This window comes from Mucilaginibacter terrae, assembly GCF_042679325.1.
Lineage (GTDB): Bacteria > Bacteroidota > Bacteroidia > Sphingobacteriales > Sphingobacteriaceae > Mucilaginibacter > Mucilaginibacter terrae.
In genome coordinates this window covers 172,376-229,385 of sequence record NZ_JBHTMJ010000008.1, presented here as the reverse complement: position 1 = coordinate 229,385, position 57,010 = coordinate 172,376, and the positions used below count along the sequence as shown (strand labels likewise).

55 protein-coding genes and 1 tRNA gene (2 of these 56 cut by a window edge) are annotated in these 57,010 nt (G+C 42.0%); 34 read left to right on the top strand and 22 right to left on the bottom strand.

Annotated elements, in window-relative coordinates:
- Positions 1 to 919: the start of an FAD-binding and (Fe-S)-binding domain-containing protein gene (locus ACFQ3S_RS08040; protein WP_377163103.1), read on the bottom strand. Its footprint begins 1,919 nt before the window's first position; 919 of the gene's 2,838 nt are visible here — the first part of the coding sequence; it begins with the start codon at positions 917 to 919; the stop codon falls past the left edge of the window.
- A gap of 284 nt (positions 920 to 1,203) precedes the next feature.
- Here ACFQ3S_RS08040 and ACFQ3S_RS08035 point away from each other — a divergent pair, with 284 nt between their 5' ends.
- On the top strand, positions 1,204 to 1,788 hold the full coding sequence (locus ACFQ3S_RS08035) for a hypothetical protein (RefSeq protein ID WP_377163101.1): 585 nt from the start codon (positions 1,204 to 1,206) through the stop codon (positions 1,786 to 1,788).
- A 115-nt stretch (positions 1,789 to 1,903) separates the two neighbouring features.
- Here the strand turns inward: ACFQ3S_RS08035 and ACFQ3S_RS08030 are convergent, their stop codons facing one another.
- Positions 1,904 to 2,437 (bottom strand): SRPBCC family protein, encoded by a 534-nt coding sequence (locus tag ACFQ3S_RS08030; RefSeq protein WP_377163099.1) that lies wholly within the window; start codon positions 2,435 to 2,437, stop codon positions 1,904 to 1,906.
- Positions 2,438 to 2,649: 212 nt separating this feature from the next.
- Here ACFQ3S_RS08030 and ACFQ3S_RS08025 point away from each other — a divergent pair, with 212 nt between their 5' ends.
- The 11 genes from ACFQ3S_RS08025 to ACFQ3S_RS07975 all read left to right on the top strand — a co-directional run bounded on the left by ACFQ3S_RS08025 (position 2,650) and on the right by ACFQ3S_RS07975 (position 15,432).
- A complete protein-coding gene (locus ACFQ3S_RS08025; RefSeq protein WP_377163096.1) occupies positions 2,650 to 4,596 on the top strand; it encodes a sialate O-acetylesterase in 1,947 nt (648 codons plus the stop codon).
- Positions 4,597 to 4,665: 69 nt separating this feature from the next.
- Positions 4,666 to 5,346: a polysaccharide deacetylase family protein gene (locus ACFQ3S_RS08020; protein ID WP_377163094.1), complete on the top strand. Its 681-nt coding sequence runs from the start codon at positions 4,666 to 4,668 to the stop codon at positions 5,344 to 5,346.
- A gap of 178 nt (positions 5,347 to 5,524) precedes the next feature.
- Positions 5,525 to 6,052 (top strand): Fe-S protein assembly co-chaperone HscB, encoded by a 528-nt coding sequence (hscB, locus tag ACFQ3S_RS08015; protein ID WP_377163092.1) that lies wholly within the window; start codon positions 5,525 to 5,527, stop codon positions 6,050 to 6,052.
- 17 nt (positions 6,053 to 6,069) lie between these two features.
- Positions 6,070 to 6,149 (top strand) — tRNA-Leu (locus tag ACFQ3S_RS08010).
- Between the two features lie 70 nt (positions 6,150 to 6,219).
- Positions 6,220 to 7,098, top strand: coding sequence for a DUF808 family protein (locus ACFQ3S_RS08005; protein WP_377163090.1), 879 nt, complete (start codon positions 6,220 to 6,222; stop codon positions 7,096 to 7,098).
- An 89-nt stretch (positions 7,099 to 7,187) separates the two neighbouring features.
- Positions 7,188 to 7,967: a 3-deoxy-8-phosphooctulonate synthase gene (gene kdsA / locus ACFQ3S_RS08000; protein ID WP_377163088.1), complete on the top strand. Its 780-nt coding sequence runs from the start codon at positions 7,188 to 7,190 to the stop codon at positions 7,965 to 7,967.
- A gap of 131 nt (positions 7,968 to 8,098) precedes the next feature.
- The gene (locus tag ACFQ3S_RS07995; protein WP_377163086.1) at positions 8,099 to 9,034 is read left to right on the top strand and encodes a KpsF/GutQ family sugar-phosphate isomerase; all 936 of its coding nucleotides are present in this window, start codon (positions 8,099 to 8,101) and stop codon (positions 9,032 to 9,034) included.
- Between the two features lie 822 nt (positions 9,035 to 9,856).
- Positions 9,857 to 11,224: an NAD-dependent succinate-semialdehyde dehydrogenase gene (locus tag ACFQ3S_RS07990; RefSeq protein ID WP_377163083.1), complete on the top strand. Its 1,368-nt coding sequence runs from the start codon at positions 9,857 to 9,859 to the stop codon at positions 11,222 to 11,224.
- 157 nt (positions 11,225 to 11,381) lie between these two features.
- Positions 11,382 to 12,470 carry a tRNA 2-thiouridine(34) synthase MnmA gene (gene mnmA / locus ACFQ3S_RS07985; protein WP_377163080.1) on the top strand — a complete coding sequence of 363 codons (1,089 nt, stop codon included), beginning with the start codon at positions 11,382 to 11,384 and terminating at the stop codon, positions 12,468 to 12,470.
- 132 nt (positions 12,471 to 12,602) lie between these two features.
- Positions 12,603 to 14,993 carry a type I DNA topoisomerase gene (gene topA / locus ACFQ3S_RS07980; RefSeq protein WP_377163078.1) on the top strand — a complete coding sequence of 797 codons (2,391 nt, stop codon included), beginning with the start codon at positions 12,603 to 12,605 and terminating at the stop codon, positions 14,991 to 14,993.
- A gap of 34 nt (positions 14,994 to 15,027) precedes the next feature.
- Entirely contained in the window at positions 15,028 to 15,432 is a 405-nt protein-coding gene (locus tag ACFQ3S_RS07975; protein WP_377163131.1) for a hypothetical protein, read from the top strand.
- Positions 15,433 to 15,468: 36 nt separating this feature from the next.
- Here ACFQ3S_RS07975 and fabF read toward each other — a convergent pair whose 3' ends face one another.
- The gene (fabF, locus tag ACFQ3S_RS07970; protein WP_377163076.1) at positions 15,469 to 16,710 is read right to left on the bottom strand and encodes a beta-ketoacyl-ACP synthase II; all 1,242 of its coding nucleotides are present in this window, start codon (positions 16,708 to 16,710) and stop codon (positions 15,469 to 15,471) included.
- A 158-nt stretch (positions 16,711 to 16,868) separates the two neighbouring features.
- On the bottom strand, positions 16,869 to 17,813 hold the full coding sequence (locus tag ACFQ3S_RS07965; RefSeq protein ID WP_377163074.1) for a Smr/MutS family protein: 945 nt from the start codon (positions 17,811 to 17,813) through the stop codon (positions 16,869 to 16,871).
- 139 nt (positions 17,814 to 17,952) lie between these two features.
- Between ACFQ3S_RS07965 and ACFQ3S_RS07960 the strand changes: the two genes are divergently transcribed.
- Positions 17,953 to 18,606, top strand: coding sequence for a phosphatase PAP2-related protein (locus ACFQ3S_RS07960; RefSeq protein WP_377163072.1), 654 nt, complete (start codon positions 17,953 to 17,955; stop codon positions 18,604 to 18,606).
- 346 nt (positions 18,607 to 18,952) lie between these two features.
- On the opposite strand, the gene ACFQ3S_RS07955 is transcribed toward ACFQ3S_RS07960, so the two are convergent.
- Positions 18,953 to 19,201, bottom strand: coding sequence for a YtxH domain-containing protein (locus ACFQ3S_RS07955; RefSeq protein ID WP_377163070.1), 249 nt, complete (start codon positions 19,199 to 19,201; stop codon positions 18,953 to 18,955).
- 303 nt (positions 19,202 to 19,504) lie between these two features.
- On the opposite strand from ACFQ3S_RS07955, the gene ACFQ3S_RS07950 reads away from it, so the two are divergent.
- The 4 genes from ACFQ3S_RS07950 (at position 19,505) to ACFQ3S_RS07935 (ending at position 25,538) form a co-directional block, all read left to right on the top strand.
- The gene (locus ACFQ3S_RS07950; protein WP_377163068.1) at positions 19,505 to 21,244 is read left to right on the top strand and encodes an FAD/NAD(P)-binding protein; all 1,740 of its coding nucleotides are present in this window, start codon (positions 19,505 to 19,507) and stop codon (positions 21,242 to 21,244) included.
- A gap of 12 nt (positions 21,245 to 21,256) precedes the next feature.
- Positions 21,257 to 21,847, top strand: coding sequence for a DUF1543 domain-containing protein (locus ACFQ3S_RS07945; RefSeq protein WP_377163066.1), 591 nt, complete (start codon positions 21,257 to 21,259; stop codon positions 21,845 to 21,847).
- A gap of 138 nt (positions 21,848 to 21,985) precedes the next feature.
- Entirely contained in the window at positions 21,986 to 24,460 is a 2,475-nt protein-coding gene (gene galB / locus ACFQ3S_RS07940; RefSeq protein WP_377163064.1) for a beta-galactosidase GalB, read from the top strand.
- 22 nt (positions 24,461 to 24,482) lie between these two features.
- Entirely contained in the window at positions 24,483 to 25,538 is a 1,056-nt protein-coding gene (locus ACFQ3S_RS07935; protein WP_377163062.1) for a glycoside hydrolase family 43 protein, read from the top strand.
- A gap of 8 nt (positions 25,539 to 25,546) precedes the next feature.
- On the opposite strand, the gene ACFQ3S_RS07930 is transcribed toward ACFQ3S_RS07935, so the two are convergent.
- From ACFQ3S_RS07930 to ACFQ3S_RS07920, 3 genes are all read right to left on the bottom strand, one after another.
- Positions 25,547 to 27,382: an ABC transporter ATP-binding protein gene (locus ACFQ3S_RS07930; protein WP_377163059.1), complete on the bottom strand. Its 1,836-nt coding sequence runs from the start codon at positions 27,380 to 27,382 to the stop codon at positions 25,547 to 25,549.
- 112 nt (positions 27,383 to 27,494) lie between these two features.
- Positions 27,495 to 29,621 carry an FUSC family membrane protein gene (locus tag ACFQ3S_RS07925; RefSeq protein WP_377163057.1) on the bottom strand — a complete coding sequence of 709 codons (2,127 nt, stop codon included), beginning with the start codon at positions 29,619 to 29,621 and terminating at the stop codon, positions 27,495 to 27,497.
- A gap of 220 nt (positions 29,622 to 29,841) precedes the next feature.
- Entirely contained in the window at positions 29,842 to 30,036 is a 195-nt protein-coding gene (locus tag ACFQ3S_RS07920; protein WP_377163055.1) for a cold-shock protein, read from the bottom strand.
- A 468-nt stretch (positions 30,037 to 30,504) separates the two neighbouring features.
- On the opposite strand from ACFQ3S_RS07920, the gene ACFQ3S_RS07915 reads away from it, so the two are divergent.
- The 3 genes from ACFQ3S_RS07915 (at position 30,505) to ACFQ3S_RS07905 (ending at position 31,626) form a co-directional block, all read left to right on the top strand.
- Positions 30,505 to 30,642 (top strand): hypothetical protein, encoded by a 138-nt coding sequence (locus ACFQ3S_RS07915; protein ID WP_377163053.1) that lies wholly within the window; start codon positions 30,505 to 30,507, stop codon positions 30,640 to 30,642.
- Between the two features lies 1 nt (position 30,643).
- Positions 30,644 to 30,967 carry a hypothetical protein gene (locus ACFQ3S_RS07910; protein WP_377163051.1) on the top strand — a complete coding sequence of 108 codons (324 nt, stop codon included), beginning with the start codon at positions 30,644 to 30,646 and terminating at the stop codon, positions 30,965 to 30,967.
- Between the two features lie 65 nt (positions 30,968 to 31,032).
- Positions 31,033 to 31,626 (top strand): hypothetical protein, encoded by a 594-nt coding sequence (locus ACFQ3S_RS07905; RefSeq protein ID WP_377163049.1) that lies wholly within the window; start codon positions 31,033 to 31,035, stop codon positions 31,624 to 31,626.
- An 84-nt stretch (positions 31,627 to 31,710) separates the two neighbouring features.
- Here ACFQ3S_RS07905 and ACFQ3S_RS07900 read toward each other — a convergent pair whose 3' ends face one another.
- Positions 31,711 to 32,427: a DUF92 domain-containing protein gene (locus ACFQ3S_RS07900; protein ID WP_377163047.1), complete on the bottom strand. Its 717-nt coding sequence runs from the start codon at positions 32,425 to 32,427 to the stop codon at positions 31,711 to 31,713.
- Between the two features lie 91 nt (positions 32,428 to 32,518).
- Here ACFQ3S_RS07900 and ACFQ3S_RS07895 point away from each other — a divergent pair, with 91 nt between their 5' ends.
- Both ACFQ3S_RS07895 and ACFQ3S_RS07890 read left to right on the top strand, forming a co-directional pair.
- The gene (locus ACFQ3S_RS07895; protein WP_377163044.1) at positions 32,519 to 33,208 is read left to right on the top strand and encodes a class I SAM-dependent methyltransferase; all 690 of its coding nucleotides are present in this window, start codon (positions 32,519 to 32,521) and stop codon (positions 33,206 to 33,208) included.
- Between the two features lie 125 nt (positions 33,209 to 33,333).
- A complete protein-coding gene (locus ACFQ3S_RS07890) occupies positions 33,334 to 35,769 on the top strand; it encodes a prolyl oligopeptidase family serine peptidase (RefSeq protein ID WP_377163042.1) in 2,436 nt (811 codons plus the stop codon).
- A gap of 246 nt (positions 35,770 to 36,015) precedes the next feature.
- On the opposite strand, the gene ACFQ3S_RS07885 is transcribed toward ACFQ3S_RS07890, so the two are convergent.
- The gene (locus ACFQ3S_RS07885; RefSeq protein WP_377163040.1) at positions 36,016 to 36,999 is read right to left on the bottom strand and encodes an SMP-30/gluconolactonase/LRE family protein; all 984 of its coding nucleotides are present in this window, start codon (positions 36,997 to 36,999) and stop codon (positions 36,016 to 36,018) included.
- Between the two features lie 72 nt (positions 37,000 to 37,071).
- Between ACFQ3S_RS07885 and ACFQ3S_RS07880 the strand changes: the two genes are divergently transcribed.
- Genes ACFQ3S_RS07880 through ACFQ3S_RS07870 form a run of 3 tightly spaced genes read left to right on the top strand, consistent with a single transcriptional unit; the run spans position 37,072 to position 38,961 of the window.
- Positions 37,072 to 37,533: a DUF4268 domain-containing protein gene (locus ACFQ3S_RS07880; protein WP_377163038.1), complete on the top strand. Its 462-nt coding sequence runs from the start codon at positions 37,072 to 37,074 to the stop codon at positions 37,531 to 37,533.
- A 42-nt stretch (positions 37,534 to 37,575) separates the two neighbouring features.
- Positions 37,576 to 37,935 (top strand): DUF4174 domain-containing protein, encoded by a 360-nt coding sequence (locus ACFQ3S_RS07875; RefSeq protein WP_377163036.1) that lies wholly within the window; start codon positions 37,576 to 37,578, stop codon positions 37,933 to 37,935.
- A 60-nt stretch (positions 37,936 to 37,995) separates the two neighbouring features.
- The gene (locus ACFQ3S_RS07870) at positions 37,996 to 38,961 is read left to right on the top strand and encodes a glycosyltransferase family 2 protein (protein ID WP_377163034.1); all 966 of its coding nucleotides are present in this window, start codon (positions 37,996 to 37,998) and stop codon (positions 38,959 to 38,961) included.
- A 69-nt stretch (positions 38,962 to 39,030) separates the two neighbouring features.
- On the opposite strand, the gene ACFQ3S_RS07865 is transcribed toward ACFQ3S_RS07870, so the two are convergent.
- Positions 39,031 to 39,237: a hypothetical protein gene (locus tag ACFQ3S_RS07865; protein ID WP_377163032.1), complete on the bottom strand. Its 207-nt coding sequence runs from the start codon at positions 39,235 to 39,237 to the stop codon at positions 39,031 to 39,033.
- A gap of 182 nt (positions 39,238 to 39,419) precedes the next feature.
- Between ACFQ3S_RS07865 and ACFQ3S_RS07860 the strand changes: the two genes are divergently transcribed.
- Genes ACFQ3S_RS07860 through ACFQ3S_RS07850 form a run of 3 tightly spaced genes read left to right on the top strand, consistent with a single transcriptional unit; the run spans position 39,420 to position 41,954 of the window.
- Entirely contained in the window at positions 39,420 to 39,896 is a 477-nt protein-coding gene (locus ACFQ3S_RS07860; RefSeq protein ID WP_377163030.1) for a GNAT family N-acetyltransferase, read from the top strand.
- Positions 39,893 to 40,516: an RNA-binding domain-containing protein gene (locus ACFQ3S_RS07855; RefSeq protein WP_377163129.1), complete on the top strand. Its 624-nt coding sequence runs from the start codon at positions 39,893 to 39,895 to the stop codon at positions 40,514 to 40,516. Before ACFQ3S_RS07860 ends, ACFQ3S_RS07855 begins: the two co-directional genes overlap by 4 nt.
- A gap of 55 nt (positions 40,517 to 40,571) precedes the next feature.
- Complete coding sequence (locus tag ACFQ3S_RS07850) at positions 40,572 to 41,954, top strand: MATE family efflux transporter (RefSeq protein ID WP_377163027.1); 1,383 nt, start codon at positions 40,572 to 40,574, stop codon at positions 41,952 to 41,954.
- Here ACFQ3S_RS07850 and ACFQ3S_RS07845 read toward each other — a convergent pair.
- Genes ACFQ3S_RS07845 through ACFQ3S_RS07815 form a run of 7 tightly spaced genes read right to left on the bottom strand, consistent with a single transcriptional unit; the run spans position 41,943 to position 47,323 of the window.
- Positions 41,943 to 42,845, bottom strand: a complete 903-nt coding sequence (locus ACFQ3S_RS07845) for a histone deacetylase family protein (protein WP_377163024.1) — start codon at positions 42,843 to 42,845, stop codon at positions 41,943 to 41,945. The two genes, ACFQ3S_RS07850 and ACFQ3S_RS07845, sit on opposite strands and share 12 nt — an antisense overlap.
- Before the next feature lie 9 nt (positions 42,846 to 42,854).
- Positions 42,855 to 43,700, bottom strand: coding sequence for a bestrophin family protein (locus ACFQ3S_RS07840; RefSeq protein ID WP_377163022.1), 846 nt, complete (start codon positions 43,698 to 43,700; stop codon positions 42,855 to 42,857).
- 3 nt (positions 43,701 to 43,703) lie between these two features.
- Positions 43,704 to 44,984, bottom strand: coding sequence for a kynureninase (gene kynU, locus ACFQ3S_RS07835; protein WP_377163020.1), 1,281 nt, complete (start codon positions 44,982 to 44,984; stop codon positions 43,704 to 43,706).
- A 47-nt stretch (positions 44,985 to 45,031) separates the two neighbouring features.
- Positions 45,032 to 45,538: a pyridoxamine 5'-phosphate oxidase family protein gene (locus ACFQ3S_RS07830; protein ID WP_377163018.1), complete on the bottom strand. Its 507-nt coding sequence runs from the start codon at positions 45,536 to 45,538 to the stop codon at positions 45,032 to 45,034.
- A 60-nt stretch (positions 45,539 to 45,598) separates the two neighbouring features.
- The gene (locus tag ACFQ3S_RS07825; protein ID WP_377163016.1) at positions 45,599 to 46,201 is read right to left on the bottom strand and encodes a DNA-3-methyladenine glycosylase; all 603 of its coding nucleotides are present in this window, start codon (positions 46,199 to 46,201) and stop codon (positions 45,599 to 45,601) included.
- Entirely contained in the window at positions 46,188 to 46,847 is a 660-nt protein-coding gene (locus ACFQ3S_RS07820) for an alpha/beta hydrolase (protein WP_377163014.1), read from the bottom strand. Before ACFQ3S_RS07820 ends, ACFQ3S_RS07825 begins: the two co-directional genes overlap by 14 nt.
- Positions 46,847 to 47,323, bottom strand: coding sequence for a GAF domain-containing protein (locus tag ACFQ3S_RS07815; protein ID WP_377163012.1), 477 nt, complete (start codon positions 47,321 to 47,323; stop codon positions 46,847 to 46,849). The genes ACFQ3S_RS07820 and ACFQ3S_RS07815 overlap by 1 nt, the downstream gene beginning before the upstream one ends.
- 181 nt (positions 47,324 to 47,504) lie before the next feature.
- On the opposite strand from ACFQ3S_RS07815, the gene ACFQ3S_RS07810 reads away from it, so the two are divergent.
- Both ACFQ3S_RS07810 and ACFQ3S_RS07805 read left to right on the top strand, forming a co-directional pair.
- On the top strand, positions 47,505 to 48,209 hold the full coding sequence (locus ACFQ3S_RS07810) for a DUF3291 domain-containing protein (protein ID WP_377163010.1): 705 nt from the start codon (positions 47,505 to 47,507) through the stop codon (positions 48,207 to 48,209).
- A 5-nt stretch (positions 48,210 to 48,214) separates the two neighbouring features.
- Positions 48,215 to 48,463 (top strand): hypothetical protein, encoded by a 249-nt coding sequence (locus ACFQ3S_RS07805; RefSeq protein ID WP_377163008.1) that lies wholly within the window; start codon positions 48,215 to 48,217, stop codon positions 48,461 to 48,463.
- A 20-nt stretch (positions 48,464 to 48,483) separates the two neighbouring features.
- Here ACFQ3S_RS07805 and ACFQ3S_RS07800 read toward each other — a convergent pair whose 3' ends face one another.
- The gene (locus ACFQ3S_RS07800; RefSeq protein WP_377163006.1) at positions 48,484 to 49,368 is read right to left on the bottom strand and encodes a fructosamine kinase family protein; all 885 of its coding nucleotides are present in this window, start codon (positions 49,366 to 49,368) and stop codon (positions 48,484 to 48,486) included.
- Positions 49,369 to 49,439: 71 nt separating this feature from the next.
- Between ACFQ3S_RS07800 and lepA the strand changes: the two genes are divergently transcribed.
- Both lepA and ACFQ3S_RS07790 read left to right on the top strand, forming a co-directional pair.
- Positions 49,440 to 51,227, top strand: a complete 1,788-nt coding sequence (gene lepA, locus ACFQ3S_RS07795) for a translation elongation factor 4 (RefSeq protein ID WP_377163004.1) — start codon at positions 49,440 to 49,442, stop codon at positions 51,225 to 51,227.
- Between the two features lie 112 nt (positions 51,228 to 51,339).
- Positions 51,340 to 52,230: a bifunctional 5,10-methylenetetrahydrofolate dehydrogenase/5,10-methenyltetrahydrofolate cyclohydrolase gene (locus ACFQ3S_RS07790; RefSeq protein WP_377163002.1), complete on the top strand. Its 891-nt coding sequence runs from the start codon at positions 51,340 to 51,342 to the stop codon at positions 52,228 to 52,230.
- 132 nt (positions 52,231 to 52,362) lie between these two features.
- On the opposite strand, the gene ACFQ3S_RS07785 is transcribed toward ACFQ3S_RS07790, so the two are convergent.
- Together ACFQ3S_RS07785 and ACFQ3S_RS07780 are read right to left on the bottom strand one after the other, a co-directional pair.
- The gene (locus ACFQ3S_RS07785) at positions 52,363 to 52,704 is read right to left on the bottom strand and encodes a Rieske (2Fe-2S) protein (protein ID WP_377163000.1); all 342 of its coding nucleotides are present in this window, start codon (positions 52,702 to 52,704) and stop codon (positions 52,363 to 52,365) included.
- 5 nt (positions 52,705 to 52,709) lie between these two features.
- Positions 52,710 to 53,465, bottom strand: a complete 756-nt coding sequence (locus ACFQ3S_RS07780; protein ID WP_377162998.1) for a hypothetical protein — start codon at positions 53,463 to 53,465, stop codon at positions 52,710 to 52,712.
- Between the two features lie 100 nt (positions 53,466 to 53,565).
- Here ACFQ3S_RS07780 and ACFQ3S_RS07775 point away from each other — a divergent pair, with 100 nt between their 5' ends.
- Both ACFQ3S_RS07775 and ACFQ3S_RS07770 read left to right on the top strand, forming a co-directional pair.
- Positions 53,566 to 54,189: a 7-carboxy-7-deazaguanine synthase QueE gene (locus tag ACFQ3S_RS07775; RefSeq protein ID WP_377162996.1), complete on the top strand. Its 624-nt coding sequence runs from the start codon at positions 53,566 to 53,568 to the stop codon at positions 54,187 to 54,189.
- A gap of 33 nt (positions 54,190 to 54,222) precedes the next feature.
- On the top strand, positions 54,223 to 56,121 hold the full coding sequence (locus ACFQ3S_RS07770) for an OmpA family protein (protein WP_377162994.1): 1,899 nt from the start codon (positions 54,223 to 54,225) through the stop codon (positions 56,119 to 56,121).
- 6 nt (positions 56,122 to 56,127) lie between these two features.
- Here the strand turns inward: ACFQ3S_RS07770 and ACFQ3S_RS07765 are convergent, their stop codons facing one another.
- Positions 56,128 to 57,010 carry the 3' portion of a hypothetical protein gene (locus ACFQ3S_RS07765; RefSeq protein ID WP_377162992.1) on the bottom strand. 1,532 nt of this gene lie beyond the right edge of the window, so the window shows 883 of its 2,415 coding nt (coding positions 1,533–2,415); its start codon lies beyond the right edge, outside the window; it ends in the stop codon at positions 56,128 to 56,130.

The following is a 57,010-nucleotide window of genomic DNA, read 5'->3' as shown; positions in this document are numbered from 1 at the left end:
GCAGTGATGCCCTGTCCATTAATTCAACCGCCTCGGCGCCCGATTGGGTTAACGGCAAAATAGCTTGGCAGGCCGAATATATATCGGGGAAGTATAGCATGGCTGTTGACTTGGCCATATAATCGGGCACGGTGTTCATTACTGCCTCGGCTATAAAACCCAGCGTACCTTCGGCCCCTATCAGCAAGTGGCTTAAAATATCCAGTGGGTGTTTATAATCAATAAAAGCATTTACCGCATAGCCAACTGTATTCTTGGTTTCATACTTTTTACGGATCAAATTATACAGCTGCCTATTGCTAAGCAGTTGAGCTCGTAAAGATGTAAGTGTTTTAAAAAGCTCGGGGCACTCGTCTGCAAATCGGCCGTAATCGGCCCTGTTTTCGGTAGAAAATAATTGACCGTAGGGTAGCATAAAACGGATATGCTTAATGGTATGGTAAGAGTTTTTACTTACCCCGCAGCACATACCGCTGGAATTATTGGAAATAATGCCACCCATCATGGCCGAATTAATACTGGCCGGATCAGGTCCTATTTTTTTGCCGTATTTTTTTAAGTACGTGTTCACAATGGCGCCAATTGCACCTGGCTGTACGCGCACACTCTCACCGGCATCTTCAATGGTAATTTTGCGCCAATGCTGGCTCAGGTCTACCAAAATACCATCGGTTACGGCCTGGCCCGATAAACTGGTACCAGCCGTGCGAAATACCAAAGGAATATGATACTGCTTTGAAAAATGGAACAGATTTTTAACCTCCTCTTCCGATACCGGTAGTACCACCGCCTGCGGACGTAAATAATAAAAACCAGCATCAGAAGCCGATGCCACCAGATCGATGAGTTTGGCTTTGATCCTTTCTTTTGGTAAAATATTTTCTAATAACCGGGGTATATCCATGTGCGAAAAAACCATTGCATTTTAACAATGTAAAGTTAACGCACAAAAAGAGGTTATCTGCTAAATTAGGTGACTTTATGCGGTTTTTTGAATAATTTAGAATAGTTACAAAGCATCCCAACTGTTATATATAGTTTTTAGCTGAACTTACACCTGCAACTGAATCGCCGGTTTTTAATTGTTAATTACTTGTAATATAATAGTTATTTAACCCGTGGTAAACCTTGTCAATAATTTGCCTTTGTAAAACAATTAAGATGCTAAAACCTTATTAAACTATACATCAAAAACAAAAACCTATGGTACCCAATGATGATGAACCAACCCAAGATTACCCCCATGCATCTGAGCAACCTGCTCATGCGCCTGCCGGTGGTTATAAGGTAGAAGATGATGATAATTTAGAAGAAAAAGATTTAAAACGCAGTTTTTTAGGCGGCGAAGATGCCAACCCAAACCAGCACGGTTACGAAAGCCACGGCATGGGCGGAGAAAGCTTTGGAGAAATTAATGAAACCCGTTCGGGCGATGACCTGGCTAACCCATCGCGTAACGCAGGTTATACAAATGATTATTTTAAGCGTACCGAGCCGTTACAAGAACACCCTGAAAATCAAAATTTTAAACCAGTAGAACAAGAAGGAGAACCCGACATGAACCAAGGAAAAGAAGAAGTAGCAGGCTACCGCGAAGCCCCCGAGCAGCAAAAAGTGGGTGGTGTGGAAGACGATCATAATCAAACACAGGAAGGAACATCGGATAATGATGGCGATCAGCAAAAAGTAAACCAAGACGATTCGGATACGCCCGGAACAGCGTATTATAAGCCTGAAGATGATAAAGGTACGCCCGATTACGGCAGCCACAGCCCCGAAAATAAGTAAATTAATTTTTAGTGAATTATAAAACAGACAAATAAGAAAACGGCTTGTAAGCAAAAGGGCGCTTTTTTATCTGTCTGTTTTTATTTTAACTAAACAGGCCTTACAAATAATTAACTTAGCGTTCTAATAAACTTTTTAAATTCGACAATCCTGTTTCCAGGTCCTTGCCCAGCATAGCTTCCATATTCATAAATAAAAGCATAATATTCATAGGGTACGGCATTTGGCTTGCAAATCCCCAAGTTACCATGGTAGTATTAAGTTCAATATTCTCGGTAAATATATGCGCTTGGGCAATGCCTGCAAATGGCTTAATAAAGCGAATCTCGTAATCTACTCTTGTGCCATTGGTAAGTTTAAGGATTTCCTGTTCACCTTTTCCAACACCTTTTTTGTCACTATCCCAGGCCGATATAAAACCAACGGCGGCGTCTGTACCGGTATAAGTTTTTCTCATATCTGGGTCTGCCATGGCCCACTTGATATAATTATCCTGGTTCCTTAAATATTTTACATATTCATAAACTTCTTCTGCCGGTTTATGGATGATAATTTCCCTTTGGAGCGAGTAGGCCTTGCGCGAAAACAAAGCAACGATGAGCACTAAGACAATAATGCCTGCTATAAAGTACAAAATGGTTATAATCATAATAGTGGTACTTGAGATGGTTTTACGGGTTATTGTTCGATAAAATAATATAATATAAAGTTAAACGAAAGCAGATTAATTTAAAGGTGTATATCCGGCAATATACAGGGTTAATTGCGACATATACTTTATGGATTTATAATAAATATACAATCGATTGCATAAATACTTAAAATTATTTGCCACTTTTACTTTAACCAATTCATCCATCCATGAGCCTCTTGAATAAGCTATATGTTATAGCGTTAATTACAACCTTTTTATTTACAGTGCCTGTATTTGCTCAGCTACGTCTCCCACAATTAGTAAGCGATGGCATGGTGTTACAACGTGATACCAAGATCAACATTTGGGGATGGGCCGCTCCTGCCGAAAATATAGCTGTTAAATTCAATGGTAAAACATACAAAGCTACTACGGCTGCCAATGGCAAATGGACCACTACCCTACCCGCATTAAAAGCAGGCGGACCATACACCATGCAAATTGATGCCAGTAACCATATTTTAATTAAAGATATACTGGTAGGCGATGTTTGGTTTTGTGCAGGCCAGTCTAACATGGTTATTAACATGGAACGGGTTAAAGAAAAATATCCGGATGATATTGCAGCTGCCAACTATCCACAGATCCGTAACTTTTTTATACCGACAGTATCTGACGTTCGTGGTGTGCATGATGATTTGCCGCCAGGCAAGTGGATAGCTGCCGATCCGCAAACGGTACTCACTTTTGGAGCAGTTACTTACTTTTTTGCAAAAAAAATTCATGAGCAATACAAAATTCCTGTTGGCATTATCAACTCGAGCGTTGGGGGTACTCCTATTCAAGCCTGGATCAGCGAAGACGGCTTGAAGGAAATACAACCCTACGCCTCACGCGTTACTCAACTAAAAGATACCGCTTATTTTAACCAGATAACCAAACCAGCCAGTCGTTCACTATCAAATAATAATATAAAACAGATGGACAAGGGCTTAACCGGAGCGAAAACCTGGTTCGATACCACTTATATTGCACAGGGATGGCATAAGTTCTGGCTCCCCGGCTACTGGGCCGATCAGGGTGTGCAAGGTTTAAACGGCATCCTTTGGTTCCGTAAAGAAATTATGGTTCCGGCAAGTATGGCCGGCAAACCTGCTAAACTGTTTATGGGCCGTATAATTGATGCCGATGAAACCTATGTGAACGGAAAGTTGGTTGGCAACATTACTTACCAGTATCCTCCCCGCCGATACGAGATTCCGGCAGGGTTGCTTAAAGCCGGTAAAAATATTATTGTGGTTAGGGTAACCAATACCAGTGGTAAAGGTGGCTTTGTTCCTGATAAGCCTTACTTTTTAACTGTTGAAAGCCAAAATATTGACCTGCGCGGCGACTGGCAATACCAAGTTGGCCAGGTATTTTCACCGGTGACCAGTTACAACTCTGTGTTTTCGGCACAAAACGAACCTACCGGTTTATATAATACCATGGTTGCACCTGCTATTAATTATTCCATTAAGGGCGTATTATGGTATCAGGGCGAAACCAATGCTGGCAGAGCTGCTGAATATAATCAATTATTACCGGCATTAATAGCCGATTGGCGTACTCGCTGGCACCAACCAGCATTGCCATTTATTTATGCACAATTACCTAACTATATGGATGTTAGATACCTGCCATCCGAAAGCAGCTGGGCGCAACTGCGCGAAGCACAACTCAATACTTTGCAGGTACCCAACACCGGTATGGCCGTGGCCATTGATGCCGGCGAGTGGAATGACATCCATCCGCTTAACAAAAAAGATGTGGGTGAAAGATTGGCACTGGAAGCAAGGCGTGTTGCTTATCATGATAACAAAGTGGTGTCGTCGGGTCCTATTTATCAATCTGCACAAGTGAACGGTAACCGTATAACTATTACCTTTAACCATATAGGTAGCGGCTTAACGGTAAAAGGCGGAGGCGAACTTAACCAGTTTGCCATTGCAGGAGCTGATAAAAAGTTTGTTTGGGCTACCGCAAAAATAGAAGGTAACACAGTAGTTGTTTTTAACGATGCGGTTGCAAATCCAATATATGTGCGTTACGCCTGGGCAGATAATCCAGAGGGAGCTAACTTATATAACCATGAAGGTTTGCCGGCTTCACCTTTCCGCTCGGATAAACCTTAATGATTTTTACTTCAGCTATTTCGAGTTATGAAAAAAAATAGATGTGTATTATTTACTACGGCGCTAATAATGGCATGTTTACAGGGATACGCTCAACAAAGCACACCCTGGAATAATAAATCGTGCGCGGTCGTGCTCACTTATGATGATGCCATTAATGATGATTTGGATAATGTGATACCCGCCTTAGATTCTATGAAAATGAAGGGAACCTTTTACCTCATCGGTTCTTCGCCGGTAGTTGCCAAACGTATGGACGAATGGCGACAGGCGGCCAATCATGGCCATGAGTTGGGTAATCATGCACTGTTTCATCCCTGCGATGGCAGTTTGCCCGGTCGCAGTTTTGTAAGTCCCGATCATGATCTGAGCAAGTACACCGTGAACCGTGCGGTCGATGAGATCCGAATTAACAATACCCTGCTTAAAGCAATTGACGGAAAACACAAGCGCACATTTGCCTACCCTTGCGGCGACCGCCAAATAGGTGATGTGTTTTTTTATAACCAGTTGAAAAATGAATTCTCAGGTGCGCGCGGCGTTACCGGTGGCTTAGCCACTGCAGATAAAGTAGCACTCGATAATATTAATTGCTATTCCATTAACGGTCAATCCGCTCAATACATGATAGATTTGGTAAAGCAGGCACAGCAAAGCCATACTTTACTGGTTTTCCTGTTTCACGGTGTGGGTGGCGGCCATAGTTTAAATGTTGATATACAAGCACATAGTAAATTACTTAAAGGCTAACGAAAGAAATATTTGGATAGCACCTATGGTTGATGTTGCCGAAAAGCTAAAAGCAACACAAGCTGCAAAGTAAGCCAGGCACCTGTTATTTTAACGAATTATTAAACATTTCACAAAACAATATCAAATTCAATAACTTTAACCCCATACATACCGGCACACCCGGGGGTGAGAAAATATGATTAACTATTTTGAATTTTACAATATACCCGAAGCTTTTGAAATAGATGCCGCGGCGTTGAAAAAGAAGTTTTACGCGCTAAGCAAACAGTATCATCCCGATTTTTATGCCAATGAAGATGAAAACAAACAACAGGAAATACTGGAAATATCTACTATAAACAACAAGGCTTACCAAACCCTGAGCGACCCCAATAAACGCTTAGAATACATCCTGAAACAGCATGACCTGGTAAACGAAGGTGCCAAACCTCAGCTGCCGGCCAACTTTTTAATGGAGATGATGGACCTGAACGAGCGCCTGATGGAGGTAGATGATGCCGAACACCTGGCTAATATTCGTGCTGAGGCATTGGCTGTAGAAGACGACCTTAACAGTGAATTACAATTATTAACTATTGACTATCAAACGCTTAATGACACCGCTAAAAAAAGCCGTTTGAATAGCATTGCAGATATTTACTACAGACAAAAATATTTGTTGCGAATTAAAGAGAGTTTAAATACATTTGCATCCCGCTTCTGAGAAAGTGGCGTGGCAATGCCCAGCTGGCGGAATTGGTAGACGCGCTGGTCTCAAACACCTGTGGGAAACCGTGCCGGTTCGACTCCGGCGCTGGGTACAAAGCCTGATATGAAAATATCGGGCTTTGTTATGTATAAATTTACTGACCACAGCACAACTATATACATATGGCGACTGGCTTTTTTGCAATTTTAGATGATATAGCAGCGTTAATGGACGATGTTGCAGTGACCACAAAGGTAGCTACAGGCAAAACCGCTGGCATATTGGGCGATGATTTAGCTGTGAATGCTGAAAAAGCTACCGGGTTTGTATCCTCACGTGAACTGCCGGTGCTATGGGCCATTACCAAAGGGTCTTTTGTTAATAAGCTTATTATCCTTCCGGTAGCATTACTGCTTAATGCATTTTTTCCCGTAGCTATTAAATTAATCTTAATATTAGGTGGATTATACCTGGCTTACGAGGGCGTTGAAAAAATTATTGAGTACTTCTTTCATCATGAAAAAAAAGGGCATGAGGTAATTGCAGAAAGTAAGCAAAATGACGGCGAAGCGGAAAAAGCGAAAATCAAATCGGCAGTAACTACCGATTTCATTTTGTCTATCGAGATTGTGATAATTGCCTTAGGAACTGTTTTAACCGAAACACTCATCATACAAATAGTTACCGTTTCGGCTGTTGCACTTTTGGCAACAATTGGTGTTTATGGCATAGTTGCCTTAATTGTTAGAATGGATGATGCAGGCAATAAATTAATTTTACATGCTAACCATAAAGGATTTTTGGCATCACTTGGTCATTTACTCGTTAAATCGCTGCCTGTCATCATCAGGGTTTTAGCCGTTGTAGGAACCATTGCCTTAATCCTGGTTTCGGGTGGAATCTTTGTTCACAATATTGAGTTTGTTCATCACCATTTCCCTAAACTACCGTCGATAATTAAAGAATTTGGATTTGGTTTGGTTGCGGGCTTAATTACAATGGCAGTTGTAGCCGGGGGCAAAAAAGTTGTTTTTTTATTTAAGAAACCATCAAATTTGTAGTAGTACCCGGTATCACAGCAACTCTTGAATGCGTGACTATATCAAAAACAAAAAAACCTACCTTTGCTCCCACTAATTATAATTACAGAATGACACTTTTTGAGCAAATACAGCAAAAGCCTTTTTTTATATTAGGTCCCTGCGTAATAGAAAGCCAGGAACTATTGTACCAGGTGGCCGAACAGGTGGCCCGTGTACGGGAAAAATACAAAGTTCCGGTTATTTTTAAATCTTCGTTCGATAAGGCCAACCGCACTTCCGTAAGTTCATATCGCGGTCCGGGTTTAGAAAAGGGACTGGAAATGTTGCAAAACGTAAAAGACCGTTTCGATTTGCCCCTCACTACCGATATTCACGAAAGCAACCAAGCCTCAATTGCCGGTCAGGTAGTCGATATTTTACAGATCCCCGCATTTTTATGCCGCCAAACAGACTTATTAGTAGCCGCTGCTCAAACCGGGAAAATAGTGAATGTTAAAAAAGCACAATTCCTTTCAGGACAGGACATGTTTTATCCTGCACAAAAAGTTGTGGAAGCTGGTAATAACCAGGTGATGCTTACTGAGCGTGGCAACATGTACGGTTATAATAATTTGGCGGTAGATTTCAGGAACATTCATGATATGAAAGCCTTTGGCTACCCGGTTTGTATGGATTGTACGCACTCGGTACAACGCCCAGGCGGTGCGGGCGGCAAAACCGGCGGCGACCGTACCTTTGTACCGATGATGGCCCTGGCAGCCAAATCTTTTGGTGCCAATGGTTACTTTATGGAAATTCACCCCGACCCGGATAATGCCCTGAGCGATGGCCCTAACATGGTTAAGCTACAGGATCTGGATAAAGTAATGGAATCCTTATTGAATTAGTTGTCTGTTATCAGAGGTCGGTTGCCTGAGTCTGAATAAGAACTAAGTTTAGCTAAGGTACATAATAAAGACAACAAGAAACAGACGACTATTCACACAACACAGACCACAGAAATCTGACAACAGAACAAATGCAGCACATTGCCAAAAAAGTTTTTCAGGATGAAATAGAATCATTGCAGGAAGCGGCCGCTTTAATTGACGGGCAGTTTACGCTGGCCATTGAAGCTATTTTGCAAAGCAAGGGCAAATTGATTATTACCGGTGCGGGCAAGTCGGGCTTAATTGGTAAAAAGATTTCAGCCACGCTGGCAAGCACCGGTTCCTCCAGTTTTTTTATGCATCCTACCGAGGCATTTCATGGCGACTTGGGGATGATAGGCCAGGATGACCTGGTTATATTGATATCCTACTCGGGCGAAACCGATGAAGTGATCAAGATCATCCCATTCCTTAAATGGAATAAAAACCAAACACTTAGCATAACCGGCAATCCTAATTCCACCATTGCTAAAAATACCGACCTGCATTTAAACGTACACATCACCCATGAGGCTTGCCCGTTAAAGCTTGCGCCTACATCATCAACAACCGCAACCTTGGTTATGGGCGATGCCTTGGCCGTGGCATTAATGGAAGCTCGTAAATTTCAACCCGAAGACTTCGCCCGCTTTCATCCGGGTGGTAGTTTAGGCCGCAAGTTATTGGTAAAGGTTAAAGATGTGATGCGTACTGATAAATTGCCCTTCATTACCGAAGATGCCTCCTTCACCGAATTGCTGCTCTGCATGTCGGAAGGTCGGCTGGGTATGGTGATCGTAGGCGATACCGAGTATGTTTTAGGGGTAGTAACCGATGGTGACCTGCGCCGCGCGTTAATGCAGAATCCTGACACCAGTACGCAAACCATTGCCACCATGATGAGCCATAACCCGGTTATGATACAGGAGGATGAATTTATACACGAGGCAGATTACCTAATGATGACTAAAAAAATCACTACCGTACTGGTAGGCTCTCCTGCAGAGCGTAAAATAAAGGGGATCTACCAGATCTATACAAGCTAAACACACCTGCGTCACACTAAAAATTTTCGAGATACTGTTGATAAGTTGTAATACATTTACAACTATGCACAAACATTTGAACGAAACCGAACAGAAAGATATTTATACAGAATTTAAGCTACTGGTAAAGATGTAGGCTTCAGAACTGAAGAAGTGGCTTAAAATCAAAAAAAGTTGGCTGGGACAGCGGGACGCCAATCCATTAGGCACAAATCCGGCGAAAAAAATTATCAGTATCTTACATAAAAGAAGAAGAGTTAACTGATGCTGATTACAAGCACATGCAAAAGTTGCAGGTTACATTAAGCGGCATTCTGTACAAATGCCAAATACCAATGCAACAGATACGAATTGGAATTATTCCCTAAAAAACTGGGGAAATAACTACAATAATCAATAATAGCATGTTAACTAATCATTCACTACGTTACACTTATATTACGTAATTGACAATAGCTACGAAGCAGATTATTAGTAAAATAAAGCCTTGTAATTTTTGCTCTACGGTTAACTTATTCAGGTTGATATTTGGCTGAGTCATAAAACAAATATAGGCCTGGGCTTAAATTTCGCAATAGTCCAAATCATTTTTATGAAAAATTCATCTCATTTATATTGTTGGTATCTATTCATTACGAAACCAGCCATTTTGTTAATTAAATAACATCAATTTATTGTGTCGTTAATATACAACTGCAGTTTTAAATGGGCAAATACAAACAATAAACATCACAACTATACGCTATAGCACTGTTATTATAAGGTATAATCACCTGAATACTTTAATTATAATTTAAACTACCAGCCAGTAAATCTAAATATATGCTTCTAAAATCTATTAATCCGGCCAACGTTAACTTCATAAAATCTTACGAGAGTGACACCAAAGAGATCATTTATAAAAAAATAGAGCAAACGCATACGGCCTGGCTCAGCTGGAAACATACGCCGTTTAACGAACGTGCTAAATTGCTTAACCAATTAGCCGAAGTTTTACAAAGCCGCAAAAACGAACTGGCTACATTAATGGCTCAGGAAATGGGCAAGCCTGTTAAGCAAGGTATTATTGAAATGGAAAAGTGCGCAGCTGTGTGCATGTATTACGCCGATAACGCTTCCGGCTTTTTGAGCGACCAAATAATTGAAACCGACGCTCAAAAAAGCTTTGTTACCTTTCAACCTATTGGTGTTGTACTGGCTATAATGCCCTGGAACTTTCCATTTTGGCAAGTGTTTCGCTTTTTAGCCCCTGCCCTGGCGGCTGGCAACTGTGGTGTGCTCAAGCATGCATCTAATGTGCCAGGCTGTGCATTGGTAATTGAGGAAATGGTTAAGCACGCTGGTTTTCCGAAGCATGTATTTCAAACCTTATTAGCCGGTAGCGAGGAGGTAGATGCCATGATTGAAAACCCACTTATAAAAGCAGTTACCTTAACCGGTAGTACACAAGCCGGTATAAAAGTGGCCCAAAAGGCAGGTTCGGTTTTGAAGAAAACAGTTTTAGAATTAGGAGGCAGCGATGCTTATATAATTTTAGAGGATGCAGACCTGGAACTGGCCGCCACCACTTGTACCGACAGCCGATTAATCAATAGCGGGCAAAGTTGCATTGCTGCCAAAAGATTTATCGTGATAGAATCGGTCGCCGAAAAGTTTACTGAGCTCATGTTACAAAAGATGAAAACCAAATACATGGGCGATCCTTTAAATGAGCAAACTGATGTTGGGCCGCAAGCTCGTGTTGATCTGCGTAATGAACTGCATGAGCAAGTTCAACGATCCATACAAGCAGGCGCAAAATGTATTTTAGGTGGCAAATTACCCGAAGGCGATAATGCCTTTTATCCGCCAACTATTTTGACTCAGGTAACCAAAGGCATGCCAGCACACGACGACGAACTGTTTGGCCCTGTAGCAGCTATTATAACAGCGCGTAACGAAGCCGATGCCATCCGTATAGCCAACGAAAGCATGTTCGGTTTGGGTGGTGCCGTGTTTACCAAAGATGCAATAATAGGCGAAAGCATTGCCGCCACTCAATTGGAAGCTGGTTCATGCTTTGTAAATAGCATGGTAAAGTCTGATCCACGTCTACCATTCGGCGGCATCAAGCAATCGGGTTATGGTCGGGAACTGGGAATGTTTGGCATGTATGAGTTTGTAAACATCAAAACGATATTTGTGAAATAGTAAGCACTAATAATTTACATAATCTTTATAAATTATTGATTACTAAATTAAAATAAACTTTAGTTTAGCATTTATAATAATATGTATACCAGGTTTTACCCTAACCTGACATGCATATTTCGGGTAAATGCCTATAAAGCTTATCTTTGTAACTGATATGAGTAAGCACGGGAGAATTTTAGTAGCCATGAGTGGTGGTGTTGATAGTTCGGTAGCAGCAGTAATGCTGCACGAACAGGGCTATGAAGTAATCGGGCTTACCATGAAAACCTGGGACTATGCCTCCTCTGGTGGTTCTTCTAAAGAAACCGGCTGTTGCAGTTTGGATAGCATAAATGATGCACGTGCTTTAGCTGTAGGATACGGGTTTCCGCATTATATATTAGATATCCGCAGCGAGTTCGGCAATTACGTGATCGACAACTTTGTGGATGAATACTTAGCCGGCCGTACTCCCAACCCATGCGTGCTGTGCAACACCCACATTAAATGGGAAGCTTTACTTAAACGTGCCGATAAGCTTGATTGTGAGTTTATTGCCACCGGCCATTACGCTAATATCCGCCAGCAAGATAGCGGCCGTTATGTAGTATCTAAGGGTAAAGACGAAAACAAAGATCAGTCGTATGTACTTTGGGGCGTAACGCAACAAAACCTGGCCCGTACACATTTCCCTTTAGGTGGTTTCAGCAAACCAGAGATACGCCAGATGGCTGTAGAAATGGGTCAATTAGAATTAGCTGGCAAAAGCGAAAGCTACGAAATTTGCTTTGTGCCTGATAACGACTATCGCGCCTTTTTGCGTAATAAAGTAGAAGACCTCGACGAACGTGTGGGCGGTGGCAACTTTGTACTGGCAGACGGCACCGTAGTGGGCAAACACAAGGGCTATCCTTTTTATACCATAGGTCAGCGCAAGGGTTTGGGCGTTGCTTTTGGTCACCCTATGTTTGTAACACAAATTAACCCGGCTAATAATACCGTAGTTTTAGGTACTCAAGATCAACTGGAGCGTAAAGAAGCATGGGTGCGAAACCTAAACCTGGTTAAGTATGATACCATTACCGAACCTTTACAAGCTGTAACCAAAATACGTTATAAAGACGCCGGTGCCGAAAGTACTATTCAGCAAATAGGCGAGCACATGAAGGTTGATTTCCATCACAATGTTTCGGGTATTGCGCCGGGTCAGTCGGCTGTGTTTTATGAAGGCAACGACCTGTTGGGCGGCGGCTTTTTAATGTAGTAGGTATCCCTAAAACATCTCTAACTTCTCAAGGTTTTTTGAAGCATAGCAATAGAAAAATATAATTTTATGCAGTATGTGAATTTTTGTATCACATAGTTTGTGTTTATTTGCAAAAAAGAAAACGCGTTAATGGCTAAAAATTTACTCATTGTTGAGTCACCGGCGAAAGCTAAAACTATAGAGGGATACCTTGGCAAAGACTTTACGGTCAAGTCGAGTTATGGCCATATCCGCGATCTGGTAAAGTCGGAAGATGCGATTGATATACCTAATAACTTTGCACAAAAATATGAGGTACCTGCCGATAAAAAACAGGTAGTAAGTGAGTTAAAGAAGTTAGCTAAGGAAGCCGAAATGGTATGGCTCGCCTCTGATGAGGACCGGGAGGGTGAAGCGATCTCCTGGCATTTATTTGAAACTTTGGGTTTAAAAGAAAACAAAACAAAACGCATAGTTTTCCACGAAATTACCAAACCCGCCATTATGCGGGCTATTGAAAATCCACGTACTATTGACTATAACCTGGTAAATGCCCAGCAGGCACGCCGTGTTTTGGATCGTTTAGTAGGTTTCGAACTATCGCCGGTACTATGGAAAAAGGTTAAACCTTCCTTATCAGCCGGTCGTGTGCAATCAGTCGCGGTACGTTTAATAGTTGACCGCGAACGAGAAGTTAATAAATTTACGGCCGAAGCTGCTTTTAGGGTAGTAGCCATATTTGGTAAAGGCAGAGAAGCTTTCAAAGCCGAGTTGCCAGAGCGTTTTACCGAACAGGCTGAAGCCGAAAAGTTTTTAAACGATTGTGTTGAAGCTGCTTTCACTATAAAATCATTAGATACCCGCCCTACCAAGCGTTCGCCTGCTGCACCGTTCACTACATCAACACTGCAGCAAGAAGCCAGCCGTAAACTGGGTTTTTCGGTTTCGCGCACCATGTCGGTAGCGCAAAAATTATATGAATCGGGTAAAATTACCTATATGCGTACCGATAGTGTTAATTTATCTGACACGGCCTTAAATGCTGCACAAGAGGAAATTACATCGGCTTACGGTGATAAATATCATCAGTACCGTAAGTATAAAACTAAATCGGCCAGTGCGCAGGAAGCGCATGAGGCTATCCGTCCTACTTATTTCGGTGTGCATACTGTTGATGGCGAAAATGCCGAAAAACGCTTGTACGAACTAATTTGGAAACGAGCCATCGCTTCACAAATGAGCGAGGCACAGTTTGAAAAGACCACCGCAAAAATTGATATTTCAACCCGAAAGGAAGATTTAGTTGCCAATGGTGAGGTAATGAAGTTTGACGGTTTCCTTAAAGTGTATCTCGAATCGAACGATGAAGAAGAGGAAAACACCCAAGACGAAAACAACGCCATTCTTCCGCCGCTAAACAAAGGGCAGTTATTAGCCTTACAGGAAATAACCGCTACCGAACGTTACTCACGTCCGCCGGCACGTTATACAGAGGCCAGTTTGGTTAAAAAGCTGGAAGAGTTAGGCATCGGCCGTCCGTCTACCTATGCTCCTACCATTTCTACAGTACAAAACCGTGGTTATGTGGTTAAGGAAGAACGCGAAGGTAAAACACGCAACTACCGTGTGCTAACACTGAAAGATAAGTTAATTAAACACGAGCAGAAAACAGAGAATACTGGTGCAGAGAAAAATAAGCTCTTCCCTACCGATATTGGCGCCGTAGTGAACGACTTTTTGGTGCAGCACTTTAAAGGGATAGTCGATTTTCATTTTACAGCTAATGTTGAAAAGCAATTTGATGAAATTGCACAAGGCCTAACCGAGTGGACCAAAATGATCCGCACGTTTTACACGCCTTTTCATGAGGGTGTTCAAATTACACTCGAAACAGCCGATAAGGCACGTGGCGAGCGCGACTTAGGCGTACACCCCGAGAGCGGTAAAAAGATGTCGGTACGTATTGGCCGTTATGGCCCGTTCGTGCAAGTTGGCGACAGCGACAATGAACAAGAAAAGCCGCAGTACGCCAGTTTACGTACCGGTCAAATGATTGAGACCATTACGCTGGAAGATGCTTTGGAGCTCTTTAAATTACCTAAAAAGGCCGGAGTTTATGAGGATAAAGATATGACTGTAGCTATTGGCAAGTTTGGTCCGTACATCCGTCATAACAGCAGCTTTTACTCGTTGCCTAAAGGGTTGGATCCTATGACGGTGACCGAACAACAAGCCATTGAGATCATTGAAGAGAAGCGTAAAAAAGATGCTGAAAAGCTGATTAAGGCCTTTGACGAAGACCCGGAGATGAAGTTACTGAATGGTCGTTGGGGTCCTTATATAGGTTATGGTAAACTAAATATTAAAATCCCCAAGGGTAAAGAACCGCTGGAACTCACTTTTGAAGAGTGCAAAGCCCTGGCCGATGCTATGGAAAAAGACACTAAAAAACCTGTAGGTAAAAAAGCGGCTCCAAGTAAACCGGCAGCTAAGAAACCCGCCGCAAAAAAGTCGACAGCTAAAACCACAGCCAAAAAATAATATAGCACACGCCTGGCAACAGGCGTTTTTGATGATGATAAAAGATTTGCCCCAAAATATTGTTGAAGATATTGCCGTAGCAGTAGCACTTGAAAGAGAAAGTGCCGAAAGCAAAATCTGGTACGTTTATTTAATTAATTTAAAAGGCCAGCCGATAGAAAATGTACTGGTAAGTTCTAAAGGTTATGGAGAAAAAGATGGCGAGCAGGTTAAAACATCGGTTTTACGCCACATGCTGGCCCTGGTGGCCAGCCAGTCATCGGCACTTATAGAACCCATTGATGAGGAAACCTTCGGACTAAGCAATGAGTACTGGGTAAGCTATTACATAGGCCGCGAGATCTATGATAAGAAGTTCATATTTTTACCCGAAAGCATTGTAGAAGGCAACTTTATTAAACTGCCTGTACTGAACAAGGTTGGCGTAATGATTAAATAACCACCGATAATTATTGCTATAACAGTAATTATACAGTTATATTTTTTTAAATAATACTACCGCGTTATGCCCACCGAAGCCAAACGTATTACTCATAGCCACATCCACCTTTTTCTCCTGCGATGCGCCGGTGACTATATTTAAACCGAAAGGTAATTGCGAATCTAACACAGTAGTGTTTATGGTGGCCGGTACAATACTATTTTCTATAGCTTTTACCGAAATAATAGCTTCTATAGCTCCGGCTGCACCTAAAAGATGACCAGTCATAGATTTGGTAGCGCTCACCGATAAATTGGGACTGTTGCCAAATGCTCCAAATATTGCTTTAGCTTCGCTTATATCGCCTACAGGGGTCGAGGTGGCATGCGCGTTAAGGTAATCAACTTCGGTATGAACTAAACCGGCATCCTTTAAGGCCAGTTCCATAGCTTTTATGGCACCTTTACCTTCGGGATGGGTAGCGGTAATATGGTAGGCATCGCCCGTCATGGCGGCACCTGCAACTTCGGCGTAAATAGTGGCACCCCGTTGTTTCGCATGTTCGTATTCTTCCAATACTAAAACACCAGCACCTTCTCCCATTACAAAACCATCGCGCTCTACATCAAACGGACGGGCGGCAGCCTGCGGATCGTAATTACGGGTTGATAAGGCTTTGAGCGCGTTGTAACCACCCATAGAACCTTCTGTTATGGGCGCATCGGCACCCCCTGTAATTATAATTTTAGCTTTTCCCCAGCGAATGTAATTCAAGGCATCCATCATGGCGGTATTAGCACTGGCACAGGCGGTTACCGTAGTAAAATTTACCCCCATAAAACCGTATTTGATGGATATTAAACCCGCTGCCATATTAACCAGCGTTTTAGGGATAAAGAACGGGTTAAAATGCGGCTCATGATCTGTTGCAACATAATCACGGATCTGATGTTCGAAAGTATCCATACCTCCCTGCGCTGAGCCAAATATCACACCCACATCATAAGGAGATAGCGCATTCATCTCAAAACCAGAATCTTCAATAGCCTGCTTAGCGGCTATTAACGCATATTGAGTGTACAGATCGTTACGTTTGATCTCGCTTTTGTCCAGGTAGTTGGCAGCACTAAAATCATTGGGCAACTGGGCTGCAAATTGGGTTTTAAATTTTCCTGCATCAAAACGGGTAATGATTTTAGCACCGCTTTTTCCATTCTTAATATTTGTCCAGAAGGTATTTACATCAAGTCCTAACGATGAAACAACACCCATTCCGGTTATTACTACTCTTTTCATTTTTTATTGATTACACCGGATTTTATTGATTACACCGATGCTTATTAACTTATTATTAGATTAAAGGTTTGCTTTATGAACACACAGATTTTTTAACATTTCCATACTTTTTAAATGGGTCGCTGTGTTATATCGGTAAATCAAATAAATCTCTGAAATCATTTCAAAAGTACTTTAGTTGCACCATAGCCAAACTTTTCTTTACGGGCATCCATAAAAGTTTGTACTTTAGGGTGTTTACCTAACTGTTTATGTAGCTCATGACGTAATATGCCATTGCCGGCGCCATGTATAAAAGTAATATCGGGCAGTTGGTGTACAATGGCAGCATCAAGGGATTTTTTAAAATAATCGAGTTGAATATGCAGTATTTCCTGGCTATTAATAAACTGGTAATCGTCGCGCAGTTTTTCAATATGCAGGTCAACCTCGCCCTTGGGTTTATCCACCTGTTGTTTTTCGGCAGCGGGCTTAAAAAAACTTTCTTTCAGCTTCTCCGCATCCAGCATCATTTCGGGTTCATCTAACCTTATTAGCCATCCAGGCTGGTTAATTACGGGTACTGTTTTTTTAGCACCGCTAAAATCTTTAGCCTTAAACTTATCGTTAAATAGCAAAGGCGTTTCAGGCTTCATATCCTGCTGGGTATAATACAGTATCTGCAGGTTAAACTTGGGCCATAGTTGTATATCGGCCAATTGCGCCGAATAAATTACAACTGCCGAGTTTGGCGCTACAATACCTATATATTCGCCTTTATACTGTTGTTTTTCGGTTTTAAAAGTAGCCAGTAATTGGTACGAGGTATCGTTCACTAAATTAAAATGCACAACTGAAGCCGCTTTAGTATCACCAACCACGCCCAGGTAAACCCCTTTTGCCTTAAACTCGGCAGTTGGAATTATTGTTGCGGCCGGGTTAATACCGGCTGCATTACCACCCGATTGATGACCATACACCGATGTAACCTTGCTTGCCAGCACGGGGATCTCAAAATCATCTTCACCTGTTACACCGATCATATTTTCATCTATGATCCGTGTAACATAGCCCTCCATGCGTTCATCTACAAAGCGTACAAAGTCGCCTAACTTATATTTCATAAAGTATTTTTAGCGAGGCAAAGTTACTTTATTATACCATAAATTATAACTAACCGGTAACGTGTTGTTAATATTGACATAAAAATTATTTAACATATCATATAATCCGCTATTTTTGCAAACCCGTATTTATTTAACTGTGAACCGTAATCATTCTATTTCCTTAAAGCAAAACTGGAAAGCCATCTGGGCTTCCACAACACAACGTTCGCTCATGTTAGCCGGATCTGTTGTAGTTGCGCTTATTTTATCGGCTATGCCTTTCTTTTTTCAAAGCATTGAGCACAGGCCGGGTGTACAACTAAATGATTACATATTATCACATGTGCCAGCTCAGGATGTTTCTGTATATATCTTCCTGGTTATTTGGAGTATGGCAGGTTTAACACTATTTAGGGCTGTACAAACGCCATCAGTTTATGTACGGTATGTGTGGTTGTATATAGTTATATGTCTCACCCGTATGCTTACTATTTCGCTGGTGCCATTGGCTGCACCAGCAGGTTTGGTAGAGTTGGTAGATCCTTTAACCAATGTGTTTTACGGTCATACTGTAGTTACTAAAGATTTGTTTTACTCGGGCCATACTGCGAGCTTGCTTACCATGTACTTTTGTTTGCCTAAAAAATCAGACAGGGTATTAGTTATTTTTGCAACTACTATAGTGGGATGCTTATTATTGGTTCAGCATGTGCATTATACGGTTGATGTATTAGCAGCTCCTATATTTGTCTTCCTTTTAAACAGAATATTGCAATCAACTATTTTCGCCAACGGTAAGCTCAGTAACTAAATTTATTTTTCCACTACATTTTTATATTCAAGCAAGGGGTATATATTTAGTGTTTTTACAAATTCCAAAGTTTAAATCAATTTCCTTCGTATTTAATATTAACCCCTGTATTGTGGGCTCCATATTTATGTGGATCGGTATTTTTTCGTAATTGGAGGCCTTCAATTGTATAAGCACTTTTAATATGATATATTTATTTTGCCGGTACAGTTTGGCAACTTGTTAAGCCTGTTATTAAAGTTGTACTTAACAATTGAAGGCTACGCTGATAATAATATGAAAGGTTAAATTCCTTGTTATATTTAACACCAGCGTTTAATTTCTCTCCATGGTATAGCGTTAAGCTTTAACTTTTAACTATCACTTCAATATCGTGCAAATCGGTTACTTTCTTTTTCAGTTTAGGTGCCTTATGCTGAAGATAATCGGTAGCATGCTCCTTTACTTCTTTGCTTTTACCTGATAGTTTTTTGCGGAATGCAAAGCCCTTTTTTGTAGCATATAAATAGGCTATAGCACCGGCGGTAATAGCACCCACGGCAACGGCAGCTATGGTTACACCGCTGTGGTCTTCTTTTACAAATGGATTTTTCATAGTGTTAAATTTTTAATTCAACACTCATAATTAAATATGGTTCTAATTAATTAACTCATAATACAAAGTAAACGATATGGGTTACCTAAAGCCCAAAAAAATAGAGGGTTAGGAATGCATTTGGAATTCCGATAGATGAAACCTGCGTCAATTTTTTATAGTATTAAAACTAAAGTATTAATTTATAGTTACTGTTTGCAAGTCGGGATCAATCCGGTTTAACTATAAACAAATCAGCCTGGAGCAACCTGGTTGAAGTAAACATTCTATTAAATACAAAGGTAATCTTCCGCATCTGAGGTAATGATACAGTCAAACAAATTTATCCGCATTGCCATTTTAGGAGGCGGTCCAAGTGGTCTTTTTATGTTTAAACGACTTGTTGAAGCAGGTCGTACTGATATAAATATAGCCGTTTTTGAAAGAAAGCAATTGCTGGGTGCCGGTATGCCCTACAGCCGCGATGGCGCCTGCGATGAGCATATCACTAACGTCTCGGGTAATGAAATACCGGAATTGGTAACAACGGTTGAAGAGTGGATAAAAACCGAAGACCGCGATACGCTTAAACGTTTCCGTATAAATCCCGAAAACTTTAACGATTATAAAGTATTGCCCCGGTTACTGTTTGGCAGGTATCTGTCTAAACAGTTTAATTTGTTAACTCAGCAAGCTAAAGAGCGCGGCATACCAACCACTATTTATTATAGTACCGATATAACCGATATAATTGATGCTCCCGAAATACAAACAGTTAATATAGTTACAGGCAACAACGAAACCTTTGAGTTTGACAAAGTAATAGTTTGCACCGGCCATAACTGGCCCAAACAGCTGGAAGGTAAAATACCGGGCTATTTTGATTCGCCGTATCCACCGGCCAAACTTGCTTTCCAGGCCAACCATGCGGTAGCCGTTAAAGGATCATCGCTAACAGCAATTGATGCTTTGCGCACATTGGCCCGCAGTAACGGCCAGTTCACACGTACACAAGAGGGCAAGCTCAACTTTACGTTAAACTTGGATAGTATTGATTTTAAAATCATTATGCACTCTCGAAACGGCCTACTACCTGCCTTGCGCTTTCATCTCGAAGACTCACACCTGGCTAAAGATTCGATATTAAGTGATGAAGAAGTTGATAACGTACGAAATGAGAACGAAGGTTTTTTACCGCTTGATTATGTGTACCGTAAAAACTTCCTGGATGGTTTACAAGCTAACCGCCCTGAGTTTTATGACCGAATCAAAGACCTGTCGATAGAAGAGTTTGTTACCCAGATGATGAGCTTACGGGAAACAGTGCCAGCATTTCAATTACTTAAAGCCGAATATGCGGAAGCCGAAAAATCTATAGATCGTGAGCAGTCTGTTTACTGGAAAGAAATGCTCGCTATATTGAGCTTTGCCATGAATTACCCGGCCAAATATTTTTCGGCTGAAGACATGCAGCGTTTGCAGAAAACACTTATGCCGCTAATTTCTATCGTTATAGCTTTTGCCCCGCAAGGTTCTGTTGAAGAGATGTTGGCGCTTTATGATGCAGGAGTTTTGGATATTGTAAGCGTAGGCGACGATAGCAGCATTGAACCACAGCAGGAAGGTGGCATTATTTACTTGTACACAAATGAACAGGGAGATAGGGTATCAAACCGTTTCCTGTCATTTGTGGATTGCGTGGGCCAGCCACACTTATTATATAATGACCTGCCGTATATGAGTTTATTAAGTAGCCATACCGTAAGCCCGGCCAGGCTCCGTTTCAGAGATGCCGAAAAAGGTGCGCGTGAAATAGAGCATGGCAATAAAAAAGTGATCAAAGATCATGATGATGCGTACTACCTTCAAGTTGCCGGCATTGCCATTAACGATAATTTTCAGGTAGTGGATGCCTACGGTGCTTTAAATGAGCGTATTTACATGATGGCCGTTCCTTATATCGGGGGTTACAATCCCGACTATTCGGGGCTGGATTTTGGTGAAGCAGCTTCTGCCCGGATTATTAAAAGTTTGCTGCCAAGCCTAGTACAAACTGAAATTTAGCAAACATAACTAATGACAGACCTATCGTTAAAACCATATAAATTATTTATGCTGCTGCTGGGCTCTAAAGCTCCGCGGCGTAATGTTGAACAACACGATTTCTACTTCGGGATAGCCCGTCATTTGAAAGACCTGGTTCCTCAAATCAGAGCTTTTTGGCCCGAAGCCGGCAATAGCATTCACCTTGATGGTTGGAGGGAAGTAAATACGGTAGACGGCTATAAAGTAGAGATCACCTTAAAAGAGGAAGATCAGACATTAAACGGGCCCAAACTGTTTTTTATAAACCTGGGTGGTTATCAAACCGGCAAGCTGGAAGAACAGCATTACACTGTGTTAGGTGTTTATGAAAACAGGACACAAGCCATGCAATCGGCTAAGAAAACGGTATTTTTCAGAGAACAATCGGCTAAAGGTATGAAGGGGGCAAATTCGCACATCGACGAAAAATATGGCATAGATGTAGATGATGTTTACCGTATAGAAGACATCTTAACGGCTGAAATAAAAGAAAAATTTCAGATCAACCTGATCGAAACAGCAAATTTGGAGGAGGATATTATTCACCTCGGCTATATTACCATGGATAAGTTATTGAAATAAGGATCATTAAATCAGCATTAAAATTTAATAATTATACGAGCCGGTTTAATAGCTGGAAGTTCTTACTTACGTTTTTGCAGTATAGTTATTCTGAAATTTTTATATTAGCGGCGTTACATGCCTATATATAAAACCAATATGCCTAAGATTTTCATAAACAGCAAACTATTGCTAACCATCCTTTTTAGTTCCGTTTTATTCGTCTCTTTTAATTCGGTAAAAGCACAAACCAGGACAGAATACCTTCTTGATAAAGGCTGGCACTTCAGCAAGGGGGAACAACCCGATGCGCAAGCCGTAACTTTTAACGATAATAAATGGGAAAGTGTTACCATCCCTCACGATTGGGCTATTAAAGGGCCGTTCGATGGCAATAATGATATTCAGAAAGTTAAGATCGTTCAAAACGGTGAAAAAGATGAATCGGTAAAATCGGGCAGAACGGGTGGTTTACCTTTTATAGGCGTAGGATGGTACCGCTTAAAATTTAATGTCCCCGTATTTTCATCGGCCAAAAAGGCATCCCTTATTTTTGATGGTGCTATGAGCAATGCTACTGTTTTTATTAACGGCAAAGAGGTTGGCAAGTGGCCTTATGGTTATAATTCTTTTCATTTTGATGTAAGTAGCTTTTTAAACCCCGGCTCAGAAAATTTACTGGCAGTAAGGCTCGAAAACCTTCCGCAGTCATCACGCTGGTACCCGGGTGCCGGTTTATACCGCAATGTACATTTAGTGGTGACCAATACTGATCATATTCCGGTATGGGGCACATACGTAACAACCCCGGTTATTACCAAAGACTTTGCTAAGGTGTCTTTGAAAACCAATATTAAATTTAACCAGGATCAGTTTAAAGCACTAAAATTAGTTACAGAAATTAAAGATGCAAAAGGCATTAAGGTAGGCGAAACCTCATCTGTTTTAACCGAAACAAACCAGTCGGTATTTGTACAGGAAGCGATTATCAAATCACCTAAATTATGGTCGCCCGAAACCCCAGTACTTTACACCGCGGTGTCTCGCCTGTACGACCAGGATAAGTTGGTGGATGAATATTCAACACGCTTTGGTGTACGTTCTTTCAAATTTGAAGCAGGTAAAGGCTTTTCCTTAAATGGGGAGATACGCAAGTTTAAAGGGGTATGTAATCATCATGATCTGGGTCCGTTGGGCGCCGCGGTAAACAAATCTGCTTTAAGGAGACAATTAGCCATATTAAAAGAAATGGGGTGCGATGCAATTCGTACCACGCACAATATGCCTGCCCCCGAATTGGTTGAGCTTTGCGATGAAATGGGCTTTATGATGATGGTAGAATCGTTTGATGAATGGAAAACGCCCAAAGTAAAAAACGGTTACAGTCATTTATTTGATGAATGGGCCGAGCGCGACATCGTAAACATGATACATAGGGATAGGAATCATCCGAGCGTAATTATGTGGAGCATAGGCAACGAAGTACCTGACCAGGGTGCCAAAGGCGGTAATAAATTAGCCAAATGGTTGCAGGATATATGTCATCGCGAGGACCCAAGCAGACCGGTAACCGTTGGTATGGACCGCATTGATGCCGCCTTAACCAATAACTTTGCTTCTATTTTAGATATACCTGGTTTTAATTATAAGCCTGCCCGTTATGATGAAGCCAATAGCAAACTACCACAGGGGTTTATTTTAGGGACCGAAACGGCATCAACGGTTAGTTCGAGGGGGATTTACAAATTCCCGGCAGCATTATTTAAAAATAAGATGTATGATGACAATCAGACTTCATCTTATGACCTGGAGGCCTGCCCATGGTCTCAAATACCTGAAGATGAATTTGTTAAGCAAGACGACTTGAAGTATGTAATAGGAGAATTTGTATGGACAGGTTTTGATTACCTGGGCGAGCCTACACCTTACGACAGTAAGTGGCCATCACATAGTTCATATTTTGGAATTGTTGATTTAGCAGGAATACCTAAAGATCGTTTTTACTTATATCGCAGCAAATGGAATACGGAGAAAACTACCCTGCATGTGCTGCCACATTGGACCTGGCCCGGTCGCGAGGGGCAAGTAACACCGGTTTTTTGTTATACCAGTTACCCATCGGCCGAGCTTTTCATTAACGGAAAAAGCATGGGTAAACAGGAGAAAAATAAAACTGATAACCTAAGCCGTTACCGCCTGATGTGGAAAAATGTAAAGTACGAACCAGGAACGTTAAAGATAGTGGCTTATGACAATAATGGCAAAGCCGCAGCTCAGCAAGAAGTTAAAACAGCAGGAAAGCCACATCATATTGAGTTAACTGCTGACCGCTCAGCAATTGATGCCGACGGTAAAGACATTGCTTTTATCTCTGCCCGTATATGCGATGCGGCCGGCAATCTTTGTCCTGATGCAACCAATCTGCTTAACTTTCAAGTAACAGGAGCAGGCAATTTTAAAGCGATAGCCAACGGCGATGCTGCCAACTTGCAGCCTTTTCACAAACCAACCATGAATGCATTTAGCGGTATGCTGGTTGGGTTGGTACAGTCTTCAGAAAAAGCGGGTGGCATCCGGGTTAATGTTTTGTCGAAAGGTTTAAAAACAGGAGTTGTTACCTTAACCAGCAAGTAACAGGTTAGTTAAAAACTATGTTATGAGGAAACAACAATTAGTTTGGCTGATATTTTGTACCCTGATAACTGGTGCATGTTCCGCGCAGAAATCTAAAGTTCCGAAAGAGAAAAACATGGGTGCTTACCTCATGGTTTACTTTAAGGATGATACGCATGGTTTATATATGGCCCTGAGCAAAGATGGCTATAGTTTTACCGATGTAAATAAAGCGAAGCCCATTATTGCCGGGGATACCATTGCCGAACAAAAAGGCATCCGCGATCCTTATATTTACCGTGGGCCTGATGGCCTGTTTTACCTGGCGTTAACCGATCTGCACATCTATGGTGATAAAGCAGGTTACCGTACTACCCAATGGGAGCGCGATGGCAAGGAATACGGCTGGGGCAATAACCGTGGGCTGGTGCTCATGAAATCGGCCGACTTGGTACACTGGTCGCACATGGTTTTAAGGGTTGATAAGGCTTTTCCCGAACTGGCCGATATTGGCTGTGCCTGGGCGCCCGAAATGATCTATGACGAGGTAAAGAAGAAAACCATGCTGTACTTTAGTATGCGTTATGGTGCCGGAAAAGAAAAGGTTTACTACACTTATATGAACAAAGGTTTTACCGCTATGGAAACGCATCCAAAATCCTTGTTTGATTACCCCAACGGTGTACCTTACATTGATGCCGATATAACCAAGGTTGGCAACAAATACCACCTGTTATATGCCTCGCACGATGGTACTTCCGGTGTAAAACAAGCTGTATCAGATTCGGTTCATACCGGTTATCAGTATGATCCTCAATGGTACGATCCCGAAAAGGTAGGCTGCGAGGCGCCAACCATTTATAAACGGATTGGTGAAAATAAGTGGGTATTGATTTATGATATTTACCGTTTAAACCCGCATAACTTCGGTTTTAGTGAAACCTCTGATTTTGTTAATTTTAAAAACTTAGGTCGCTTTAATGAAGGGGTAATGAAAGCTACTAATTTTTCGGTACCTAAGCACCCGGCAGTAATTCAGGTTACCCGTAAGGAAGCACAAAAACTGGCCGACAATTGGGGCCTCGATATGAAATTTTAATATTGCTTTTACTGGTAACCCATTGCCTGCAATTCGAACAATTCGGCGTAACGGCCTTTTCGGGACAAAAGCTGCTCATGTGTACCAATTTCAAGCATTTCACCTTGTTCCAAAACTATAATGCGGTCTGCCAAACGCGCGGTTGAAAAGCGGTGCGAAATCAACACTGCTGATTTACCTTCGGTAAGTTGTGCAAAGCGCTGAAAAACTTCGTATTCGGCACGGGCATCTAAGGCTGCGGTGGGTTCATCTAATATGAGTACTTGTGCATCTTTCATATAAGCACGGGCCAGGGCAACCTTTTGCCATTCACCGCCCGAAAGCTCTATGCCTTCGTTAAAGCGTCTGCCCAGCCATTGCTCATAATTGTTCGGTAATTTATTCGCTAATGTATCGGCTAAGCTTTCTGTAGCCGCTTTAATAATCAGTTCTTTATTATCAATTTCCTTGATGTTACCTACAGCGATGTTTTGTGCAAGTGTCATTTGATAGCGAATGTAATCCTGAAATATTACCCCTAAATTAAAGCGCAGGTCGTTAATGGAATATTCACGTAAATCTACACCATCCAACAAAATGCGGCCTTCGGTAGGTTCATACAGGCGGGCCAGTAGTTTAACTAAAGTAGTTTTACCGGCACCATTTTCGCCAACCAGTGCCAGCTTTTCGCCTGGGTGAAGTGTGAAATTCAAATTCCTGTTGGCCCAGCGTTCGCTATTATGATATTGGAAGCCTACGTTTTCAAAAGTAAAGCCTTGCTTAATCGGGTTAGGAAAAGGCAATGGATTTACAGCCACAGAAATCCTGGGTTTTATCTCGAAAAAATCCAGGAAGTCGTTCAAATAAATGGCACCTTGCGATACCGCGGTAAACCTGTTAAGCACCGTTTCCATTAGTGCCCTTAGTTGCCTAAACGAGCCGGCAAGGAAAGTAAGATCGCCTACCGACAAATAGCCGTTAATAGTACGGATAATGATGAACAAATAAGCACCATAATAACCGGTATTTCCTATTAATGAAAAAAAGCTTCCCCACGCCGACCGCCGCACAGCCAACCTGCTATTATCGGCGTAAAACCTTTCTGATAAGGTTTTAAAACGACTTATCACAAAATCGGCCAGGTTAAATATCTTTACTTCCTTGGCCGTTTCATCGCTGGCACCCAAATACCGCAGGTAATCCAGTTCACGCCGTTCGGGTGTCTGGCTTCTGGAGAGCGCGTAATTTTGATTATTGAAATGCGATTCACCTAAAAATGCCGGTAAAATAGCTACAAGCAACAACAAAATAAGCCATGGATTAAAGGCCAGCAAACCGGTTATTAAAAATGCCATCGAAATCATATCTTGTACCTGGCTCATTACCTGCGATAGCAACATGGTACGACCAATAGTTTGTTGCCTGGCACGCTCCAGCTTGTCGTAAAATACCGAATCCTCAAATTGGTCCAGGTCCAGCGTAGCCGCATGGCGCATGATCTTTACCGAAGTATAATTGGAGAATAAGTCGCCTAACAGGCTGTCTAATAAATTAATAAGTCTGTTTAATCCGTCGGTAGCTATGGCTAACACAAACTCCAATGCAACCAGTTGCCACAAATAGGTGTGGTCGGATATATTGGGGGTACGGTTTAATAATACTACCTGGTCTACAATAAGTTTACCCACATACAATAGTGCTACCGGCATGGCCGACCGCAGTATGCGTAATATAAAACTCATTAAGGTTTTGGACGGACTGCTTTGCCAAGCCAGCTTAAAAAAGGCCGGCAGATTACCTAAAGCAGCCAGTCTTTTTTTAAAAGTTATATTATTGGGATCAATCTTGTTCTTAGTTTCTCTCATTTAAAGCAATAGCCCGGCGTTATATTAAGGCTAACTCCGTAATTAAGAAGCCATTTGCATAACATAACGTTGAGCAGAAAGTTCTACGGTTAATTAGTAACGCAATTATGAATTAATGGCCAGCCTGAAACTGCTTTTTCAACTTAATAGTTATACTCAATAATAACTGTACCTGGTGATTAGTAAAGTTGTGATTGGTTGGATCAACAAAATGATCTGCATCCTCTTCAAAATACAGACTTTTATAGCTAATACTATGATGATCAAGAAGATTTTGTAAACAGTCTTTAAGATTATTAATGGCTTGCGTAGTTAACGTTAATTGTTCTTCTTCGTACTTATTATTAGTGTTGGTAATAAAAAACGAAGCTACCGTGCCATATAATTGGTGAATAAGCATTTGAAAATGATTAACATCATTAATGTTAAAATTAAACTTCTGTGGTTCTAATAATATATTTTGTATAGCCGTTGAAAGATTAGCCAGCTTAATAAATACGTTTTTGCGAGATAATTTATAGCTGGTAACACTTACCTGCTGACCAGAGAATCTACTCAGTAGTTTTTCGAGATAGTTAATGTTTACTTCTAATACTTCTTTAATAACGGTATGTAATTTATGAGCCTCCCAAACCGGGAACAGGTAAGAAGCCGATAAAGCTATTGCGCATCCAATAAGGGTATCCAAAATTCTTTCAAAAATATAGATGGTATGGTGGTTGCTTTGTATATCTAAAAGTAATATGACCATGGTAGTTATAAAGGCCACGCTTACGGTATAATTAGATTTATTAAAGGCAAAAAATCCTAATAAAAATATCATGGAAAGCGTAAGTTGTAATACAAATACATTCACAACGGCCAGTAGAATAAGCCCGGCGGCAATGCCCGCTAATGTGCCGGTTAGGCGCTGGATATTCCTGGTTTTAGTCAAACTAAAACCAGGTTTCATAATAACTACAATGGTTAGTAATATCCAGTAACTATAATTTCCTAAAGGAAAAATAAAAGTGATAGCAAAAGCAAATAAGCAGGCAATAGCCAATCTTAATGAAAATCTGAAGATGGGCGAATGAATGTTTAAATGTGCTTTGATCTGTTTAAAACTAAACTCCTGCCGGTTAAAAAAATGCTCATAATCAGGTTGGGTACCGCTGTCATCGCTTTCTGGTTCGCGGCTTAACAGCACGGTCTTAATGTTTTGCACCTGTACAAAAACTTCATCAATGTTAACTTTTAACCGTTTCAATATCTCCTTGTTTACGTCGTTCTCATTTTCAATAATATGATCCAGCCTTGTTTTCATTTGCGCCATTTTATTCAAAAAATAGAGGCTTTGCTTCCAAGGTTTGTTCGATAATAAGTTTTCACTTACCGCATAAAGGTCTTGTGCGGTTAATTTGATCATTTGTGCGGTTAGCTCTAAAGCTCCTGTTGACTTTAAGGCCGATCTTACCCACTCGTAATCATAATGTATGGCTGTTACCTGCTCGTACAAGTCTATAACACCCGAGGCTATTTTTATAAAAGATTGTCCTTTTACATTATTTGCACCCATAGCTACCTCATTTTTTAACAGGATATTTCGCATGTGCTCCTGCTTTTCATTAACCTGTGCATGCCTGATGATGATTTGATTATAGCAAGCTTTTATAGCAATAGCCGGATCATAAAAGGGAGCCTTTGCTTCAATGAAATTTGCGGTAGAACGCATGCATTCTCCAATAGCATGCTGTACAGAACGAAAAGGCCACAGTTTGGCCTGCACCAAACTTATTAAGGAGTACCAAACCGCTCCTGTTAACAAAAAAGCTGTAAAATTGAACACATTAACCGGCTTTAAGCCCAGTACAAAGATCATGAGTATAATTGATGATGTACTGATGAACGAAAAACGGTTGCCATATACATTAAGTAATGACAGTATAAAAGTTAACATTACCACAACAACAGCGGTAAGCCAGGGACTAATTAACGAGACGGTTATAACAAAGGGGATTATTGAAAACAGGAGCAAGCTCACCACAAATGATCGTAGTTTTTCGCTGATATTGCCAGGCGAGTCGGTAAAGCTCATAGACATAGAGCCCAAACCCACAGCAATTGCAGCTTGTGGCTGTTCAAAATAAAAAAGTACGCTTACCGGCAATAGAGTACTTAAAGTAACCCTTAATGCATCCGAAAATTGTTCTTGTGCAAAAAAGTAAGCGATAATATTTCTAATTTTTTGCAAATCCATATAAGCCTGACAAGTGAACCAGTTAAATAGGTGACGTAATTATATTGATATTTGTTTGATAACAGCTCACATAGCTCTACATAACCGTGCTGTAAAAATAAGAAATATGTATTAGCATATTTAGTGTTTAAGTTTGGGGGGGCAGCCCATTAAACTGCATTAAACGCAAAAAGCACCTGCTGTTAGGCAGATGCTTTACGATTAAAGTTATAGTGACTATTTAAATTACTTTTACATTTACCGCGTTCAGGCCTTTTTTGCCTTCTTCTACATCGAAAGTTACTTTATCATTTTCACGAATTTCATCGATTAAGCCAGATGAATGTACAAATACATCTGCCCTGTTTTCATTTTGTGAGATAAAGCCAAAACCTTTTTCGGAGTTGAAAAACTTTACTGTTCCTTCTTTTTGCATTATATTATTTTTAATAAGTTGGCAATGTAATCATTAAATACCAAATATTTTCCTTTTGGTAAAGTTATTTAACAATAATTTAAATTGATACTAAATACCTGGACTTGTAATAATTAAATATTTATTAACAAAGCCATAACAAAAAGCTTGATTACGAGTTATATATAATAAGATGTTCAATGTATGATCGATCTTTTGCTGTGGAATAGAATAGTTTAATCCATAAACATTACTTACCTTTAAGAAATTCCTTCCCCGCACAAAAAATACATTATTAGGCATTGCCATTTTCTGGTACGGTGATATTTAAGCGTTAGCTAATACAACATTGATCAGTAAACTTATGAAAAAGCAATTGCTTATATTATCCTCACGTTTTAAGAACGATGCCTGTTAAACTCAATCAGATATTAATCTGTTAGATACAGACATCCGCAAGCTCAAATACGAATTAACATAAAACACCACATGAGTAAAGGTAAAAATGCCGTAAAAGACAAAAAGAAGGCTGCAAGCCCTGAAGCCGGCAAAAAAACATCATCTTATCAAACCGATAAAACATCAGTATCTAAAGCCGATAACGCCGTAGGTAAAAAAGCTAAATAAAATGCAAAAGAAAACAATAGAAGGAGAAACCAGGATGTACATGTACGACCTGATGAATACAGCCAAAGAACACGGCTTTAAAGGTGAAGACCGCTGGGAACTGGGTTTGGCTACTGCTGCCGAAGCCGACCGTATTCAGCGGAACTACCATCCGGTCATAGTGCAAAAGGTTTATCCCGAAATGCTGTTGCAGGTATTCCATTTAACTAAGTCCAGATTAAACCAACCTTTAAACCAAAACGAGGAAAAACTGGATAATCGCAGTGTGATGAATGAAGAACTCACTCATATTGTGGCATTTAACCCCAAGCGTCAACGTACATAGTTGCCGGCAAACACATCTTACCTGCACCCCCTAACTACCTTAGCCGGGTGCCTTTTACTATACCCATGAAAAACGAAGTTACCTTAAAACTTGTGCAGGGGCACGAAGACGTTAATATATCAAAAGAAGCAGCGGTACTGAATGTTGAGGAAATTTTAGAAAACCAAAGCGGAATCAAGGCACAGATCTTTGTAGTGCTATCTTCAAAAGATAATGATATATGCGCCCTGTACAATCGTATAGAACTGGCGGAGGCATACATTAGCTCCTTTAATAACAGTAAGGCAGGGCTATACATTAAACCCATGAACCTTAACCCGTTTGATAAAGAACTGGAAGCAGGTGCCTTTCCATATCACCTTACTATTCATCAATCGGGCAGTATTATTACAGCTGTAAAAGCTGATGTGCCGTTTGGTTTTAGGGAGCAAAATATTTATTGGTTCGATAAAAGCCGTAACCTTAACGTATGCTGTTTTGTGGCTAACGAGGCTGAAGCTCGCTTAACCGGTAATAAGCTTTTTAACCTTTTTATCACATCATCGGTATGGAATACACACCTACCCGAATCGCGTAAAATAGCCATGCATTCGTCAAACGCGCTGCCCGATATTTTCAAGAACAGCTTTTTCAAATACGAATCCGGTTATACTTTTTAATGAAATTCATAATCGTAATTATTTAAATATGAAGTTTTAGCGATTCATTAAACCACATAAAACTTCATATTTCTTTAAAAAACCTCAAAAAACCATAAATAACCCCATTGCAGTTAAGGCGGCAATGAGGGTATTTAAAAAGTTAACCGCATCGTTTTTGATAATGCCTTTACGTTCCAGCGCAGCACCCAAAATGGAGTCGGCCAGGTTGCCAATGGTACCGGCAAAAATAACAATAGCCATTAACCATGCCGAGCCAAAACCGGCAAAGTAAATACCGGCAATTAGCAGGCTACCCCCTACCCCTATCAGCGTACCTTCCAAGCTAATCACACCATCCAATCCACGCTGATCGGGTTGCCAGGTTATAATGTTATAAAACCGTTTGCCATATACCGTACCCAGCTCCGATGCCAGTGTATCTGCTGTTGCCGCCGACAAACTGGCAGCTATGGCTAATGCCCATAAGTGCTGGTATGCAGGTAATATAATAAACATCATCCCGGCTATGGCCGCTACCCCGGCGTTCGCTAACACCTGGCTTGTATTACGTTTACCATGGTCATCCTCGGCTGCTTTAAGCTTTTGCTTTTCGTTTGTGTGCCAGGCAGTGGCTAATGTGCCTGTTACAAAAAATGCGGTCATTGCTACAATACCTGTATAACCTGCACCAGCATAAACAAGTAACCCACATATTCCGCCGGTTACAGCAGCCGGTGTAGTCAGCTTTTTAAACCATACACTTAATACCATGCCGGTAATTAACAGGGCCAGTAAATGGTAATAATGTGCTGGGATCATATTGTTGTATTCACTTCAAATATAGGAATTGCACGGGCTTGATACCTCTCTTCATTCTATACCTACCATATAATAAACTAAATTTGTGCTTATGAAAGATGTGCTCGGACAGGCAATACACGATTACCATCACCAAAATACACCCGGTGAATTATGGATTCACAACCGTTACGGGCCTAAGGAACTTATGCCCGTCGAGGCTTATTTCAGAGATGAAGACGACATGCCCGACCTGGAATGGCATGCGCTTAATGAGTGCCGGGGCCGGGTGCTGGATGTAGGTGCTGGTGCAGGCAGCCATGCTTTAGAACTACAAAACCGGGGTTATGAAGTTACCGCTTTAGACATATCTCCAGTGGCGGTAAAAGTGATGCAGCAACGCGGCGTAAAGCAGGCCGTAGCGCAAAACATCTATTCTTACACCGGCGAAAAGTACGATACCATTCTATTGCTCATGAACGGCATTGGTTTGGCTGGCAACTTAAAGCAGTTGAGCACTTTACTTCATCATTTTAAAACGCTGTTAGCCACGGGTGGTCAGTTGATGTTCGATTCGTCGGATATTACTTATTTATACGAAGGCAAGATGCCCGAAACCGGTTACTATGGTGAAATACAATACCAATATGAGTATAAAAGTCAAAAAACCGACTGGTTTGAGTGGTTATACATCGACGAGGCCATGCTTATTACCATTGCCAATGAGGCCGGCTGGGATGTGGAGGTTTTATATGAGGATGAATTTAAGCAGTTTTTGGCACGGTTAACAACTAAAAAATAGGCCTCTTGTTATTTAAATACGCTATATTGTATTGTAAAAAAATTGATGCATAAGCTCTGCATGGTTCGGTTACCGATCTTTTATTTAACTTCCAAAGTTGTTAACTCTAATTACAATTAGTAACTATGAAAAAGACCCTTATCTGCGCCTTTTTGTTGTCAACCAGCGTTTGGGTGTACGCCCAGGATGCGGTTGGATACAAAACCCCTCCCAAAGCCATGACCGATCTGTTGACAGCTAAGCCTACGCCTTCGGTCAGCATCGATTCTAAAGCTCAGTGGATGCTCATTAGTGAGCGCAATGCTTTGCCATCGGTTGAGGAACTGGCCCGCCCCGAAATGCGGATAGCCGGTTTACGGATCAATCCCAACAACTTTGCTCCAAGCAGGCAGGTTATTTCGTTTAGCGGCCTCAGCCTCAAAAACATCAAAACCGGTAAGGTGTACCCGGTTACAGGCTTACCAGTAACCCTCAATGCCGGCAATACCAGCTGGAGCCCAGATGAAAGCAAGATAGCGTTTACGCAAACCAACGCTAAAAGTGTTGATTTGTATGTAATTAATGTGGCGACCCAAAAGGCCATTAAAATGAACAAGCTGCCTTTAAACAACGTTTTGGGCAGCGGTTTAACCTGGCTCGATAACAGCACCATGCTGTACCGCGTTATTAACAAACCGGCAACCATGGCACCTGCCAAACCGCTTGCGCCAACCGGCCCGGTGGTACAGCAAAACTTAGGTAAAGCAGCGCCAAGCGTTACTTATCAGGATTTGATCAAATCGCCGCACGATGAGCGTCTGTTCGATTTTTATGCTACCTCACAATTGGTGATGAATAAAAATGGTGTGGAAACCCCTATTGGCAAACCGGCCATATATGCCAGCAACACCTTATCGCCCGATAAAAAGTATATGCTGGTGCGTACCCTGCACAAGCCTTTTTCATACCTGGTAACCGCCGGCGGCTTCCCATCAACTGTGGCCGTTACCGACTTAACAGGTAAGGTGATTAAAACTGTAGCCAGCTTGCCATCAACCGAAGTGAGACCATCGGGTAATGATAATTTACAAAATGTTCCGCGTGGTTTCGACTGGCGCGATGATGAGGCTGCTACCTTGGTTTGGGCCGCACCATTAGATAGCGGTTTAATTCGTAAAAAAGTGGACTTTCATGATGCTGTTTATGCTTTAAGCGCACCCTTTACCGGCGAAGCTAAAGAACTCTTTAAAACAGAACAACGCTACCGTAGTACCGATTGGGGCAATGCCGAACTGGCTTTGGTATCCGAAGGTTTACGATCTAAACAAAGCACCCGCGTAAGCCGCTACAACAGCGTTACCGGCAAACTGGAAAAACTGTGGGACCGTAACCAAACCGATGTTTACAACAATCCCGGAGATCCTGTTACCGAAAAAAATAAATACGGTCGTAATGTAATTATGCCAGTTGATAATGGTACCAAGCTGTTAATGAATAACGTAGTTGGTTCATCGGCCAAGGGAGACCTGCCCTTCCTTGCCAAGTTTGACCTGAGCACTAAGAAAAGCGAAATTATTTGGCGTTGCGCCGAAGGGCAGTACGAGTATGTGTACGATATTATTGACCCGGCCAAGCTGGTATTGTTAACCCGTCGTGAAACACAAACCGAGGTACCTAATTATTACATTAAAAACCTGATGCTGCGTATTGCCGATCAAAAAATAACCGACTTTACCAACCCCTACCCGCAAATGGAAGGTGTTAGCAAGCAAAAGATCCAGTACAAACGTGCCGATGGTGTGGATATGACCGGCGACCTGTACCTGCCTAAAGGTTATAATAAAGAAAAAGACGGTCCGCTACCTGTACTCATCTGGGCCTACCCCGCCGAGTTTAATTCGGCAGATGATGCCGCACAGATCCGAGGATCGAAAGACCGTTTTATTACCATTAGCACCGGCGGTCCTGTATTTTTTGTAACCCAAGGCTATGCCGTGCTTGATAATGCATCGATGCCTATTGTAGGTAAAGACGGTAAAAAGCCCAACGATACTTTTGTAGAGCAACTGACCCTGAACGCGGAAGCGGCTATCAATAAACTATCGGACATGGGTGTTGGCGACCGCAACCGCATGGCGGTTGGCGGCCACAGTTATGGCGCCTTTATGACGGCTAATTTACTGGCTCATACCAAACTGTTTAAAGCCGGTTTAGCAGAAAGTGGTGCTTATAACCGTACCCTTACCCCTTTCGGTTTCCAAAACGAAGACCGTACCTATTGGGACGATCCTAAGCTGTATTTTGATATGAGCCCGTTTAGCTTTGCCGATAAAATTAAAACACCGCTGTTGTTAATACACGGCGATGCTGATGATAACACCGGCACCTACCCTATTAACAGCGAGCGTTTGTTTGCTGCCGTTAAAGGCTTTGGCGGTACAGTACGCTTTGTATTTTTACCCTTTGAAGCACACGGCTACCGCGGCCGCGAAAACTTGCTGCATAAACTTTGGGAACAGTATCAATGGATGGAAACTTACGTAAAAGGTGCTAAAGGCAATGCTTCGGCGCAGGTAAAGTAGGCGAACACAATCAAAGGTGTCATCTCGAACGATAGTGAGAGATCTTGTTATTGATGCAAAGTAGTCGATCTGCCCACTCTAACAAGATTTCTCGTTATCACTCGAAATGACAACGTTATTAATATTAAGCAATCGTTGGTTAAAACAGTTCCGCCGCTGCCTGTGTCCTCACAGGCAGCTTACTTAAATAGAACAATTGTCTGTGAGGACACAGACAATGGCAGTTTTTAAAAACGCCTCAAACAGTTACAACTGCTTTGAGGCGTTTTTAGTTAAGCCTTTTACCTTCATTTGAAAGGTATATACAGCTTTTGATGCTGTAACAAACAGCACATCCCTGTTCTTTCCGCTAAAGCAAACGTTGGCACTCCAGGGTTCGGGTATGGCTATAAAACCTATTTTAACGCCTTGCGGATTGAATATGGTAACGCAGTTACCGGTAAGATAAATGTTGCCATTATCATCCATCGTCATACCATCCGATCCTTTAGCCGTAAACAATTGCTGATTACTTAAAGTGCCGTCTTTTTCAATAGAGAACTTGTAAGTTTTATCACCCTTTATATCCGCAACAAATAAGTATTTGCCATCCGGTGTGCCAGTTATTCCATTAGGTTGAACCAACTTATCGGTTACCACCACAGCCTGGGTTTTTCCAGGAGCCAGGTAATAAACTTTCATACCGTCCAGTTCGGTTTGGGTACGGTTCCAGTACGGGCGCTGGTAGTAAGGGTCGGTAAAATAAATGCCGCCTTTACCGTCTATCCATAAATCATTAGGGCCGTTAAATTTTTTCCCTTCAAAATCTTTAATCAATACCTGCGTTTTCTTTCCATCCGGCGAAATACGCCAAATTTGGTTTTGCTCATCGGCACAGGTTAGCAAGTTGCCCTTTTTATCGAAGTACATCCCGTTTGAGCGGCCCATTTTGCTGCCAAATTGCGATAGCTTGCCATTAATACTATATTTCCAAATGGCATCATTGGGCTGGTCGGTAAAAAATACATCACCCTTAATATCGGCAGCGGGTCCTTCGGTAAAGCTAAACTGCTTACTAATCATTTGCGCCTTACTTTGCGCATCGAATAAATTTGCCGGTCCGTAAGTAACCGAATCTTTTTGCTCAACTGCAATAGTTACCTTTGAACGGTTAAATGCGGGAGTTGTATAAACGGCATATAGGCTCAAAGGCAGTATAACCGCCAAGCATAGTTTATAGGTTAAATTCATTGAATTGGTTATTAATTTGGCTTTGCAATTTATAATATAAAACAACTATTGCGCTAACGCATTATAAAATTCATGTACTCAAAAGAGCAGGCATCGCAATTAAGGCAACAATTTTGGATCACCTTTGGTCAATACGTATCGCCACATCCATCGGCCGAAGGATTAAAGATCAATTGGGTTAATTACAAAACAGGAATTAAGCATTTGTACTTCAAGATGCAGGCCGAAAACCGGTCGGCCAGTATAGCAATTGAAATTGCTCACCCCGATGCTGGTGTACAGGAACTGTATTTTGAGCAGTTTAAAGAGTTAAAAATTATTTTAGCCGGTGCCCTGCAAGAAGATTGGGAATGGGACCTGCATACTACCGATGAATACGGCAAAACCATGAGTCGCATTTACAAGCAACTGGATGACGCAAGCATATTTAACCGCAACGATTGGCCCGCGCTCATCTCCTTTTTTAAACCACGCATTATAGCGCTGGATGAATTTTGGAGCGATGCCAAATATAGTTTTGATGCATTAAAGTAATACCGCAATCAACAATACACATTTAAGGATGTTATAATTTATATGCTTAAAATCGGATTGATCATTACTTTACTTACGGGCTACAGTTCCTTTCAGGAGAAACGGCAGTTGTTGGTTTTTGCAGATAATGTGAACAACAGCAATCTTAAAACTCAGCAGAAAATATTAAATGCAGATACTGACGGACTTCAAGAACGTGATATAGAAGTTAAATTTTATTACGCTAACCGGGACAAGGATAAATTCCTTGAAAAAAGTATTAAGCTGGGCTTTACGGTTATTTTGGTTGGTAAAGATGGCGGCGATAAATTACGCAGTACATCACCCTTTACCCTGAAAAAATTGTACACCACTATTGATGCCATGCCTATGCGCCAGAGCGAAATGAAGCGGCATCCTTAACCGGTATTTTGTAAATGGTTAAAATAGCTATCTTTGTACGCTTTATTAAAATCATAAAATATGCCGGAATTATCAGTTGTTATAACTGTAATGAATGAAAAGGAAAATATTAAGCCTCTTATTGATGAAATAAGAAAAGCTTTGCCGGCTATTGATTATGAAGTAATTTTTGTGGACGATGGATCGGAAGATGGTACACAAAAAGAGATAGTTACCCATGCCGATGAGCGTATTAAGTTAGTAGAACTGCGCAAAAACTACGGACAAAGTACAGCCATGACCGCGGGCATTGACCATACCACCGGCGAATACATTGCCCTGTTAGATGGCGACTTGCAAAACGACCCCAAGGATATCCCTTCGATGCTGCAAAAGCTGAAAGATGAAGACTGGGATGTGGTGGCTGGTAACCGCGCCAACCGTCAGGACGGTGTTTTTCTGCGTAAAATTCCAAGTAAAATAGCTAATGCGCTAATTCGCCGTATGACGGGCGTTTACATTAAAGATTATGGTTGCACACTCAAGATCTTCAAAAGGGAAATAGCTGAAGATTTAGGTTTGTATGGTGAGCTGCACCGCTTTATACCTGTACTGGCTAAGTTGCAGGGTGCCCGTATTACCCAGGTAGATGTTACCCACCACGCCCGTATTTTCGGTAAATCCAAATACGGAATCAACCGTACTTTCAAGGTGATCAGCGATTTGATACTGATGGTTTTTTTCCGTAAATACATTCAAAAGCCTATGCACCTTTTCGGCAGCATTGGGTTTATAGCAGTATTTTTAGGGGTACTTATTAATGCCTACCTGCTGGTATTAAAATTTATGGGGCAAGATATTGGTGGCAAACCGCTATTGATATTAGGCCTGATATTTTTATTAGGCGGCGTGCAATTGATTACACTTGGTATTTTAGCCGAAGTAAACGTGCGTACATATTTTGAATCGCAAAACAAGAAAACTTACCAGGTGAGGAAGATTTACACCGGCAAAGAGTTTATTAAACCAGTGACTATAGGTAGTTAATTCAATCTCTTTAATAGTAGATAAAGATTATAAAAAATGCCCCTGGTTTAACACCAGGGGCATTTGCCATTATTGTGGCGGGTTGGTTCTGGTAGTATCTGTGCTACGGGCAGTATCTCTGGCGGTACTGTCTGTAGTTGGTGTTGACATGGTTGCTGATGAATCCATGCTGGTGCTGTCACCACTACCTGCTGCCTTTTCAGAGCTGCTGCAACCCGCGGCTACTGTTGCTACTATTGCCGTTACAAAGGCGAATTTCAAAAATTGCTTTTTCATAGGATTAATTTGTTGTTCGATCTTTTAACAAGGATAACATTGATATTGTTTAAGTTATCTATAATTTTCTGCTGGTAAAAGTTAAAAATACTGTTACAATCAGGCGTTTACAGGTACGCTACGCAATCTTATATTTGTTAAATACTTTTATATTAGCATTTTTCGTTTACATCTATAACTGTATGGAAACAGTAAACATTGCACATAATTTTTTAAAAAAAGGCTATACCATATCAACAGACCATAGCTTGCTTGATGTAGGTGTGATCTATAATTTCTTGGAAAACGAGTCGTATTGGGCTAAAGGCATTAGCTTAAAACGCTTGCAAACATCTATAGATAATTCCATGTGTTTTGGCCTTTATCACCAAAATAATATGTGCGGTTTTGCACGTGTTATAACCGATAAAGCTACATTTGCTTATATATGCGATGTGTTTGTGGTTAAAGAACACCGCGGCAAAGGCTTATCGAAATGGATGATCCATACAATAAAAGATCATCCTGAATTGAGCGGTTTAAGGCGCTGGATGTTAGCCACAGCCGATGCACATGAGTTATATAAGCAATACGGCTTTAGGCCTATAAGTACACCCGACAGATGGATGGAGATTTTTACCCCCTACATAACCACGGCAGGCAGCACTACAACAAAATGACCATTAAACGGTTGATTTTTGAAGGTGAAGGCGTTTCGCTGGATTTTAAAAAGACCATTACCAGTTGCGAAAAGATTGCTAAAACCATGGTATCTTTCGCTAATAACAAAGGCGGTCGCTTGCTGATCGGTGTGTTGGATGATGGCACTATTAAAGGTGTAAAATCTGAAGATGAGGAACGGTACATGATTACCCGTGCCGCTCATTTTTTTGCCCGCCCCGCTTTAGAGCCCATTTTTGAAGAGGTATATATAGATGATAAACTGCTGGTAGTTGTTGAAATTGAACCCAGCACTACCAAACCGCACTATGCCCTGGGTGATGATGGCAAATGGTGGGTGTATATCCGCATAAAAGATAAAAGCGTGCTGGCCAGTAAGATTGTGGTAGATGTACTTAAACGATCGGATGATAGCCAGGGGGTGCTTATTGAGTATTCTTCCAAAGAAAAAGCGCTGTTAGAGTATCTTGATTTAAACGACCGCATTACCGTAAAACAGTTTTGCGAACTGCTGAACATGAGCCGCCGACGCGCGCAGCGCATACTGGTTAACTTGGTTTTGTCGGGCGTTATCCGCGTTCACACCACTGAAAAAGAAGAATTTTATACGGCAGCGTAGGTTTCACCTTCATGCTAAATCTGCTATCTTTGTCGCCCCGAAGCTTTCTGCACCTATGTCGTTTACATTTCAAGCCTATCGTCCCTACTACAAAGAGAACCTTAAACTGGCTATCCCGGTAGTTATTTCGCAGTTGGGTCATACGTTGGTGCATCTGTCAGATAGTGTTATTGTAGGGCATTTCGCGGGTACTATCTCCTTAGCGGCTGTATCATTAGTAAACAGCGTATTTGTGGTGGCTATGGTGATGGGTTTGGGCATTAGTTATGGCATAACGCCCTTGATAGCCCAGTTCAACGGTCAAAAAAACTTCGAGGCCTGCGGACGGCTACTTTCTAACAGTTTGTTCATCAATTTCATTTCGGGCATCGTACTGTTTGTGGTTTTATATTTTGGTGCCGGTAACCTGCTCGATCATTTAGGGCAATCGCCCGAGGTGTTGAAGCAGGCTAAGCCGTTTTTACTACTCATCTCCGCGTCAATTATACCGCTGATGCTATTCAGCACTTTTAAGCAATTTGCCGAGGGCTTAGGCTTTACCCGCCAGGCCATGATGATTTCTATATGGGGGAATGTACTTAATATTTGCCTCGGGGTTATATTTGTAAAAGGTCTTTTCGGGGTTAAGCCTATGGGTATTGATGGTGTTGGGTATAGTACGCTCATAGATCGTACCCTAATGGCTTTTGTAATGGGCTTTTATGTTTTCAGGTCGGTTAACTTTAAACAATATCTCCAACGTTTTTCTATTACCTACATTAGCCGCGCACGATGTATAGAGTTAGTACGCATTGGCGCGCCGGTAGCTATGCAATATACTTTTGAGGTGAGCGCTTTTAGCGCTGCTGCCGTAATGGTTGGCCAAATTGGCCCGGTGCAGCAAGCAGCACACCAGGTAGCACTCAACCTGGCCTCCATGACGTATATGATAGCCAGCGGTGTATCGTCGGCGGCGGCTATTAAATCGGGGAATTACTTTGGTGCTAAGAGCTACACCGACCTGCGTAATTCGGCTATTGCGAGTTACCATATCGTGCTGATTTTTATGAGTGTTACGGCACTTATTTTTGTGATATGCAATAACTGGCTGCCCTGGATCATTACTTCGGATAAACAGGTAATTGCCATAGCGGCGCACCTGCTCATAATTGCTGCCATATTCCAGCTGTTTGATGGTGCGCAGGTAATTGGCCTGGGTATTTTGCGTGGTATGGGCGATGTAAATGTTCCTACAATCATCACCTTTTTGGCTTATTGGGTAGTGGGTTTGCCTTTAGGCTACTGGCTGGGCTTGCGTTTGGGTTTAGGTGCCAACGGTGTTTGGTATGGCTTGGTAGCCGGCCTTGCCGTAGCCTCCATCCTGCTGTACATGCGCTTTACCTCCACCACTAAAAGACACATAGAAAACTATATTTTCGAAGATACCCTAAAAGTATAGGTCTACAGCCGCGCGGTATGTATTGCAATGCGCTTCCACAATATCTTTAATTTCGGGCGAATAGCCGCCGCCCATGCTCACCTGCACCGGGATACCCGCTTGCTTACATTGTTGCAGTACAAAGTGATCACGTTCTTTACAGGCCTCTTTACTTAGTGCCAGTTTGCCTAATTTATCGGAAGCCAGCACGTCTACACCAGCCAAATAAAATATAAAGCCGGGCTTTATACGGTTAATTAAATCAGGAACGGTTTGTTTTACGATGCTCAAAAACTCATCGCCGGTCATGCCATCGGGTAAGGGAATATCAAGATCAGATTTCTCCTTTCGGGCTGGGAAATTATTGGCCCCATGCATCGAAAAAGTGAATACCCGCGGTTCATTTTCAAATATCTCGGCTGTACCGTTGCCCTGGTGTACATCTAAATCAATAATTAATATAGATTTTGCTAAGCCTTTACTCAATAAGTAGTTGGCCGCAATAGCCTGATCATTCAGCATACAAAAGCCTTCACCCCAATTGCTACCGGCATGGTGCGTACCACCCGCTACATTAAAGGCTACACCGTTTTGCATGGCATAGCTGCAACCATCAATTGTGCCTTTGGCAATACGGATCTCACGTTCTACCAGGTCTGCATTAAGCGGAAAACCAATGCGGCGCTGTTCTTTGGGCGGTAGGGTTAAGTCGCGCAGGTGTTCCCAGTAAGTTTGATCGTGCGTTAAAAGGATGGTTTCTTCATCCAGCGGTTCGGGGGAAAACAGGTTTTCCAATTCTATCAAACCCTCATGCAACAATTGCGCAGGTATCAGTTCGTATTTGAGCATAGGAAAGCGATGCCCTTCGGGCAACGGATGCGCATATATGGGATCGAAAGCAATCTTCAGCATATCGTTTTGTTACCCCAGTATTTCGTTAATATGCTTCTTAATGTTACCTGCTATTAAATCCAAAGGCAAATCGTTTTCATCAAAACCAAACGGATTTTCAATTTCCTCGGCTATCAGCTCAATACTGGCCAATACATACAGCACAAAGGCAATAATTGGGATGATGTAGTAGTGCAGTTCAAATGCCCAGGTTAAAGGCAAACTCATCACAAAAAAGAAGATGAACTTTTTAATGAATACGCCATAATTGTAAGGGATGGGCGTATTCTTGATACGTTCACAAGCGCCGCAAATGTCCGTAAATGACATCAGTTCGGCATTGATGCTCATTAACTCACCGGTATTCAGCTTGCCATCATTCAAATGATACGAACGCTCAATCATTAAGGATGCTACCTGGTTGGGTACATGCTTAGTAATATCTACCTTGGCATCATAATCGTTCTGAATAGTTTCCCGCAGGTGGTCTTTTAACACTTGGGCATACAGCGGGATGTGTTTGTTATAAAAATCAACATCAGCAGCGGTACCTAAATGTTTAACTTTGATGGCCAGGTTGCGGCTGTTATTTACTAAGCTACCCCACAGTTTACGGCCCTCCCACCAGCGATCGTAAGCCGAATTGATACGAAAGGCCAGCAACAACGAAAGCACAAAGCCCAGTGTAGTGTGCACTACATTGGTTTTATGAATCACACTACTATCGGGCACATGGATATAGTCGAGCAAAAGCCAGGTAATCAACGCTCCATAAATGCCAATACCAATTAGCAGCGGGAAAAGCTCGCGCAGCGTATCCGATTTATGGAACCGGAATAAAAAAGTAAACCAATCCTTGGGTTTGTAACTAATCATAAATTAAACGCTGATAGACTCTGCCAAATGCAGGGCTGCTGTATAGGCATCAGTAAAAGTATTATATAAAGGCACCGGGCTCAACCTAATTACGTTTGGTTCTCGCCAATCGCCAATTACGCCCCTGCTTGCCAAATAATCGAACGTGGCTTTGCCCTTTTCTTTGCAGATAATAGACAACTGACAACCCCGCTCTTGCTGGTTTTTAGGTGTGATGATCTTAAATAGCTCATCTCCGTATTGCCGGTTAACCTCTTCAATTAAATATTCCAAATAACCGGTTAGTTGTAAACTTTTTGCACGAAGAGCGGGTATGCTACCTGCTTCCTCAAATATTTGCAAAGCCGCTTTATGCGCAGCCATCAATAATATCGGGCTTGTGCTCACTTGCCAGCCTTCGGCACCGTCCTCGGGTTCAAAGCCCGGTGCCATTTTAAAGCGCGTATCGTTGCGGTAGCCCCACCATCCTGCAAAACGGTTCAGTTCTTTATTTTGATGATGTTTTGTGTGTACAAAAATGCCGCTTATACCACCAGGACCAGAATTCATGTACTTATAGGAACACCAGCAGGCAAAATCGGCACCCCAGTTATGAAGCTCTAAAGGCACATTACCGGCAGCATGAGCCAGGTCGAAGCCCACATAAGCACCGGCTGCATGGCCCGCTTCGGCAATAACCTGCAAATCAAAAAGCTGACCCGTATAATAATTGATACCACTAAACAGCACCAATGCCAGTTCATCGGCATGTTCTATAATTTTGCTGACAATATCGGCTGTACGTAAGGTGCTTTCACCATCGCGCGGAAAAACCTCTATAATGGTGTCTTTAGGATCAAAACCGTGAAACTTTACCTGACTTTCCATGGCGTACTGGTCCGACGGAAAAGCACCGCCTTCCATCAATATTTTGTAACGCTTATGTGTTGGCTGGTAAAAACTCACCATTAGCAAGTGCAGGTTCACCGTAAGCGAATTCATAATAGTAACCTCGGCCGGTTGCGCGCCAACAATATTAGCCAGGGGCTGAAGCATTTGTTTATGATACTGCAACCAGGGGTCATCACCCTGAAACCAGCCTTCCACAGCCAGGGTTTGCCAGTTACTTAACTGATGTGCTATGTATTGTTGAGTTGCCTTAGGTTGCAGTCCTAAAGAATTACCACAGAGGTAAATAGCATCGCTGCCCTCATGCTGTGGTATTAAAAACTGCTGGCGAAAAGAGTTCAGCACATCTTGTTCATCCAATTGCCGGGCATATTCGGCACTATTATGGTATTCCATTAGCCAATATTACAAAAAAAGGCAGATTTTTCATCTGCCCTCATTTTTTATAAATCTACTTTATCGTGTTCGCCCGGTTCAAACTTGGTACCTGTAATAACCGATTTGAGCCATTTAAATGCTAAGCCTAAACCATTTGCACTGCCATCCCAATATTCGGCCTGGGTCATATCAACCCTTAGCAGGGTTAATTTAGGGTCGTCAATGCCATCTTTAAAAAATGCCTCTATAAACGGGTCCCACAGTTCCTGCATTTTGGCGCGGTCGTCAACAATTGCTGCGGTGCCATTAATGCTGATGTATGTTGAAGCGGTTGCATTGGTGTAGGTTACGCTCACTTTATTATCGTGCGATATCTCGACCACTTTTGAAGAAAACTCATTGGTAAAGAACCAAAGGCTACCTTCCACATCGAGTTGCGCGGTAGCCATAGGGCGGCTGTGAAAGCCATTATCTACAGTGAAGGTGGTGAGCATAGCGGTTTTTGATTTGTCGATCAGGCCGCGTAAATGCTCAATATTTTCCAGTTTCTTTAAGTCGTTTTGGTAATCCATGGCTATTGTTTTTTAGTTAGATAACCTATAAACCCGCCAACTTGATTTTTGATTGAAATATTAACGATTTGGTTTACTCACGTACGCATTACCCTTTACGTAGAAGCGGTAAGGCAGCAAAGCATCTTCGGCAGCATATCCTACACCTACCCGCGGAACAGCGGCAATTTGCTCATCGGCAAAAATCAATCCCTGATCTTCTATCCACAACTCATTGCTTTGAAAACTGATGGAATTCAGCTTGCGCGATATACCCAAAGCTTTGCCAACCGAACCCGGACCAGCAGTAATGTTGGGTTTAACCACGGCCATGTTGCGCCGGTACAGCATTTCATCTAAACCCACGGTAGGGTTCACCGCTCTAATCAATACCGCATGTGGCTCACCTTGTACCGAGGTAACCACATTCAACATTTCGTGAATGCCGTAGCACAGGTACACGTAAGCCACACCCCCATGCGCGAACATGGTTTGCGTACGCGACGTTAAGCGGTTGCCATAGGCATGCGAAGCTTTATCTACAACGCCATTATAAGCCTCTGTTTCAACAATGTATCCGCCGGTTACTACTCCATTTAAACAGGTGAAAAGATATTTACCTATCAAGTTACGGGCTATCTCAACTACATTACTGTTGAGATAAAATGATTCAGGCAATTTCATTTTTTAAGATAGATTGAACGATCTGGCTTATTTGCAGTCCGCGGGTGTACACCATATCGTGGCTACCCTTCTTAACTATATAATCGGCATCTTTAATTCGTTTGCACGAAAAAATCAGGTCCTTATCGCCTATAATATGATAAACTTTAGTATTTAACGGTGTTGGCTGCCACCTCAAAATGGCATGCATAGCCCACCTCATAAACACCGGGGAACTATGCCTGATCATATCCACAAACATCAATCCCGATTTACCACCCATTTTACCAAACAAAGGTTTAATAATATAGCCAACCGAACTGTAAAAGCCATGCGGAATGACCTTGTATAACGGAAAATTACGGAATAATTTAAAGTACCACGGAAATTCGGAAGCCGATTTAACACTGGATACGATGATAGCTTTATTTAAGGAAATGATACTACTGATCTCCACGACCATCACACCCCCTAACGATACGCCTAAAATGTTGGAGTGCGGTTCAATATGGTAATGTTCTGCCAGTTTTTTGGCATAAGTTGCTATAGTATCAGTGGGTTCAGGTTCTATCCAGTCCACGTAAACAATTTCGTATCCAGGTAGGTCAAGCTTGTTGAACAAACGCCTGTCGGCACCGAGGCCCGAGATCAGGAAAATTTGCTCCATTAAAAGTTCAATAATTTCACTAACTCTTCCAGGTATAGGGCGTCAGTTTCGTCGAACTGGTCCAGTTGTTCGCTGTCCACATCCAGCACCCCTACCACCTTACCATGGTTAAGCAAAGGCACTACAATTTCTGATTGCGATAAAGAGCTACAAGCAATATGTCCTGGAAATGCTTCTACATCGGGAACTATTAATGTTTTTTGTTGCTCCCACGCTGCCCCGCAAACGCCTTTACCCATGCCAATTCGTGTACAGGCCACCGGTCCCTGGAAAGGACCTAAAACCAATTCACCATTTTTCACCAGGTAGAAGCCTACCCAAAACCACTTAAACTGTTCTTTTAAAGCAGCGGACATGTTCGCTAAATTAGCGGTGAGATCTGTCTCGCCTTGCAGCAGCGCTTCAATTTGCGGTAGCAAGGATTGGTATTGCGCTGCCTTATCGGTGGATTGCAGGATGTTTAAATCTTCGGCCATGTTGCAAACATAAGCAGGTTGGCTGAAAAGTAAATAAGACAAATATCATATTTAATTATTTATTTCGCTTTTAAATTACAGGCACTTTAATGAGACACAAAGTATTGTGTCTCTACGGTAAATAATTGTAGAGACACAATACTTTGTGCCTCTACTTTGTGTCTCTTATTGTTAATATTTCATGATCGTTAGCCTCACCATAGTACGTTACCGCAAAGCTCTTATCCCGTTTGCCTTATTGGCAATGGCTGTGCACCGCTTGCCTTTAATGCTGCAAAAGGGCTGCACCTTTTGGAAACTGGTTGGTTGTGGCCGCAATGGCACCTTTGACCTGTCGCCCGACTGGCAGCAATGGGGTTTAATGGCCTCGTGGAACAGCCGCGAAGATTTCGACCGTTTTTACCAGCATTCGTTCATCTCCACCTGGTGGAAAAAGCTGGCTACCGAAAGCTGGACCATGCTGGCCGAACCCCTACAGGCTCATGGCAAATGGGACGGCGGTGAGCCTTTCGGCCACCCCGATGTAAAAGATTACACCGGCCCCATTGCTGTTTTAACCCGTGCTACCATACACCTGAATAGGTTAAAGAACTTTTGGAGCCACGTTGACCAGGCAGCGCAATTAATGACCCGTTCCGAAGGTTATATTACTTCGGTAGGCATTGGTGAAGCACCGGTTTACCGGCAAGCCACGTTTTCGGTATGGGAAAGTTTGGATGCCGTTAAGTCTTTTGCTTACCGCTCGCCCGAACATGCCGAGATCATTAAAAAAACACGTGCCGAAAAATGGTATAGCGAAGAAATGTTTGCCCGCTTTAAACCTGTAGCCGCCTGGGGTACTTTAAACGGCACCGACCCGTTGCAGGGTAAAATTAAATTTGACTGATTTTTATGAGAATAATTGCTGAAATACCACACCCCGATTTTAAGGTATCTATCCTGAACATGAACCGAAAGTTTATCATTAAAATAGAGCAAGGGGCATTGGAGCAAACTTATAAGGTAGCCGAAATGGATTTGATGGATGGTGTAAACAGCGTTTTTGAATTACTGGACGAGCCATTTTACAAAACCGTTGCCGCTCGTTTTACCGAAATGCGCAAGGACTGGAAGGAAACCTATAACCGGTATAATCAATAATCGCTAATATGGTACTCAACCTACACATATTTCATCACCGCGTTTTTTACCTGGCTCAAATATCCGGTTCCAAATAAGTTCAAATGCAATAACAGCGGATATAGGTTCCATAAATCTACTCTTTGCTGCCAGCCTTGTACTAATGGAAAACTCTCTTGATAAGAACTGTAAAAATCAGTTCCGAATCCACCAAAAAGCTTGGTCATGGCTATATCGAACTCGCGGTGACCGTAACTTACAGCAGGGTCAATTAAGTAGGGTTTGCTTACAGTACTAATGAGATAATTGCCGCCCCATAGGTCACCATGTATGAGGGAAGGCGGTTCTTCGTTGAACAAACCGGGTAAGTTTTTGTAAATACTATCAAATTTTCCCACATCTACTTTATTTAGTAAGTTCTTGTCACGAGCAATCTGAACCATTGGCTGCAGTCGTTCTTTTACAAAAAAATCAGCCCAGGTATCTTTCCCACTGTTACTTTGTATTAAGGATCCCATATAATTATCCTGAGGGAAGCCAAACTGCTTAGCGGTATGACTGTGCATAGCGGCCAACTGCCTCCCTAAAAGGCGTGACGCATCGGGCGTTGGCCTCATGCTCTCTATCCATTCCAAAACCAGGAAGCTGTCATCCTCATAATTATCCAGCAAAATAACTTTTGGTACTGCAATGGTTTTGGTATTTTTAATGGCCGTTAACCCCTCCGCCTCGCGTATAAACATGTTGGGATAAGCACTTTTGTTTTTGCGCTTCATCATGTAATCACCCGCACTGGTATGCAAACAATAGGCCGCGTTAATACTTCCGCCACTTACGGCCGATACATGTTGAAGCCTGGTATGCTGGCCTATAGCCCCGCCCAGTTGCTGTTCTAAATACACTGTGAATTGTTTGGAAATCGCCATCACCCTAAATTAGCTATTTCAATCACAGCATTACAATTTATCGGCTTAAAAAGCTATTTTTGCAGCTTCAAATGAAGCACATCCGTAACTTTTGTATTATCGCTCACATCGACCATGGTAAAAGTACCCTGGCCGATCGTTTGCTGGAATTTACCAAAACTATTACCGCCCGCGAGGCACAGGCCCAATTGCTGGACGATATGGACCTGGAACGCGAACGCGGTATTACCATTAAAAGCCACGCCATACAAATGGATTACGTGATGGATGGTCAGGCCTATGTTTTAAACCTGATTGATACGCCCGGCCATGTCGATTTTTCGTACGAGGTATCACGCTCCATTGCTGCCTGCGAAGGCGCTTTGTTAATTGTTGATGCATCGCAAGGCATACAGGCGCAAACCATATCCAACCTTTACCTGGCTTTAGAGAACGACCTCGAGATTATTCCGGTGTTGAACAAAATGGACCTTCCGGGTGCCATGCCCGAGGAAGTAAAAGATCAGATTGTTGACCTCATTGGTTGCAAGCGTGAGGAGATCTTAGCCGCATCGGGTAAAACCGGTATGGGTATAGAAGAAATTTTGCGTGCCATTATAGAGCGTGTACCAGCCCCAGTGGGCGACCCGGATGCGCCTCTGCAAGCCTTGATCTTCGATTCGGTGTTTAATTCCTTTCGCGGTATTATAGCTTACTATAAAGTAGTGAACGGCGAGATCCGTAAGAATACTAAGGTTAAGTTTATGGCCACCGGTAAGGAATATATTGCCGATGAAGTGGGTACCTTAAAGCTAACCCAGCTGCCTAAGGATGTAATTAAAACCGGTGATGTGGGCTACATTATTTCGGGTATTAAAGAAGCCAAAGAGGTTAAAGTTGGTGATACTATTACTTTAATTGAACGCCCAGCAGCCGCTGGTATTCAAGGTTTTGAAGAGGTGAAGCCTATGGTTTTCGCCGGTATTTACCCGGTTGATACCGATGATTACGAAGAACTGCGCGACTCGATGGGTAAGCTGCAGCTGAACGATGCCTCATTGGTTTTTGAACCGGAATCATCGGCGGCGTTAGGTTTTGGTTTTCGCTGCGGTTTCCTGGGGATGCTGCACATGGAAATTATCCAGGAGCGTTTAGAGCGTGAGTTCGATATGACGGTAATTACTACCGTACCCAACGTATCGTACATTGCACATACCACCAAAGGTGAACCGTTCCCGGTAAATAACCCATCCGATTTGCCCGATCCAAGTAAGCTGGACTTTGTAGAGGAGCCTTATATTAAAGCCAATATTATTACCAAGGCCGAATTTGTGGGTCCGGTAATGTCGTTGTGTATTCAAAAGCGTGGTACTATCGTTAACCAGTCGTACTTAACGGCCGACCGTGTGGAACTGATTTTTGAGATGCCTATGGGCGAAATCGTGTTCGACTTTTACGACAAGCTGAAAACCATTTCCAAAGGTTACGCTTCTTTCGATTATACGCAGATAGGTTACCGTCAGAGTGATTTGGTGCGTTTGGATATCCGTTTAAACGGCGAGCCTGTGGATGCTTTGTCATCCTTAATTCACCGCAGTAACTCGTATGATTTTGGTAAAAAGATTTGCGAAAAGCTGAAGGAACTGATCCCGCGCCAGCAATTTGAGATCATTATACAAGCTTCCATTGGCGCAAAAATCATAGCGCGCGAAACCGTGAAAGCTTTACGTAAAGATGTAACCGCCAAGTGTTATGGTGGTGATATCTCCCGTAAACGTAAACTGTTAGAAAAACAGAAAAAAGGTAAAAAACGTATGCGCCAGGTTGGTAACGTAGAGATACCACAATCGGCATTTATGGCAGTTTTAAAATTAGATTAAAACCATCCCCCAGCCCCTGAAGGGGATACGGAATATGTGGTTACATTATTGCTCCCCTTCAGGGGGTTGGGGAGCTAAACTTATACTCCCTCTTTAGGGGGCTGGGGGGTTCATGAATTTATTAGACGGAAAATACGTATCTGAAAAATTAAAGGTTGAAATTGCTGAACAGGCAGCAGAATATTTACAGCGAAGCGGACGGCAACCGCATTTGGTAGCCGTACTGGTTGGGCACGATGGTGGCAGCGAAACTTATGTGGCCAGCAAGATGCGTAATTGTGAAAAAGTTGGTTTTAAATCGAGCCTGGTACGCTATGAGAATACGGTTACCGAAGCTGAACTATTGGCTAAGGTAGCAGAACTTAATGCCGATACTGATATTGACGGCATCATCGTTCAACTCCCGCTCCCCAAACACATTGACCCGGAAAAAGTAACCGAAAAGATAGATCACCGCAAAGATGTGGATGGCTTTCACCCGGTTAATTTAGGCCGCATGCAGCGTAATTTGCCGTCGTTTATTCCGGCTACGCCCTACGGTATTACCTTAATGCTGAAGGAATACGGCATTGATACCGCCGGCAAGCATTGCGTGGTAGTTGGCCGCAGTAATATTGTGGGTTCGCCTATGAGTATTTTAATGGCCCGTAATACCCAGCCTGGTAATTGCACCGTTACCATTTGCCATAGCCGCACACCCGATATTAAAAAGTTTACCCTGGATGCCGATATACTCATTGTAGCCATTGGTAAAAAGAATTTTATTACGGCCGATATGGTGAAAGAAGGTGCCGTTATTGTGGACGTGGGCATGAACCGCGAAACATCAACCCTAACAAAATCGGGCTATAAGCTTTTCGGTGATGTGGATTTTGAGAACGTTGCCCCTAAAGCTTCGTGGATTACTCCTGTACCCGGCGGCGTAGGGTTAATGACCATTATAGGCTTGCTGAAAAACACGTTGTCTTCGGCTAACCGGGAGGTTTACCCGGAAGTTGAGTAAGTTAAAAAACTCTCCATCTTTAATCTATTAAACTAACGATGTTAGTCAGAGCATATCGAAGCATTAGCAAATTTGTTAAGTCTTCAACATGCTCAAACTTACAGCATTGATTGAGATGCATTCAGCTTTTTGCTATCCCTTAAACACCCCTTTTAACGTTTCCATCCACGAGCCCACCTTTACATAAACGCCATCTTCTCTAACTTCTACCGGGTAAGTTCGAACATAATCATTTTGTCCGGGAGCTCCTCTACCCGTTTCCAGGTCATATTGATATCTGTGAAACGGACAAATTAACTTTCCATTTTCACACCTGCCTTTGCTAAGATCGGCACCAGCATGCGGACAAGTGGCCGATGTTGCAAATAGCTTTCCATCGGCATGTACCAGGCAAAGGGATTTTCCGCCTGCAATGACTTTCTTTAAAAATGGTGTAGAAACTTCTGCGTTATCAGCAGCTTTATACCAAGCCATAAAATTTAAAAATCTATACGCAGGTTCATCAAAGCAGGGTTTTTGATGAGCTCATCCATATTAGTTTGCAGCGTCACCTGTTTACGATCAGCAGAGAGTACCGCGTATTTATTATCTATTTTTTTTACAGGTTTGGCAAAGTTAAGTACTACTTTGTAGGGTGTTTCTATCAGCATAGCCTTGGCCATGGCAAAAGTTGAACCGGTTTTTTTGAGAAATGCGTTAAACTTGGCTTTATCAATAATACGGATAAATTTACTGGAGGTAACCTGGTAGGCATAACACTCTTGCCCGGCTATTAACTGCTGGGCATTAAACATATTCAGGTTGCGGTTTTTTTTACCTATCTGGTCGTAATTAACCAGTTTCGACATTTGCTGCAAGTAATACTCCAGTTCGGCAGGGCTGTCAGACTGGTGGCGTATGCTCACCTTCATGCGGCTTTGCTTCAGGTTCATGTTAATGGCCAGGTTGCTGCTTTGGGTCAGTTTCATTTCATCCTTGCTCATTTTATTTTGAGTACTGTCTGGCAGGGCGCTATAGAGGTTCATTACCGTATCTTTTACCATAGCGAACTGAGGTGTTGCCGCTACCGAATCGGACAGTAAATTATGCAAAATGGCAACCGCCCGGCTCATATCAAAATCGTAAATTACATCGCAGGTACCATTGGCCTTAAAGTTATAACGCTCAACAATATCCACGCATGAGGTAAGCGTACAGCTTAAAAAAAGTATAATAAAAAAGTAAAGTTTTTTCATATAGCTCATTTGCAAGTAATTATAGTAATAAATATTGATAATCAGATGTTTTAAAAAATGTTTGTGCTGGTGCCTATTGTGTATATTTGCAGATTAATTTATGGCACACATTATACCAGAAGATGGCACAGAGCTTCCGTTAATGGAAGAGTTTTACACCATACAGGGCGAAGGATACAATTCGGGTAAAGCCGCATACTTTATAAGGCTTGGAGGCTGCGATGTAGGTTGCCATTGGTGCGATGTTAAAGAAAGCTGGGATGCCGAACTCCATGCGCTTACCGCGGCCGACTTAATTGTACAAAGCGCACTTAAATATCCGTCGAAAAATGTAGTGGTTACCGGTGGCGAGCCATTGATTTATAACCTCGATTATTTAACCGGCGAGCTGCACAGGCATGGCATAAAAACGTTTATAGAAACTTCGGGGGCTTATCCGCTTTCGGGCCATTGGGACTGGATTTGCCTTTCGCCAAAAAAATTTAAAGCGCCCATGCCCGATGTTACTGCATTCGCGCATGAATTAAAAGTAATTGTATTCAACAAATCAGACTTTGCCTGGGCCGAAGAACATGCCCAACGGGTATCACCACAATGCAAATTATTCTTGCAGCCGGAGTGGTCTAAAGCTAAAGAAATGATGCCTTTAATAGTTGATTATGTAATGAATAATCCGCAGTGGGAGGTATCGCTTCAAACGCATAAGTTCATGAATATTCCGTAACTAATTGTATCTTGGGTTCGTATAAACTTTGTTATGCGATTCGGTGCAATTTGGTTATTGTTATTGGTTACACTTCAGGTATGGGGGCAGGCTAAACAATATAGTACTACCAACAATGCTGCAATTACCTACTATCAAAAAGCCGGTGCTTTTTTAGACAGGCAAGACTATCAAAATTCTATTCTTCAATTACAAAATGCCTTACAGGCCGACAGTAATTTTATAGAAGCACACACCCAACTGGGAGATCTGTTTAAAATTCAATATAATTACAAGCCGGCTATTGAACAATACCGTAAAGTAATATTGCTTAACCCCGAATTTAACCGGGGTGTTTATTTAAAGCTGGGCGAGGCAGAAATTAATTTAGGTGAGTATAACCAAGCACTTATTCACCTCGAAAAATATATCACCTACCCTACCATTACACCCGACAACCGGTTTTATGGACGTAAACTTATTGCCGATTGTAATTTCAGCATACAAGCCCTGTTACATCCCGTAGCTTTTAAACCGGTAAACTTGGGTCCCGAAATAAATTCGGCAAACGATGAATACTTACCGGTATCAACAGCCGATGAAAGTACCCTGATATTTACACGTAAAATTTTAAATAACGAAGACTTTTATAAGAGTAATAAGCTAAACGGCCAATGGACAGCGGCTTCCTATTTAAGCAAGCTCATTAACACCGCAGAATATAATGAAGGGGCACAATCTTTATCGCAGGATGGTAAATATCTTTTTTTTACTGGCTGTAACCGCCCCGATGGTGCCGGACGTTGCGATATCTATGTATCACAAAAAAAGGGTGAAGACTGGAGCAAGCCTTTTAACATCAGCGCTCCGGTTAACAGTTCGGGCTGGGAATCGCAACCTTCCATTAGCGCCGATGGTCATACACTGTACTTTGTAAGTAACCGTAAGGGTGGTTACGGTGGCTACGATATATGGAAATGTACGGTTACCAATAAAGGATGGTCTCAACCCGAAAACCTGGGCCCAAATGTTAATACACCTTATGATGAACAATCGCCCTTTATTCACCCCGATGATAGTACCTTATATTTTTGCTCAAACGGCTGGCCGGGCATGGGTAACAAGGATCTGTTTGTAAGTCGTTTAAACAAAGCCGGTAAATGGCAAAAGCCCGATAATATGGGCTATCCCATTAACTCTAACAGAGACGAGAACGGCATGAGCATCAGCACTACTGGGGGTTATGCCTACTTTGCTTCAAATACCTTAAATGGCTATGGCGGTTTCGATATTTATAGGTTTGAATTGCCCGAAAAAACCCGTCCGCATGCGGTTACCTACGTTAAAGGATCGGTTGTGGATGCCACTACCAGGAAACCCATAGATGCTGAGGTTGAAATTGTTGACCTGGTGACTAATCAGCCGGTTTATCACAGTTCAAGCTCTCCCCCCGATGGTGGTTTTTTGGTGACACTGGTAACCGGGAGAAATTACGGGCTAACAATTACTAAGAACGGATACCTGTTTTCGTCGGAAAATTTTTCTTTATCGGGGCAGCAGCCACATAAACCCTTTTTAATAGAAGTACCTTTAAATACCATAGAGATAGGCCGTTCGGCTATTTTAAAAAATGTGTTTTTTGATACCAACAGGTTCGATCTTAAGCCCGAATCGCAATCGGCTTTAAAGTACCTGATCAACTTTATGACGCTTAATCCTACGGTAAGCATTGAGGTTTCGGGCTTTACAGACAATGAAGGCAATGATCAATTAAACCAAACCTTATCAAATAATAGAGCCAAATCGGTGTATGATTACCTAATTAACCATGGTGTAACCGCTACTAAACTACAATTTAAAGGCTACGGTAAACAAATGCCTGTTGCACCTAATATTAACGAAGACAACCGCGCCAAAAATCGCCGTACCGAATTTAAGATCATTGCTAAATAATACCTATTAGGGCTTTTTAACGGTTATATTGCTTTCGCTGTAAACAACCCCACTGGTAGTTATACCTTGTACTATAATTCTGAACTTTCCGGTAATATCGCTGGTATAAAAATACAGTTCCACTTCCTTATCAGCATTTACATTTACTAAATGGTTCCAATAAATAGTTGACAAGTATTCGGGCTGACATGGGTTTACCACCGCATAATCGGCACCGTAAAATTGTTTAGCCTGATAAATAGCAGGAAGTGACCGTATGTTAGAAGCCTCAGCAGGTGGTACCCCGCCGCAGCCCAAATATACCTTGCCAATATAAGTGGCACCAATTACAGGTTGCGTATTATCGGGCTCGTTACGGTGATTGGCACAATTAAATATATTGTTTCGGCATATATAATCGCCACAACTGTTAATAAACTTAGCCGACTGTTTTGCACCATAAAGGGAGTTGTCTTTTGATGAAGACACTTTAACTTCCCGCAGCTGTATAGCACGCTCCATGCCTTTAATGGCAAAATTCTCTGAGTTCTGGCTTGTTGATGTACCTTCGTAATTTACCGGTTTTAAGACATTGGCAAGCAGGAGATTTACTTTTTGATAAGGGTTAGTCATTGTAAGATCATAGCCTTTGGCTGCATTGATAAAAATTTTCAGGGGTTTGTCTTGCGGGTTAACCATATCTGTATGTGCTAATATGAATTTTCCGGCTTCATCAGTAATTAACAGTGCACTCAAAGAATCGCGTATGAGCATAAAATCAACCGGTTTTTTAGTTTGCTTCCCAAACTGATTGATCTTTCCTGAAAACTCTAAGGACGAATTTTTATAAAGTGTATCAATCGCCTTTTGAGATATTAAATTAAGCCATGAATAATTGCGCCAACCCTTT

What these genes read in the sequence shown, in the direction of transcription:
- ACFQ3S_RS08005 (WP_377163090.1), top strand. Translation starts at nt 6,220, where the DNA reads ATGGCGACTGGCTTTTTTGCAATTTTAGATGATATAGCAGCGTTAATG.
- galB (WP_377163064.1), top strand. Translation starts at nt 21,986, where the DNA reads ATGCCTAAGATTTTCATAAACAGCAAACTATTGCTAACCATCCTTTTT.
- ACFQ3S_RS08030 (WP_377163099.1), bottom strand. Translation starts at nt 2,437, where the DNA reads ATGATTATAACCATTTTGTACTTTATAGCAGGCATTATTGTCTTAGTG.
- topA (WP_377163078.1), top strand. Translation starts at nt 12,603, where the DNA reads ATGGCTAAAAATTTACTCATTGTTGAGTCACCGGCGAAAGCTAAAACT.
- ACFQ3S_RS07995 (WP_377163086.1), top strand. Translation starts at nt 8,099, where the DNA reads ATGCAGCACATTGCCAAAAAAGTTTTTCAGGATGAAATAGAATCATTG.
- ACFQ3S_RS07780 (WP_377162998.1), bottom strand. Translation starts at nt 53,465, where the DNA reads ATGAAAAAACTTTACTTTTTTATTATACTTTTTTTAAGCTGTACGCTT.
- ACFQ3S_RS07820 (WP_377163014.1), bottom strand. Translation starts at nt 46,847, where the DNA reads ATGGAGCAAATTTTCCTGATCTCGGGCCTCGGTGCCGACAGGCGTTTG.
- ACFQ3S_RS08035 (WP_377163101.1), top strand. Translation starts at nt 1,204, where the DNA reads ATGGTACCCAATGATGATGAACCAACCCAAGATTACCCCCATGCATCT.
- ACFQ3S_RS07895 (WP_377163044.1), top strand. Translation starts at nt 32,519, where the DNA reads ATGAAAGATGTGCTCGGACAGGCAATACACGATTACCATCACCAAAAT.
- ACFQ3S_RS07775 (WP_377162996.1), top strand. Translation starts at nt 53,566, where the DNA reads ATGGCACACATTATACCAGAAGATGGCACAGAGCTTCCGTTAATGGAA.
- ACFQ3S_RS07850 (WP_377163027.1), top strand. Translation starts at nt 40,572, where the DNA reads ATGTCGTTTACATTTCAAGCCTATCGTCCCTACTACAAAGAGAACCTT.
- ACFQ3S_RS07870 (WP_377163034.1), top strand. Translation starts at nt 37,996, where the DNA reads ATGCCGGAATTATCAGTTGTTATAACTGTAATGAATGAAAAGGAAAAT.
- ACFQ3S_RS07790 (WP_377163002.1), top strand. Translation starts at nt 51,340, where the DNA reads ATGAATTTATTAGACGGAAAATACGTATCTGAAAAATTAAAGGTTGAA.
- ACFQ3S_RS07800 (WP_377163006.1), bottom strand. Translation starts at nt 49,368, where the DNA reads ATGGCGATTTCCAAACAATTCACAGTGTATTTAGAACAGCAACTGGGC.
- ACFQ3S_RS07975 (WP_377163131.1), top strand. Translation starts at nt 15,028, where the DNA reads ATGATAAAAGATTTGCCCCAAAATATTGTTGAAGATATTGCCGTAGCA.
- ACFQ3S_RS07885 (WP_377163040.1), bottom strand. Translation starts at nt 36,999, where the DNA reads ATGAATTTAACCTATAAACTATGCTTGGCGGTTATACTGCCTTTGAGC.
- ACFQ3S_RS07830 (WP_377163018.1), bottom strand. Translation starts at nt 45,538, where the DNA reads ATGGATTACCAAAACGACTTAAAGAAACTGGAAAATATTGAGCATTTA.
- ACFQ3S_RS07945 (WP_377163066.1), top strand. Translation starts at nt 21,257, where the DNA reads ATGACAGACCTATCGTTAAAACCATATAAATTATTTATGCTGCTGCTG.
- mnmA (WP_377163080.1), top strand. Translation starts at nt 11,382, where the DNA reads ATGAGTAAGCACGGGAGAATTTTAGTAGCCATGAGTGGTGGTGTTGAT.
- ACFQ3S_RS07900 (WP_377163047.1), bottom strand. Translation starts at nt 32,427, where the DNA reads ATGATCCCAGCACATTATTACCATTTACTGGCCCTGTTAATTACCGGC.
- ACFQ3S_RS07915 (WP_377163053.1), top strand. Translation starts at nt 30,505, where the DNA reads ATGAGTAAAGGTAAAAATGCCGTAAAAGACAAAAAGAAGGCTGCAAGC.
- ACFQ3S_RS07860 (WP_377163030.1), top strand. Translation starts at nt 39,420, where the DNA reads ATGGAAACAGTAAACATTGCACATAATTTTTTAAAAAAAGGCTATACC.
- ACFQ3S_RS07950 (WP_377163068.1), top strand. Translation starts at nt 19,505, where the DNA reads ATGATACAGTCAAACAAATTTATCCGCATTGCCATTTTAGGAGGCGGT.
- ACFQ3S_RS07935 (WP_377163062.1), top strand. Translation starts at nt 24,483, where the DNA reads ATGAGGAAACAACAATTAGTTTGGCTGATATTTTGTACCCTGATAACT.
- ACFQ3S_RS07845 (WP_377163024.1), bottom strand. Translation starts at nt 42,845, where the DNA reads ATGCTGAAGATTGCTTTCGATCCCATATATGCGCATCCGTTGCCCGAA.
- ACFQ3S_RS07920 (WP_377163055.1), bottom strand. Translation starts at nt 30,036, where the DNA reads ATGCAAAAAGAAGGAACAGTAAAGTTTTTCAACTCCGAAAAAGGTTTT.
- fabF (WP_377163076.1), bottom strand. Translation starts at nt 16,710, where the DNA reads ATGAAAAGAGTAGTAATAACCGGAATGGGTGTTGTTTCATCGTTAGGA.
- hscB (WP_377163092.1), top strand. Translation starts at nt 5,525, where the DNA reads ATGATTAACTATTTTGAATTTTACAATATACCCGAAGCTTTTGAAATA.
- ACFQ3S_RS08020 (WP_377163094.1), top strand. Translation starts at nt 4,666, where the DNA reads ATGGCATGTTTACAGGGATACGCTCAACAAAGCACACCCTGGAATAAT.
- ACFQ3S_RS07770 (WP_377162994.1), top strand. Translation starts at nt 54,223, where the DNA reads ATGCGATTCGGTGCAATTTGGTTATTGTTATTGGTTACACTTCAGGTA.
- ACFQ3S_RS07905 (WP_377163049.1), top strand. Translation starts at nt 31,033, where the DNA reads ATGAAAAACGAAGTTACCTTAAAACTTGTGCAGGGGCACGAAGACGTT.
- ACFQ3S_RS07930 (WP_377163059.1), bottom strand. Translation starts at nt 27,382, where the DNA reads ATGAGAGAAACTAAGAACAAGATTGATCCCAATAATATAACTTTTAAA.
- ACFQ3S_RS07825 (WP_377163016.1), bottom strand. Translation starts at nt 46,201, where the DNA reads ATGAAATTGCCTGAATCATTTTATCTCAACAGTAATGTAGTTGAGATA.
- ACFQ3S_RS07910 (WP_377163051.1), top strand. Translation starts at nt 30,644, where the DNA reads ATGCAAAAGAAAACAATAGAAGGAGAAACCAGGATGTACATGTACGAC.
- ACFQ3S_RS07805 (WP_377163008.1), top strand. Translation starts at nt 48,215, where the DNA reads ATGAGAATAATTGCTGAAATACCACACCCCGATTTTAAGGTATCTATC.
- ACFQ3S_RS07880 (WP_377163038.1), top strand. Translation starts at nt 37,072, where the DNA reads ATGTACTCAAAAGAGCAGGCATCGCAATTAAGGCAACAATTTTGGATC.
- ACFQ3S_RS07865 (WP_377163032.1), bottom strand. Translation starts at nt 39,237, where the DNA reads ATGAAAAAGCAATTTTTGAAATTCGCCTTTGTAACGGCAATAGTAGCA.
- ACFQ3S_RS07875 (WP_377163036.1), top strand. Translation starts at nt 37,576, where the DNA reads ATGCTTAAAATCGGATTGATCATTACTTTACTTACGGGCTACAGTTCC.
- ACFQ3S_RS07840 (WP_377163022.1), bottom strand. Translation starts at nt 43,700, where the DNA reads ATGATTAGTTACAAACCCAAGGATTGGTTTACTTTTTTATTCCGGTTC.
- lepA (WP_377163004.1), top strand. Translation starts at nt 49,440, where the DNA reads ATGAAGCACATCCGTAACTTTTGTATTATCGCTCACATCGACCATGGT.
- ACFQ3S_RS07890 (WP_377163042.1), top strand. Translation starts at nt 33,334, where the DNA reads ATGAAAAAGACCCTTATCTGCGCCTTTTTGTTGTCAACCAGCGTTTGG.
- ACFQ3S_RS08025 (WP_377163096.1), top strand. Translation starts at nt 2,650, where the DNA reads ATGAGCCTCTTGAATAAGCTATATGTTATAGCGTTAATTACAACCTTT.
- ACFQ3S_RS07855 (WP_377163129.1), top strand. Translation starts at nt 39,893, where the DNA reads ATGACCATTAAACGGTTGATTTTTGAAGGTGAAGGCGTTTCGCTGGAT.
- ACFQ3S_RS07955 (WP_377163070.1), bottom strand. Translation starts at nt 19,201, where the DNA reads ATGAAAAATCCATTTGTAAAAGAAGACCACAGCGGTGTAACCATAGCT.
- ACFQ3S_RS07785 (WP_377163000.1), bottom strand. Translation starts at nt 52,704, where the DNA reads ATGGCTTGGTATAAAGCTGCTGATAACGCAGAAGTTTCTACACCATTT.
- kdsA (WP_377163088.1), top strand. Translation starts at nt 7,188, where the DNA reads ATGACACTTTTTGAGCAAATACAGCAAAAGCCTTTTTTTATATTAGGT.
- ACFQ3S_RS07990 (WP_377163083.1), top strand. Translation starts at nt 9,857, where the DNA reads ATGCTTCTAAAATCTATTAATCCGGCCAACGTTAACTTCATAAAATCT.
- ACFQ3S_RS07925 (WP_377163057.1), bottom strand. Translation starts at nt 29,621, where the DNA reads ATGGATTTGCAAAAAATTAGAAATATTATCGCTTACTTTTTTGCACAA.
- kynU (WP_377163020.1), bottom strand. Translation starts at nt 44,984, where the DNA reads ATGGAATACCATAATAGTGCCGAATATGCCCGGCAATTGGATGAACAA.
- ACFQ3S_RS07815 (WP_377163012.1), bottom strand. Translation starts at nt 47,323, where the DNA reads ATGGCCGAAGATTTAAACATCCTGCAATCCACCGATAAGGCAGCGCAA.
- ACFQ3S_RS07965 (WP_377163074.1), bottom strand. Translation starts at nt 17,813, where the DNA reads ATGAAATATAAGTTAGGCGACTTTGTACGCTTTGTAGATGAACGCATG.
- ACFQ3S_RS07810 (WP_377163010.1), top strand. Translation starts at nt 47,505, where the DNA reads ATGATCGTTAGCCTCACCATAGTACGTTACCGCAAAGCTCTTATCCCG.